We start from the raw sequence: 55,742 nt of genomic DNA, 5'->3' as shown, positions 1-55,742 counted from the left end.
GTGATCGACTTTGCCGATCCTTTACTATGGGTGTTCTTCTGTCCGTCCCTTCCGAAAGGTGTGAGCGTCCTTCCATGGGCGAGCCTCCCAGTAGCCGCTGTCACAGGCACCGAGCGACCCTCCTGCCCCTGCCCGATCATGGGACGGAGGTGAACCGATGACCGAAGTGCTTCTTCTGCTCGTGGCGGTCCTGCTCTCGCTCGCCTGCGGCGCCTTCGTCGCGGCGGAGTTCTCGCTGACGACGGTCGAGCGCGGACAGCTGGAACGGGCCGTCGAACAGGGCGAACGGGGCGCGGCGAGCGCCATGAAGGCCGTTCGCAGCCTCACCTTCCAGCTCTCCGGCGCACAGCTCGGCATCACCGTCACCAATCTGGTGGTCGGCATGCTCTCCGAACCGTCCATCGCGAAGCTGATCCGCGGCCCGGTGGAGGCCATCGGACTGCCCCCGAGCCTGGCGTCCTCCGTGGCCCTCGTCCTGGGAACCGCGCTGTCCACCGTCTTCCTGATGATCGTCGGCGAGCTGGTCCCGAAGAACTGGGCGATCTCCTCCCCGCTGGCCGTGGCGAAGACCGTGGCCACCCCCCAGCGGATCTTCACCGCGGTCTTCCGGCCCTTCATCAGCCACCTCAACAACACCGCGAACCGGATCGTGCGCCGCTTCGGCCTGGAACCGGCCGAGGAGCTCGCATCGGCGCGCAGCCCCCAGGAGCTGGCCGCGCTGGCACGGCACAGTGCGAAGGAGGGTGCGCTGGAGGCGGACACCGCGGAGCTGTTCGTCCGCACCCTCAACCTGGCGGAGCTCACGGCGGAGAACGTGATGACCCCCCGGGTCCAGGTCACCGCCCTCGACGCGCAGGCGACCGCCGAGGACGTGGCGAACGCCACCCGGGCGACCGGCCTGTCCCGCTTCCCCGTCTACCGCGGCAACCTCGACACCGTCATCGGCGTCGCGCACATCAAGGACGTACTGGCGATCCCCGCCGAACAGCGGCCCCGTACGCGCGTCTCGGAGATGCTGCGCGAGCCCCTGCTCGTACCGGAGACCCTCACCGTGGACCGGCTCCTGGACCGGTTGTCCGGCAAGCTCACGATGGCCGTCGTCATCGACGAGTACGGCGGCACGGCCGGGGTCGCGACGCTGGAGGACATCGTCGAGGAGGTGGTCGGCGAGGTGCGCGACGAACACGATCCGCACGAGACGCCGGACCTCGCACCGGCCGGCGAGGACGCCGACGGGCGGACCCTGTGGTCGGCCGACGGCGCCGCGCGCGTCGACCAGCTGAGGACGATCGGGCTGCGAGTGCCCGACGGACCGTACGAGACCCTCGCCGGAGTGGTGGCCGCCGAGGTGGGCCGCATTCCCGCCGTGGGTGATTCGGTCGAGATGGCGGGCTGGCGGATCGACGTGGTCGACGCGTCCGGACGCCGTGCCGCGCGGGCCCTGCTGCACGCGCCGCTGCCCGAAGACGAGCGGACGGAGGACGAACGATGATCGCCGTCCAGCTCCTCATCGGACTGTTGACCCTGGTGGTCAACGCCTTCTTCGTCGGCGCGGAGTTCGCCCTGATCTCCGTGCGCCGCAGCCAGATCGAACCCGAGGCCGAGGCCGGGAACCGGCGGGCACGGAGCGTCATCTGGGGCCTCGAACACGTATCGGCACTGCTCGCGGCGGCGCAGCTGGGCATCACGCTGTGCACGCTGGTGCTCGGCATCGTCGCCGAACCGGCCATCGCGCACCTCCTGGAGCCCGTCTTCGACGCGGTGGGGGTGCCGCACGGACTGATCCATCCGATCTCGTTCGTGATCGCGCTGTCCGTGGCCACGTACCTGCACATGCTGCTCGGCGAGATGGTGCCGAAGAACATCGCCCTGGCCGAGCCCGTGCGGGCCGCGCTGCTGCTGGGACCGCCGCTGGTGGCGCTCGCCAGGGCGCTGCGCCCGGTGATCTTCACGATCAACGCCTTCGCCAACGCCCTGCTCAAGATCCTGCGCGTCGAGGCGAAGGACGAAGTGGCGGCGACGTTCTCCGACGACGAGCTGGCCCGACTGGTGAAGGACGCCGGAGACGCCGGACTGGTCGACGACCGCTCGGCCGAACGGCTGCACCACGCCCTCGAACTGGGCCGCCGCCCGGTGCGGGACGTGGTGATGCCGGTGGACCGCGTCGTGTACGCCAAGGTCGGCACCACGCCGGAGCAGCTGGAACGCCTCTCGTACGAGACCGGCTTCTCGCGCTTCCCCGTGATGGACAGCGAGGAACGGACCCTGGGCTACCTCCACGTGAAGGACGCCCTCGACGCCGTGCCACGCGACGTCCCGTTCCCGGTGACGGCGATGCGGCCGATCGCCCGGGTCCGGGCCGACACCCCGCTCGATGACGTACTGACCGCGCTGCGGCGCAGTCGTACGCACCTGGCGGCGGTCCTCGACGAGGACGGCCGACTGGCCGGAATGGTCACCATGGAGGACGTGCTCCGCGAACTGGTGGGCCGCCCCAAGGCCCACTGAACCGCCACTTCGGTCACCACCACCCGGACGGGCCGGTGGCACCCCCGGCGGGGGTGTCACCGGCCCTCTTCCGTTCCGGGCCCTTTCCTGGGCCCGCTCCGGGCCTTCCTGGGTCCCTCCCAGTCCGCTCCGGGTCCGCCTCCGCACCGCGGACCGCGGGTGACCGAGAACTCGGAGAGGGGCCGGAGCCACCGCGATACGATCGCTTCGCCATGGAAATAAATGCCTCCTACAACAGTCTTGTCGCGGTCGGCGACTCGTTCACCGAGGGCATGTCGGACCTGCTGCCCGACGGTTCCTACCGCGGCTGGGCCGATGTCCTCGCCGGCCGGCTCGCCGCCCGCGCTCCGGGATTCCGCTACGCGAACCTCGCCGTGCGCGGCAAGCTGATCGGCCAGATCGTCGACGAGCAGGTCGACGCGGCCGCGGCCATGCGCGCGGATGTCGTCACACTCGTCGGCGGGCTCAACGACACCCTGCGCCCCAAGTGCGACATGGGCATGGTCCGGGGGCGGCTCGAAGAGGCCGTGGAGCGTCTCGCCCCCTCCTGCAAGAAGCTCGTACTCATGCGGAGCCCTGGCCGGAACGGCCCGGTGATGGAGCGTTTCCGGCCACGGATGGAGGAGCTGTTCTCCCTGGTCGACGCACTCGCGGCCCGGCACGGGGCGGTGGTCGTCGATCTGTACGGGGCACCGGCCCTGGGCGATCCCCGGCTGTGGGACGTGGACCGGCTGCATCTGACGGCCGACGGACACCGCCGGGTCGCCGAGGCCGTCTGGCAGACGCTGGGGCTGCCGCCGGAGAACGACTGGCGGACCCCGCTGCCGGCCGCGGTGCCGCCGAAGTGGGCGAGGCGACGCGTCGACGACCTCCGCTTCGCCCGTGAACACCTGATGCCGTGGATCGGCCGCCGGCTGACCGGCCGCTCGTCCGGAGACGGCCGGACGGGCGCCCAGTACAACTCCGAACTGGGCAGAGCCTTCTGGGTCACCCCCCGGGACGCCGGTGTCCCCGGCCCGGTGGCGGGGTGGCGCCGGGTGGACGCGGATTCGCTCTCGTAGCAACCCACAAACCGGACCGCGGCGCTGGCCTGCACAAATCGCCAGTAGAATCCGGTCATGTGACTGCTGTGTCTGCGAAGCCTCGCATCCCCAATGTCCTGGCCGGCCGCTACGCCTCCACGGAGCTGGCCGTCCTCTGGTCCCCCGAGCAGAAGGTGAAGCTGGAGCGCCGGCTGTGGCTGGCGGTGCTGCGCGCTCAGAAGGACCTCGGGATCGAGGTGCCGGACGCCGCGCTCGCCGACTACGAGCGTGTCGTCGACCAGGTCGACCTGGCCTCGATCGCCGAGCGCGAGAAGGTGACCCGCCACGACGTCAAGGCCCGGATCGAGGAGTTCAACGCCCTCGCCGGTCACGAGCAGGTCCACAAGGGCATGACCTCCCGGGACCTCACCGAGAACGTCGAGCAGCTTCAGATCCGGCTCTCCCTGCAGCTGATGCGCGACCGCACGGTGGCGGTTCTGGCCAGGCTCGGCAAGCTGGCGGGCGAGTACCGCGAGCTGGTCATGGCCGGGCGTTCCCACAACGTCGCGGCGCAGGCGACCACGCTCGGCAAGCGCTTCGCCACGGCCGCGGACGAGCTCCTGGTGGCGTACGGGCGGCTGGAGGACCTGCTGGGCCGCTACCCGCTGCGCGGCATCAAGGGCCCCGTGGGCACCGCGCAGGACATGCTCGACCTGCTGGGCGGCGACGCCGACAAGCTCGCCGACCTCGAACAGCGCATCGCCGCGCACCTCGGCTTCAGCCAGGCCTTCACCTCGGTCGGCCAGGTCTACCCCCGTTCCCTCGACTACGACGTGGTGACTGCCCTGGTCCAGCTGGCCGCCGCGCCCTCGTCGGTCGCGAAGACGATCCGTCTCATGGCCGGGCACGAGCTGGTGACCGAGGGCTTCAAGCCGGGCCAGGTCGGCTCGTCCGCGATGCCGCACAAGATGAACACCCGCTCCTGCGAGCGTGTCAACGGGCTGATGGTGATCCTGCGCGGCTACGCGTCGATGACCGGCGAGCTGGCGGGCGACCAGTGGAACGAGGGCGACGTCTCGTGTTCCGTGGTCCGCCGGGTGGCGCTCCCGGACGCCTTCTTCGCGTTCGACGGTCTCCTGGAGACCTTCCTGACGGTGCTCGACGAGTTCGGGGCGTTCCCGGCCGTCGTGGCCCGTGAGCTGGACCGCTACCTGCCGTTCCTCGCCACGACCAAGGTCCTGATGGGCGCGGTGCGTGCGGGGGTCGGCCGTGAGGTCGCCCACGAGGCGATCAAGGAGCACGCGGTCGCCTCGGCACTGGCCATGCGCGAGCAGGGCGCCGAGCGCAACGAACTGCTCGACAAGCTGGCCGCCGACGAGCGCATCCCGCTGGACCGCACGGAGCTGGACGCCCTGATGGCCGACAAGCTCTCCTTCACCGGGGCCGCAGGCGACCAGGTCGCCTCGCTGGTCTCCCGTATCGAGGAGCTCGTCAAGCAGCACCCCGAGGCCGCCGCGTACACGCCGGGCTCCATCCTGTGACGGCCGCGCTCACCGCCGGATGACCCCCGAAGAGCTCCGTGCCGCCCGTGATCACACCGTTCCCGATGTGATCACGGGCGGACTGCGCGTGCTGTTCTGCGGGATCAACCCGAGTCTGACGACCGGTGCCACGGGCCACCACTTCGCCCATCCCGGCAACCGTTTCTGGCCCGTCCTCCACCGGTCCGGCTTCACCCCCCGTCAGCTGAAACCGGCCGAGCAGGCCGAACTGCTGCGCCACGGGCTCGGCATCACCAATGTGGTTGCCCGGGCCACCGCCCGGGCGGACGAGCTGTCCGCCGAGGAGTTCCGCGAAGGCGGCCGGATCCTTGCGGCCAAGGTCGAGCAGTTGCGACCGCAATGGCTGGCGATCGTGGGAGTCACGGCGTACCGCACCGCCTTCAACCGGCGGACCGCCCGGATCGGTCCGCAGGACCACACCATCGGTGGCGCCCGCGTCTGGGCCCTGCCCAACCCCAGTGGTCTGAACGCCCACTGGACCACCCTGACCATGGCGGAGGAGTACGCACGCCTCCGCGCGGCCGTCGACCACGACGAGCCCCGGCCCCTTCCCACAGAAGTCCCCTGAGCCCTGCCTCTTCCGTCCGAAGCTCCCCGAATCCTGCCCTCTCCGCCAAGGGCCTTCGGCCGCACGGTGCTCCGCGCGGGAAGGACACGGCGGCGGGTCATGCGTCCCGCCGTCTGATCGCCCACCAGCCGGCCAGCACCGCGACCGCCGCCCAGGCCGCTGCCACCGCGAGGCCGCCCCAGGGTCCGAGACCGCCCTCGGGGTTCTGGTGGAGCACCAACTGTCCCGCGCGGTCCGGCAGATACTGCGCGACGCTGCCCGCGACGTCTCCGACGACGAAGGAGACGATGAGTATGAACGGGATGAGCAGGCTGAGCACGGCGACGGCGCTGCGCAGCACCACCGCCAGTCCGGCGGCGAACAGAGCCATCAGGGCCAGGTACGTCCCGCCTCCGACGACCGCTCTCAGGGCGCCCGGCTCGCCGAGACCTATCGCGTACTCGCCCATGAACATCTGGCCCATCAGGAAGGAACTGAGGCTGGTGACCAGGCCGACGGCGAGCGCCGTCGTTCCGATGAGCGCGATCTTGACGGTGTAGAAGAGGTTGCGGCGCGGCACGGCGGCGAGCGATATGCGCAGAGCGCCGTTGAGGTACTCGGACGAGATCGCGGTCGCGCCGAAGCTGATGGCCGCGATCTGGCCGAAGTTCAGTGCGTAGAAGGCGTTGAAGACCGGATCGGCTCCCGGGTTGTCCGCCTCGGCCTGGCCGATGGTGGCGAAGGCCAGCACGGTGATGGCGAGTGTCACGAGAAGGATCGCGGCCAGGGATCCGGCGACGGACCGCACCGATCTGATCTTGATCCACTCGGAGTGCAGCACTGCGGCGGTCGACATGGTCAGTTCTCCCGAGGGTCGATGGACGAGGTGGACGTCGATGCGAATTCCGTGGCATCGGCGGTGAGATCGAGGTAGGCCTGTTCCAACGTGACCTGCTCGTCGGCGAGTTCGAGAACGGCGATGCCCTCGGCCGCGGCCAGCGCGCCGATCTCCCCTGCCTTCGCGCCCTCCACGGTCCAGCGGCCGTCCCCGTCCCGCATCGGCTCGTACCCCTTGCGGAGCAATATGTCGCGCAGTCGGGTGGGTTCGGTCGTGCGCACTCTCGCCCGGGGGCGACTGCGGGACTCCAGGAATTCCCGCATCGGCAGGTCGGCGAGGAGTCGGCCCCGGCCGAGCACCACCAGGTGATCGGCGAACGAAGAGGTCTCGTTCATCAGATGGCTGGAGACCAGGACCGTCCGGCCCTCCCGGGCGAGACTCTTCATCAACTCCCGGATCCAGATGATGCCTTCCGGATCCAGGCCGTTCGACGGCTCGTCCAGCATCACGACCGCCGGGTCGCCCAGCAGGGCGGCGGCTATGCCCAGCCGCTGGCGCATGCCGAGCGAGAAGGTCTTGATCCGCGCTCCACCGACCTCGCTGAGGCCCGCCTCCTCCAGAACCTCCTCGACCCTGCGCGTGCCCAGGCCGTTGCTGACGGCGAGGGCCAGCAGGTGGTTCCGGGCGGTGCGTGAGCCGTGGGCCGCCTGGGCGTCGAGCAGCGCTCCCACGCGGCGCAGCGGGTTGTCGAGCGTGGTGTAGGGCCGCCCGCCGATCGTGGCCCTGCCGGCGGTGGGCCGGTCGAGGCCGAGAACGAGTCGCATGGTGGTGGACTTGCCCGCGCCGTTGGGGCCGAGGAAACCGGTGACGCGTCCGGGCTCCACGCTGAACGTGAGGTTGTCCACGGCTCGGTTCGCACCGTATTCCTTGGTGAGTTGTTGGACGTCGATGCTGGTCATGTCCTCAGCCTCGCGGTCGTGCCCCGGACGCCACCTCCCCCGCGAGTGGGGATGATCTCCCTCGCTCGGGGGAGCCGCCCGGCCGCACGGACTGACACGATGGCGGCATGTTCCGTCTTCTCCGCCCGCTCGCCACGTCCGTGACCTACACCCGATGGCTCCACATCGTCATCCCGGGTGCGGTCTGCAGCGTGTGGATGTTCATCTCACCGGACACTCCGTGGGCGCCCGTGCTCTTCGCTGTTCCGGTCGGGCTGCTGCCCGGGATGCGGCTCGCCGAGGGAGTTCAGGCACAGCTCCTGCTCACCCCCGGCGAGCGGGGCAGGCCCGATGCCTCGATATCGGCGAACCCCGCGACCACATGGGCGGATCGCTGGAGAACCGTGGTGTGGCTGGAGATACGGCTGGTGTTCGCCGCTGCTGTGGGAATGGCCAGCGTGTGGCTGCCGGCGACCGCGGTCGACCTCGCCGTGGCCGCGTCCGGATCCCGCCCGAGCGGTGACTGGCTGGTCCGCGGGGCGGAGCCGCACTGGTGGTACGCCCTGGTCGTTCCTGTTCCCCTGCTGGTTCTGCTCGCTCTCGTCGTGGTGAGCGGCCGGTTGATCACCGCGGCAGCCCGGCGGTTCTTCGGTCTCTCGCCGGTACAGCGGCTGACCGCGCTGGAGGAGCGCACGGAGCAGTTGTTGGAACGCAACCGCATCGCCCGTGAGCTGCACGACTCGATCGGGCACGCGTTGACGGTCGCGGTCGTGCAGGCGGGCGCGGCCCGGGCGGCGCAGAACCCGGAGTTCACCGAGCGGGCGCTGACCGCGATCGAGGAGACCGGCCGCGACGCGCTCGACGACCTGGAGCGGGTCCTGCGGGTGCTGCGTGAATCAGGAGGACCGGTGGGGCAACAACCGACGTTGGTGGAAGCGGACAGGCTGCTGGACTCCGCGCGCAGTTCGGGCGCGGAAGTCGACGCGGATGTGTCCGGTCCGCTGGGGCAGTTGCCGGGGTCCGTCTCCCGCGAGGGGTACCGGATCCTTCAGGAGTCCCTCACCAACGTGCTGCGTCACTCGGGGGCGGTTCCCATCCGGGTGCGGATCAGCATCACGAACGGGCGGCTGGAGCTGGAGGTCACCAATCCGCTCACTGACACGACACACAAACCGGGCGGGGGAAGCGGGTTGCGGGGAATCCGGGAACGGGCCGCGTTGCTGGGCGGAAAGGCGAAGACCGGTCCGCACGGCAACGAGTGGCGGGTGCGGGCGAGCCTTCCGTTGAACGGGCTGAGGTGATCCGATGGCGATCCGTGTCCTTCTGGTGGACGACGAACCCCTTGTCCGGGCGGGGTTGCGTGCGGTTCTCGACTCCCAGCCCGACATCGAGGTGGTGGGCGAGGCGGGCGACGGTGCTGCCGTGATCCCGCTGCTGCGCCGGCTGAATCCCGACGTGGTGGCCATGGACGTCAGGATGCCGTTGATGGACGGCATCGAAGCCACCCGGGTGGTGCTGCGCACGGTGCAGGACCCGCCGAAGATCCTGGTGATCACCACCTTCGAGAACGACGAGTACGTCTATGAGGCGCTGCGTGCCGGAGCGGACGGTTTCCTCCTCAAGCGTTCCCGTCCCGCCGAGGTCGTGCACGCGGTGCGGCTGGTCGCCGAGGGCGAGTCGTTGCTGTTCCCGGCGGCGGTCCGGCAGCTCGCCGCCGAGTACGGCACCAGCAAGGCGCGAGCGGTCATGGACCGCGCGGCGCTCACCGACCGGGAGTCCGCCGTCCTGCGGCTGATGGCCCGCGGCCTGTCGAACGCGGAGATCGCCGCCAAACTCGTGGTCGGGGTCGAGACGGTGAAGACCCATGTGAGTGCCGTGCTCACCAAGTTGGGGGCGCGGGACCGCACCCAGGCGGTGATCGCGGCCTACGAGTCCGGGTTCGTCGCTCCGGGGTGACGGCTCCGTCCCGGAAATCCATCGCGGCCCGCGGTCGCCCCGCACCCGGCCAGCGAGTACCATCCGCCTGACATGCGCTCGAGCAGGGAGGACACCTCGTGGGCCGGCTGACCGGTGGAGATCCGTCACTGTTGCGGCGCATCAATTCCGCAGTGGTGCTGCATGCTCTCCGGGGCGCCGACTCCCCCACGCTCACGGACCTGACCCGTATCACGGGCCTGTCCCGGCCGACGGTCGAGGGCGTGATGGAAGGGCTCTTCGAGGCCGGGCTGGTCGTCGAATCGGTGCCCGACGGGGCCGGGGCCCGACGGCAGGGCCGACCGGCCCGCCGGTTCAGGTTCCGGGCCGAGGCCGGGCATCTGCTCGGCATCGAGATCGGCCCGCACCGGGTGTCCGCCCTGCTGTCCGGGCTGGATGGCCGGATCATCGGCTCCGGCTCCCGCGAGGTGTCGGAGACCGCGAGTGCCGACGACCGGCTCGACAAGGTCAGGGCCGTGGTGGCCGACCTCCTGCGGCGGACCGGGGTGGCCCGGAGCAGTCTGCGGGCGGTGGGGATCGGCAGTCCCGGCATCGTGGAGGCCGACGGGACGGTACGGCTCGGCACCGCGCTGCCGGGGTGGACTGGACTGGCGCTCGGCGAGCGGCTGAGACGGTCCTTCCGCTGCCCCGTCCTCGTGGAGAACGACGCCAACGCGGCAGCGGTCGCGGAACACTGGAAGGGCGCCGCCGTCGAGTCCGACGACATCGTCTTCGTCCTGGCGGGGCTGAGCCCCGGTGCCGGGTCCTTGATCGGCGGGCGTCTGCACCGCGGCTTCGGCGGCGCGGCGGGCGAGATCGGCGCACTGCATCTGCTGGGCCGCGAGGCCACTCCGGAGCGGCTGCTGTCCACGACGGGCACGCCGCTGGACCCGTTGGACGAGCCCGCCGTGGCCGATGTGTTCGCGAAGGCCCGTCAGGGCGATCTCCGGGCCCGGGCGGCGGTCGAGCGGTTCATCCAGCGCCTGGTGCACGACGTCGCGGCACTGGTGCTGGCGCTGGATCCGGAGCTGGTGGTGGTGGGGGGCTGGGCCACCGGGCTGGACGACGTGCTGGAGCCGCTCCGGCGTGAGCTGGCCCGCTACTGCCTCCGGCCGCCCCGGGTCACGTTGTCGCTGCTCGGGGAGGCGGCGGTGGCCACCGGTGCGCTGCGGCTGGCTCTCGACCATGTGGAGGAGGAGCTCTTCGCGGTGGAGGGAACGGTGACGGCCCGCCGCTGAGTGCGACGGGCCGTGCGTGCCGACGTACCGGGCATGTCGGCGTACCGGTAGGAGACTGGGGCGTCCGGGGCCGGTGCTGGCCTCGGGGGTTCCCGGGGCGGAACCGCGGGACGTCCGGTGTTCCTGGGCGGGGCCGGATCGTCCGAAGCTTCCGGGCCCGGGCGGGGTGTCAGGATGCCTGGCGCCGCTGGGCGTGGTGGCTGATCTCCAGGTCTCCCGAGTCGCCGAAGGTGAGCCGGCAGGTGTCCGCCCGGTACGTGGCGACGGAGAGCGCGGCGGTGCCGCCTGCGGCGAGGTAGCGGGTGGTGACGACGAGTACGGGAGCGCCGGGAAGCCGGTCGAGTTCCTTGGCGTCGTCCGCCCGTGCGGATCCGAGCTCCACCGACCGGTCCTGGCCTTCGAGGCGGAGGCGGTGCAGTTCGCGCAGGACGCCGCGGGCCCGGGCAGCGCCGGAGGGGGTGTCGATCGCGGAGAGTTCGGGCACGGACGACACCGGGACGTAGAGGAGTTCCGCCGCGACCGCCTGGCCGTGGGTCACCCGGATCCGGCGCACGATGTGGACCGGCTCGTCGGCGTCCACGTCGAGCGCGGCCGACACCGATGCCGGTGCGACGGCCGTCGTGCAGTCCACCGGCTGCCACGCCTCGGCCGTGCCACCGCCGGACCAATCCCGCTGCGCGGTGGAGACGGCGACCCCGACGCGCGGCGGGGCGACGGTGGTCCCGACGCCGCGGCGGCGCTGGAGCCTTCCTTCGAGTTCGAGCTGTTCCAGAGCCTGCCGGAGCGTGGCTCGGGCGACTCCGAACCGGGCGGCGAGCTCACGCTCGTTGGGCAGGATCTCGCCCACCGCAAAGTCCGAGTCGAGTGCCTCACTGAGCACGGTCTTGAGGTGCCAGTACTTCGGCTCCTGCACCGATTCCAGCTGCGTGGTCCCCACCCTGTCCTCCGCAATCGCCCAGCGGCTTTTCCGCGACGTTATTTATTAAAGGTTCCTGTCTTAACGGTGAGACGATAGGACGGGATACCCCCTTGGTCAAGACCAATCCTCGGTCGGTCACGCAGCGGAACGGGACTCTGCCGCAGAGCGTTCACAGGATGTTCGTGACCCCGTGCGCCGGGCGCAGCACGAAGCCCCACGCCGGACGGGGCGTGGGGCTTCGCACGAAGACGCCGGTGGGGCGGCCCGTACCGGCCGGAGGGGGCCGGAAAGGGCCGGGTCCGTTACCGCGTCGCGGCGGCGGAGAGGTGGGCGACCTTGTCGGGGTTGCGCATGATGTACACGCACTGGACGAGTCCGTCCCTGATGTCCACCTGGAGGACCGAGTCGGCCTTCCCGTCCAGGAGCACCAGCAGGCCCGGCCCGCCGTTGAGTTCCAGGAGCCTGATGTCGAAGTCCGACGCCGGGCCTTGGGCGACGGCGACGAGGAACCGACCCACCTTGTCGGCGCTCTCGATGACCCGCAGCGGGGCCCTGGACTTCCCGCCGCTGTCGCCGACGAGCCGCACATCGGGTGCGAGCAGGGCCAGCAGCCCCTCGATGTCACCGCCCGCCGCCGCGGCGAGGAACCGTTCCGTGAGGTCGCGGCGGTACGCCGGGTCGACGTCGTAGCGGGGTTTGCGCTCCTCCACGTGGTGCCGTGCGCGCCCCGCGAGCTGGCGCACCGCCGCCTCGCTCCGGTCCAGGGCGGCGGCGATCTCCGCGTACGGGAAGCCGAACGCCTCGCGGAGCACGAAGACGGCCCGCTCCAGCGGGGAGAGGGATTCCAGGACGACGAGCACGGCGATGGACACGGAGTCGGCCAGAACGGCCCGTTCCGCGGTGTCGGGCACGGCCGGTCCGAAGTCGGTGACCACGGGCTCCGGCAGCCAGGGGCCGACGTACGCCTCGCGGCGCGACTGCACCTGCCGCAGCCGGTCGATGGCCAGGCGGGTGACGATCCTGACGAGGAAGGCGCGGGGTTCGCGCACGTCCGCGCGGGACGCGGACGACCAGCGCAGCCATGCCTCCTGCACCACGTCCTCGGCGTCGGCGATCCTTCCCAGCATGCGGTAGGCGACCCCGGTGAGCACGGGGCGATGGTCCTCGAAGACGTCGGTCGCGGTGTCGGCTGTCACCTCTCCATCCCAGCCGACCCCTCACACCCTGTCCAGCGCGAATCGCCCACTCCCCTTGAACCCAGGCCTACCGAACGGTAATTGTTGTTGACAAGACGTCTAAATCACCTTCAGGCATGGCTTCCTCATGCCGGATCACCCGGGGAGCACCGCATGGCCACCACGGTCTCGTTCAGCGTCGAATCACCACAAGGGCCCCGGACCGTGTCCGTGGCGTACGAACGGACCGGCGCCGGCGAGCCGTTGCTCCTGCTGCACGGGATCGGTCATCACCATCAGGCCTGGGACCCGGTGCTGCCCGTCCTGGCCGTGGAACGGGACGTGATAGCCGTGGATCTTCCCGGCTTCGGCGTCTCCCCCGCGCTGCCCGACGGTCTGCCGTACGACTTGCCGACCGTGGTCACGGTGCTCGGCGCGTTCTGCGCGGCGATCGGGGTGGACCGGCCGCACGTGGCGGGCAACTCGCTCGGCGGCCTGCTGGCGCTGGGGCTCGGCCGGGAGAAGCTCGTCCGGTCGGTGACCGCGCTGTCACCCGCGGGTTTCTGGGCCCCGGGAGAGCGGCGCTACGCGTTCACGACGCTGCGGGCCATGCGGCGGGCCGCCCTGTCGATGCCGATGCCGATGATCGAGCGGCTGTCGCGCAGCGCGGCCGGGCGCACGGCGCTGACCAGCACCATCTACGCCCGGCCCGGCCGTCGTTCACCCGAGGCCGTCGTCGCCGAGACCGTCGCCCTGCGCGAGGCGGCCGGCTTTCACCAGACGCTCGCCGCCGGCCGGGACGCGCTGTTCACCGACGACGTGCCGGGGCTGCCCGTGACCGTCGCCTGGGGCAGCCGGGACCGGATCCTGCTGCGCCGACAGGGCGTCAGGGCCAAGCGCGTCGTTCCCGACGCCCGGCTGGTCCGGCTTCCGGGGTGCGGACACGTGCCGATGAACGACGACCCCGCGCTCGTGTCCCGGGTGATCCTCGACACCAGCCGCTGAGCCCGGCCCGGCGACCCCGCCCGCCGCTCCCCGGGTCAGGACACCCGATCCGAGGGCGACCCCGAGCCCGACCAGGAGACTGCCGCCGCCCTGCGCGACGCCGTACGAACCGGCGCCGACCAGCGGGGCGGTGAGTGCGGCGGAGACCGGGATCAGGCCGGAGAAGAGAGTGGCGCGCTCGGCGCCGATGCGTTGCATGCCCATGTACCAGCAGACGAAGCCGACCACGGTGACCACCGCCGCCTGCCACACCAGCGCGACGGCCTCCGGCGCCGTGGGCACCCGCAGCACGCCGCCGCCGTCCAGGACGACGCCCAGCAGCACCGACTCGACGGCGGCGACGGCGCAGACCGTGGCGGACAGCAGCCGCGGCCCGAGCGGTCGCAGCACGGGGACGGCAAGGACCGCGAAGCCGACCTCGCCCGCCAGGGCCCCGGCCGAGCAGAGGACGCCCGCCAGGTCCGTACGGCCCCAGCCCTGCACCGTGAAGGCCCCGGCGGCGACGAGCGCGGACGCGTACAGCGCCGGGCGCGTCGGCCGACGGCCGTCCAGCAGCGGTACGAGAACGGCGACCAGGATCGGGGCGCAGCCGACGAACACCCCCGGAACAGCGGGTTCCGCGGATCGTTCCGCGGCGAGGACGGCCAGGTTGAAGCCGACCATGCCGACGGCTGCCAGCAGGGCGAGCCTTCCCCACTGCCCCGGGGTGAGGGCGCTCAGCACGGCGGTCGTCCGGGCCCTGCCGTCGCGGGCCGACACGGGGACGAGCAGCAGTGCCGCGAGTCCGTAGCGCAGCGCCTGGCCGCCCGCGTACGGGTAGTCCCCCAGGACACTGTTGGCGGTGAAGGAGGCGCCCACCAGGACGCAGGCGAAGGCCGCGAGAAGCGAGCCGCGCAGAGAAGTGGCGTTCATGGGACCGACGCTAGGCAGCCGGGCGGCCCTGTTTAAGGTCCACTTCCATGACGTCTTCGAGGACCAATTCGCCGTCGGACCGTGCGGCCGGTACGGATGCCGGCTCCGCCGCCTGGGAGTTACTGCTCCCCGCCGTCGAGGAGCCCGCCCGGCGGCGCGGTCGCGCGCTGCAGTCGGCGTTGCGCGAGGCGGTGCGCTCGGGCCGGCTCGCGCCGGGGACGCGGCTGCCGTCCAGCCGCGCGCTCGCGGCCGATCTGCGGGTGTCGCGCGGTCTGGTCACCGAGGCGTACGAACAGCTCACCGCCGAGGGATATCTGCGCAGCGGACGCGGGGCGGGCACCTGGGTGGGCGAAGCGGTCCGGGCCGCCGCGCCGGAGGTCCGTGATCTCGCGCCGCGCGCCCCCGGCGTACGCGTGGACTTCCGGCCGGGCACGCCGGACCTGTCGCTGTTCCCGCGTGCCGCCTGGGCCGCCGCGCACCGCTCGGTGCTCGGCCGGCTGCCGCACGACGCGCTCGGCTATCCCGACCCTCGGGGGCTGCCCGTGCTGCGGGAGGCCCTGGCCGCCCTGCTGGCGCGGCGCCGCGGGGTGGTCGCCGATCCCGAGCGCCTGGTGGTGTGCTCCGGCGTGGCGCAGGCGACGACGTTGCTGGGGTTCGTCCTGCACGGGCGCGGGCTGCGGACCGTCGGGGTCGAGGATCCCGGGAGCCATGAGCACTCCGCGCTGTTCGCCTCCGCGGGGCTCGCCACCACCGGTCTGCCGCTCGACGACGAGGGGCTGGCGGTCGAGCCCCTCGTGCGCTCGGGCGTGCGCGCGGTCGTGACCACTCCCGCGCACCAGTTCCCCACCGGAATCGCCTACTCCGCCGCTCGTCGCGGCCGACTGCTGGACTGGGCGCGCGCCGTGGACGGGCTGATCGTGGAGGACGACTACGACGGCGACTTCCGCTACGACCGCGCGCCCGTCGGTGCGCTGCAGGGGCTCGACCCGCGGCACGTCGCGTACACCGGTTCGGTGAGCAAGTCGCTGGCTCCAGGGCTGCGGCTGGGCTGGCTCCTGGCTCCGGCGGACATGACGGACGAGATCGTCGCCCGCAAGCGGACCATGGATCTGGGCAATCCCTCCGTCGACCAGGCGGTCCTGGCCGACTTCATCACCCGGGGCGGGTACGACCGGCAGTTGCGCCGCTGCCAGCGCGCCTACCGCGAGCGCCGTGACACGCTCACGTCGATGCTGGCGGAGTGCTTCCCCGGCACCGCGGTGAGCGGGATCGCCGCGGGGCTCCACATCATCGCCGGGCTGCCCGGACGGTACGGCCCCGAGCCGGAGCTCCTGGCGCGGGCGGCCCGCGCCGGAGTGGCCCTGCGGCCGCTCGCCGCCGCCACGACCGCCGCGTCCGGGGACCGTGCGGTGAACCTGGTCCTCGGTTACGCGCATCTGGCCCCTTCCGAGATCGAACGGGGGGTGCGGCTGCTCGCGGCGGCCCTGCGGGACCCGGGCGGGCCGGGCGCCCGGGAGGGCCGGGGCCGGGTGTTCACCTGAGGTTGGTGTGCGCGCCGCCGACGGGCACGAGGGTGGCACCGGCCGACCAGCCGCCCTCGGGGCCTCCTGCGCGGATCGTGCCGGTCGTGTGTCCGGCGCCCGGTCCGGACCGGGCCCCGAGCCCCACCGACCAGTGCCCCGGAGGCGCCTCGATGTCGTACCGTCCCCGTGTTCCGTCCCCCGACCGCCGCAGTGTGCTGCGCGGTTCGCTCGCCGCGTCCGCCGCGCTCACGCTCCCCGTGGTGGGTGCGTCGGCCCCCGCGTTCGCGCTCTCCGGCCGGCCGAGTGCGCCGTGGGGTGTGCAGGTGGGCGACGTCACCTCGTCCTCCGCGCTGGTCTGGGTCCGCTCGGACCGCCCGGCGCGGATGGTCGTGGAGACCTCCGCGACCGAGTCCTTCCGGCGGGCGCGCACCTGGCACGGACCGCTCCTCGGCCCCGGCAGCGACTTCACGGGGACGACCCCGCTGTACGGGCTGCCGCCGGGCGAGCAGGTGCACTACCGGGTGACGCTCGTCGACCCCCAGGACCCCCGCCGGAGCGGGAAGCCGGTGCACGGAACCTTCCGGACGGCCCCCGCCCGGCGCCGGGACGGGGTGCGCTTCCTGTGGTCGGGGGACATCGCGGGACAGGGCTGGGGCATCAATCCGGACATCGGCGGCTACGTGGTGTACGACGAGATGCGCCGGCTCGACCCGGACTTCTTCCTCTGCAGCGGCGACAACATCTACGCGGACGGCGTCATCGAGCCGAGCGTGACGCTGCCCGACGGGCGGGTCTGGCGCAACGTCACCACCGAGGAGAAGTCGAAGGTCGCCGAGACCCTCGCCGAGTACCGCGGGAACTTCCGCTACAACCTGCTCGACCGCAATCTCCGCGCGTTCAACGCGCAGGTGCCCTCGATCGTCCAGTGGGACGACCACGAGGTGCGCAACAACTGGTACCCCGGGCAGATCCTCGACGACGCCCGGTACACCGAGAAGGACGTGGACGTGCTGGCGGCCCGTTCGACGCGGGCGTTCCGCGAGTACTTCCCCGTGTCCACGCCGCACGGCCCGGCCGGGGACGGCCGGATGCACCGGGTGGTGCGGCACGGTCCGCTGCTCGACGTGTTCGTCCTCGACATGCGGTCCTTCCGCAACGCCAACTCGCCCGGCCGGCAGGCCGACGACACGACGGGCATCCTGGGTGCCGAGCAGCTGAGGTGGCTCAAGCGCGAGCTCTCCCGGTCCCGCGCGGTGTGGAAGGTGATCGCTGCGGACATGCCGCTGGGGCTGGTGGTCACCGACGGCGCGACGGACTTCGAGGCGGTCGCCCAGGGCGATCCGGGGGCTCCGCTCGGGCGTGAGCTGCAGATCGCGGAGCTGCTGCGGTTCGTCAAGCACCGGCGGATCACCGGCACGGTCTGGCTGACCGCCGACGTGCACTACACCTCGGCGCAGCACTACGCGCCCGAGCGGGCGGCGTTCAAGGACTTCGCGCCGTTCTGGGAGTTCGTGTCGGGGCCGCTGGCCGCCGGTCAGTTCCCGGCCAACGCCCTCGACGCGACGTTCGGCCCCGACCGGGTCTTCGTGCGGGCTCCCGACCGCGCGAACGTGTCGCCGATGGAGTCGCCGCAGTACTTCGGGCAGGTCGACATCGACGGCGACAGCGGCGACCTGACCGTGCGGCTGCGGGCGCAGGGCGGGGAGGTGCTGTTCAGCAAGGTGCTGCGACCGGGGCGCGTCGGGCAGTGAACCCGCCGACGATCGGCTCCCGGTGACGGCCGGGGGCCGATTGTCAGTGGTGGGTCCTACGGTTTTTCCATGACCCGATCCGTTCAGGCATTGGCCTACGCGCGCCCGTCCGCCCTGGAGTCCTCGCGGACGGGGCAGCTCCTCGGGCTGGAGACCTCCGGCGGCCTCACCCCGCGGGGCGCCGAGCTCCATCCCCGGTTCTTCTCCGGTTTCCTCACCTCGCCGAGGATCGCGGCCCAGGGCCTGCTGGCCGTGGCGGACGTGGCGTCCACGCGCTACTACCAGCGCACGCTGCCCGCGTCGCTCGACCCGGTGGTGACGGGCAACGGCGACCGGTTGCGCTTCGAGTCGTTCTCCGGCTGCTGCGGCGTGTACGCGCGCCTCGACGTGCTGCAGGAGGGTCTGGACGGTCAGCAAACGGGTCACGGCACCACGAACGTGGACGTCAACAACCCGCTGCGGGAGGCGCTTTCGCGGCTGGGCGGGGACGATCCGCTGCATCTGCGGGTGGGTCCGGACGAGATGGCCGTCACCACTCTGGACGGGCCGGTCGTGGAGAAGAAGGTGCCACTGCCCGACCGGTGGCTGCGCGGCTTCGCCGAGGCGCAGGTGGTGTCCGCCGGTTTCGATCTGCGGGCCGAGCTGCCGGCCGCCGAGGCAGTCCGGTTCCTGCGTTCGCTGCCACGTTCGTCGGGCAACGCCTCGCGGGGCGCCCGTTGGGTGATACCCGCCGGTAAGACGCTCCGGCCGACGACCCGGCCGGTGGCGGGGGCGGTGTGCCTGCCGGGCCCCGAGCGGCTTGCCGCGCTGCAGCGGGTGCTGCGTCATGCCACGTCGCTGCGGGTGTACGGGCCGGTCACCGACGGGGCGGCGACCGCGAGCGCCTGGGAGGCCGTGCTGCCGGGCATGCGTCTCACCCTGACGCTCTCGCCCGCTGCCGCGCGCGGTTTCTCGGGCGAGGGCGGGGTGCTCGACGCACTGGCCACCGACGACGCGGCGGCCGACGCCGAGCTGGTGTCGGTGCTGCTGGCCTGGGAGCCCCGGATCGACACCGCCGATCTGGCGGAGCAGTCCGGCCTCACGGTGGAACGGGTACGGGCCGCGCTCACCCGACTGGGCACGGCGGGCCGGGTCGGCTACGACCTTGCCGACGCGGCCTACTTCCACCGCGAGCTGCCGTACGACGCCGACCGGGCCGAGCGCCACAATCCGCGTCTGGTGGCGGCGCGGGAACTGGCCGGTTCGGGCGCGGTGGTGCTCGACGGGGACGTCGCCGCCGTGGCCTCGGGAGAACGCCGTTACCAAGTGAGGGAGAAGGACGGAATGCTGAGCTGTACCTGCCAGTGGTGGGCCGATTACCGCGGGCGGCGGGGCCCGTGCAAGCACGCCCTGGCCGTCCGGATGGTCCGCCGCGGTGCGCCGGTCGCCGGGGGTGTGCGATGAAGGAGCTCCTCACCGCCGTACGGGAATCGCCCGCGCACCACGTGCCGCCCCTGCTGGCCGGGATGGACCTGGCGGAGCGCAGGGCGGCGCTGGCCGGGCTGAAGGCGCTCCGGAAGGAGGTCCGGGGCTGGTCCTGGGAGAAGCAGGGCAAGGTCCGCAGGGGCCTGCTGGTGGCCGGTGCGGGCTGCCACACGGGCGCCGCGGGATGTGCCACCTGGCTCGGCGGCCGGGACCTGATCGGCTGGGACCGTCCGCCCGTCCCCCTGATCCTCGCGGTCCTGGCGGACCGTGATCCGGAGTGGCTCGGTGATGTCGCGCACCGGCTGGCGGCCCGGACCGCGACGGCGGAGATCTCGTACGAGCTGATCGCCGCCCTGGTGAAGAAGGCCCAGTGCCCCCTGCCCACGACGGAGGGTTTCGTGCGGGGCTGGGTCAGCACGGTGTCGAGGGCGCAATGGCAGCGGCAGCGGAGAACGCCCCTCATCGAGGTGCTCCGGGCCGATCCGTACACGGTCGATCTCCTGCCGCGGATCTTCGACATGACGGAACTGCCTCCGGAGATGCCCTGGAGCGACGACCCGGACAGTCCGTGCCGGTGGGGCGCCACGCTGGCCTCGCTCGCCGAGGAGGGCCTGCTGGAGCGGTCGGTGGTCGTCGACGGCTGTGTGGCCCGGCTGCTGCGCGGCGGCAACTCCAGCGAGATGCGTTTCTTCCTGACCGTTCTGCGCGAGCTCGACCTGACCGAGCAGGAGGAGGCGGAGCGGATCCCGGACTGGGCCGGGATGGCCGCGGACGGCATCTCCACCGTGGCCGGTCACGCCCAGGGGGTGCTCACCCGGCTGGACGGGCGCGGTGAGCTTCCCGTGCGGGCCCTGGCGGAGGTCTCGGAATCGGTGCTGTTCCGCACCGAGAAGAAACTGGTCCGGTCCCAGCTCGTGCTGCTCGGCAAGGTGCTGCGCCGCGATCCGTCGGCGGTCGACGAGCTGCTGCCCGCCGTCGGGGGTGCCTTCGAGCACGAGGACATCGACATCCAGGAGCGGGCGTTGAAGCTCCTGGCCCGGTACCTGCCCGCCGCCGGGGCCCCGGTGCGGGAGGCGCTCGCCGAGTCGGCCGCGTTGCTGGGGCCGGCGCACCGGACGATGGTGGCCGAGGTGTTCGGCGGTCCGGTGGCCGAGCAGCCCGGCACGGCGAAGTACGAGGAGCTGCTGCCGCCGGTGCCGTCCCCGCAGCCCCTCGACCCGGCACCCGCGACGCTGCCCGAACTGGTCGAGGAGGTGGTGGCCCTGGTCAGATCGACGACGCAGGAGGCCGCCGCCTTCGAGCGGGCGCTGGACGGGCTGGTGCGCCACTCCCACTCCGACCGGGCGGCGTTGACCGACGCGTTGCATGACGCGCTGGCGGGTGAGTGGTGGCTCGACGGGGGCCCGCAGCCGCAGTTCGAACGGCAGCTCCGCTCGGAGGTGAGCCTCAGGGCCGTCCTGGCCGCGCTGTTCGGACGGGTGTCGGTACGGGCCGTGCAGGAGGAGCGTGCCTCCTGGACCGCCGCCGGGACCTGCCCCCACGCCGCGCTGAACGGGGTCATGAAGGCACGGCTGTGGGAAGCGGCCCACGCGATGCTGACCGGCGGCCTCCCGTTCCTGCTGGCCGTCCCCACCTGGCACACCGGTTCGCTCGAACCGGCCGTGCTGGTCGAGCGGCTGCGCACGTACCAGCAGCTCGGCATCCGGCCCGGCGAGGCCGACTTCGCCCAGGCCCTGCTGCGGGTGCGCCGCGGCGATCAGCACGAGGCCGCAGGGGCGGCCGCGCTGCTCGGCACCCCCGAGGGCGACCGGCTGGCGGCATGGCTGCGGGCCGACGAGCCGTTCACCCAGGTGTACCGGTTCGATCTGGAGAGCAGGGCCCGGGTGGGACAGTCGGTCGCCCGGTCGCACCGCGCCCTGATGGCCTGCCGGGAACGCCCGCTCGTCCTGGAGGAGTTCCCCCGTTCCTTCCACGGCCTGGGCCGGGAGCGGATCCCGACGCATCAGCTCTGTTACCACTGGGGGGAGCAACCGGAGCACTGGATCGCCACCCTGCCCGAGGACGCCGAGACGATGGCCGCCTGGCTGCTGCCGAACATCGTGCTCGGTGTGACCGACGAGATACGGGACACGATCCGGCCGCTCCTGCTGCTCGCCGAACTCGACGCGCCCGCGGGCGAGGCCGTTCATCTGACGGCGGCGTACGGACTGGGTTCCCGGTTCCCGGAGGACCGGCTGACTGCGGTGGACGCCCTGCTGATGCTCGCCGCCCGGCAGCATCTCGACACGACGCTGCTCGGCGAGCAACTGGCGATGCTTCTCGGGCACGGGCTGATCAAGCCCAACCGCCTCGCGGATTCCGTCCGTACCGCCGCCGCCACCGGCGCGTACCGGACGGTGCTGTCCGTGCTGACCGGTGTTCTGCCCGTGCTGCTGGCGCAGGAGAAGGCGCCTCGCGGACTGAACGACCTGCTCTCCGTGGCCGCCGAGTGTGTCGAGCACTGCGGCGCGACGGGGACCGAACCGATACCCGGGCTCGCCGACACGGCCGCGCGCGGCGGAACGTCGCAGCTGGTGCGTCAGGCGGCACGTCTGAAGGACGCCTGGGAACGGAGTGCGGAACGGGTGTGACGGTCCGGGGCACCGTGGCGGGCGGCGGTCCGAAGCGCCGGGCCCGTCACGGTGGACGGTCCCGAGCGGGGCGGCGGGGCCGACGCGGACGGATTTCCGGCCAGGGCAACAATGGCCGAAAACGACAGGAAAGGGATCAGATTCGCACTTAACCCATCGGTCACAGGCTGTTCGTGATCAGGCAACAACGCTCAGTCAGAGTGAATGCATGACTGATGCGACCTCCACGAAGACCGTCCGCCGCCCCCACCACTGGCGGCGGGACGTGACCGAGCTGGCCGCGCTGTTCACCGCGGTCGCGGTGGCGGACGCCCTCGCCAATCTGATCGGGCACCAACCGGACGGGCCGTTCCTGCTGGTCGCCTCGGCCGTGGTGCTGGCGGTGACGGCCGGCTTCCACACCTGGTGGGCACGGCGTCACAGCCACGCACCGCCTCCGGCCGGTGCCGACCGCGCCGGCTCCGACGGGGGCGGTCCGGAATCCGCCCTCCACGCCGTCAGCGGCATCGGCACAGGCACCGGTGCCGGTACCGAAGGGAGTGCGCCCGTGGGTGCGTCCGTCGCCGAGGGGCCCGCATCGGCTGCGGCCCCGGCCCCGGCCGCCGAGGACACGGTGCTGTGGCGGATGCGCACCACCGTGCGGGACGCTCCCGGCAGTCTGGCCGCGCTGTGCGGTGCGCTCGCCCGGCACCGGGTCGACATCCTCACCCTGCAGACGCACCCGCTGGCGCGGGGCACGGTCGACGAGTTCCTGCTGCGCGCACCCGCCCGGCTCCCGGCCCGGCAGCTGAGCCGGACGGTCTCCGCGGCCGGCGGCAGCTCGACCTGGATCGAGCGGGCCGACGCGCACGATCTGGTGGACGCCCCGACGCGCGTCCTGGGCCTCGCCACCCGCACGGCCCTGGACGCGTCCGAACTCCCGCTGGCCCTGCGCCAGTTGCTCGGACGTTGCACCATCCACTCGTTGCCCGCCGTCTCGGTCACCGGCCGCGCGACCGGTGGGAGCGCACCGGTCGAGGGGGTGCTGGAGGAGACGGTGATGCGACTGCGCGACCCGTCCGGCGGCGTCCTCACCATCGAGCGCCCCCATCTCCCGTTCACCCCGACCGAGTTCGCCCGGGCCCGCGCCCTGGTCGAGCTCGATGCCCGGCTCGGTCCCCGGGTCCCGCGCGGCAAGGACGTCCTCACCCTCCCCGAGGGCAACGAGATCACCGTCCGCCGCGCGGACCGCGAGGACCTGCCTGCGGCCCGCGCGATGCACGGCCGCTGCTCCGAGCAGACGCTGCGGCTGCGCTACCACGGCCCGGTCCGCGACGCCGACCGGTACCTCGACCACCTGCTGAGTCCGCGGTTCGGCCGCACCCTGGCCGCGCAGACGGCGTCCGGCCGGCTGGTCGCCCTCGGCCACCTGCTCTGGGACGGCGACGAGACCGAGGTGGCCCTCCTCGTCGAGGACGACTGGCAGCGCCGGGGCATCGGTTCCGAGTTGCTCGGCCGCCTGGTGGCGCTCGCCGCCGAGGCCGGATGCGAGAGCGTCTACGCCGTCACCCGGGCGTCCAACACCGGCATGGTCGCCGCGATGCGCGCGCTGTCCCTGCCGCTGGACTACCAGATCGAGGAGGGCACCCTGGTCGTCACCGCCCGGCTGGACGCCGCCGCGGTCCGCTCGCTGCCCCCGTACGAGCAGGCCGGGCGCTGACACCGCCCGGCCGACCGGACGCCCTGCCCGTCAATCGGTGCGGGCCGCCCCGCGAGGCGGCCCGCACGGGACATGCCGCCCGGTGGCCCGCACGGGACGTCCTGGTCGGCAATCCGCACCAGGACGTCCTCACCTGCGACCCGCGCGGGGCGTCCTACCCGGCGACCTGTTCGGGCAGGGCGTCCCCGCGCTCATGGACCTCCTGCAAGGCGCCGTCCACCGATGAGTCCAGCGCCTGACACAGGTCGGCCCACAGGTCCTCGACGTCCTCCAGCCCGACCGACATGCGCAGCAGCCGGTTGCCGACGCCGGCCGCCCGCCGGTCCCCCTCGTCCACGATGCGGTGGCTGATGGAAGCCGGGTGCTGGATCAGGGTGTCCACGCTGCCGAGGCTGACCGCGGGCGTGATGAGCCTCACGGCCGAGATCACCCGGTGCGGGTCCCCGTGGACCTCGAACGAGACCATCGCGCCGCCCACCTTCGGGTAGTGGACCCTGGCGATGCGCGGATCGGCGGTCAGCCTGCGGGCCAGTTCGGCGGCGCTCGCGGAGGCCGCCCGCACCCGTACCGGAAGCGTGGCGAGGCCGCGCAGCAGCAGGTATCCGGCCATCGGGTGCAGCACCCCGCCGGTGGCGAAACGGATCTGCCGCAGCCCGGCGGCGAACTCCTCGTCGCAGGCGACGACCCCGCCCATCACGTCGCCGTGTCCGCCCAGGTACTTGGTGGCGCTGTGCAGCACGATCCGCGCGCCGTCCTCGACGGGCCGCTGGAGCACCGGGGTGGCGAAGGTGTTGTCGACGAGCAGCGGCACGGAGCCGCAGGAGTGCGCGATCGCGCGGATGTCGACCTCGGCGAGCGTCGGGTTGGCGGGCGTCTCCACCATCACCAGGCCGGTGTCCGGGCGGATCGCGTCGGCGATTCCCGCCGGGTCGGTCCAGGTCACCTCCGTGCCCAGCAGACCGGCGCCGAGCAGGTGGTCGCTGCATCCGTAGAGCGGGCGGACGGCGACCACATGGCGCAGTCCCGCGCTCGCCCGGACCAGCAGCACGGCGGTGAGCGCCGCCATTCCGCTGGCGAACGCCACGGCGCTCTCGGTCCCTTCGAGGCGGGCGAGGGCGGTCTCGAACCGGGCCGTCGTCGGGTTGTCCAGCCGGGCGTAGACCGGCGGCCCTTCGAGCTTGGCGCCGGTGGCGGCGAAGGTGTCGATCCGCTCGGCCTCGCCCCTGGCGTCGTACGAGGGGTAGGTGGTGGACAGGTCGATCGGCGGGGCGTGCAGTCCGAGGGCCGCGAGATCGTCGCGGCCGGCGTGCACGGCTTCGGTGGCCAGCGCCCTGGACCGGGTTGCCGTCGGGGGCGCCATCGAGGTTTCGGTGTCCATGCCATCACTCTGAACATTCACCGGATCCTGATGGGAATGTCCCGTGCTACGTTCGGCCAATGGCTGATTCGGTCGTTCTCGATCCGGTGGACCTGCATATTCTGCGGCTGTTGCAGAACGATGCCCGGACCACTTACCGCGAGCTGGCCGCCGAGGTCGGTGTGGCGCCGTCGACCTGCCTGGACCGGGTGGCCAGGCTGCGGCGCACCGGCGTCATCCTCGGCCACCAGTTGCGCCTGGACCCCGCGCGGCTCGGCCGCGGTCTGGAGGCACTGCTCTCCGTGCAGGTCCGCCCGCACCGCAGGGAACTCATCGGTCCGTTCGTCGAACGCATCAGGACGCTGCCGGAGTCCCGTGCGCTCTTCCATCTGACCGGTCCGGACGACTACCTGGTCCACGTGGCGGTCACGGGCACGGCCGATCTGCAACGCCTCGTGCTCGACGAGTTCACCTCGCGCCGCGAAGTGGCCCGGGTCGAGACCCGGTTGATCTTCCAGCAGTGGGAATGCGGGCCACTGCTGCCGCCGGCCGCGGGACCGGCGGAGTCCGGCCGCTGAAAGCCGAATGGCGATGGCGCGAAAGCCCCCTGCCGTACGAGGATGTCCACATGCCAGACACTTCCAGCAGCGCGCTGCCCCGCCAGGTCGCCGACGCCTACGTCGACGCCTACGTCGCACTCGACCCGATCGCCGGTACGTACCTGGGGATCGCGGAGAGTTCGCGCCGTCTTCCCGACTTCTCCCCCTCAGGCCAGGAGGCCATCGCCGAGCTGGCCCGCACCACCCTGGCGAAGCTCGACGCCGCTGAGCGGCTCCCCGGCGCGGACGACGACGCCGAGCGCCGCTGCGGCCGTCTGCTGCGCGAGCGCCTCATGGCGGAACTCGCCGTCCACGACGCCGAAGAGGGATTGCGCACGGTCTCCAACCTGTCCTCCCCGGCGCACAGCCTCCGTGAGGTGTTCACGGTGACGCCGACCGGGACCGACGAGGAGTGGGCGGCGGTCGTGGACCGGCTGCGGGCGGTTCCCGCCGCGCTGGAGGGCTACCGCGAGTCGCTCGCGCTCGGCCTGGAGCGCAAGCTGTACGGCGGGCCGCGCGCCACCGCCACCTTCATCGGCCAGCTCGACGAGTGGGCCGGCGAGAACGGCACGGGTTTCTTCCAGGACTTCGTGGCCTCCGGTCCCGCGGGGCTCCGTGCCGATCTGGACGAGGGCGCCCGGCTGGCGGGCGAGTCGGTCGCCGCGCTCCGCGACTGGATGCGCGACGTGTACGCCCCCGCCGTGGAGGGTGCGTCGGACACGGTGGGCCGTGAGCGGTACGCCCGCTGGTCGCGCTATTACAACGGCACCGACCTGGACCTCGACGAGGCGTACGCGTACGGCTGGTCCGAATACCACCGGCTGCTCGCCGAGATGCGGACCGAGGCCGAGAAGGTGCTGCCCGGCGCCGACCCCTGGCAGGCGCTCGCCCACCTCGACGTGCACGGGACGCACATCGAAGGGGTCGAGGAGGTCCGGGAGTGGCTCCAGGGCCTGATGGACGAGGCGATCGAGGCACTCGACGGCACGCACTTCGAACTCGCCGAGCGGGTGCGGAAGGTGGAGTCCCGCATCGCCCCGCCCGGTGGTGCCGCCGCGCCGTACTACACCGGCCCGTCCGAGGACTTCTCGCGCCCCGGCCGCACCTGGCTGCCCACGATGGGCGAGACCCGCTTCCCGGTGTACGACCTGGTGTCCACCTGGTACCACGAGGGCGTGCCCGGCCACCACCTGCAGATCGCCCAGTGGGTGCACGTGGCCGACAGCCTCTCCCGCTACCAGGCGTCGATCGGCGGGGTCAGCGCCAACTGCGAGGGCTGGGCGCTCTACGCGGAGCGGCTCATGGACGAGCTGGGCTTCCTGCCCGACCCGGAGCGCCGTCTCGGCTATCTGGACGCGCAGATGATGCGGGCCTGCCGGGTGATCGTGGACATCGGCATGCACGCGGAGATGGAGATCCCGGCGGACTCCCCGTTCCACCCCGGTGAGCGGTGGACCCCCGATCTGGCGCAGGAGTTCTTCGGCAACCACAGCGGCCGTCCCGCCGACTTCGTGGAGAGCGAGCTGACCCGCTATCTGTCGATGCCGGGGCAGGCCATCGGCTACAAGCTGGGCGAACGGGCCTGGCTGCTCGGCCGGGAGAACGCCCGCAAGGCGCACGGCGACGCGTTCGACGCCAAGTCCTGGCACATGGCCGCCCTGTCCCAGGGGCCGCTGGGGCTCGACGACCTCGTGGACGAGCTGTCCAGGCTCTGACCGGCGTCCGGCGAGAGGACCGAGGAGCGCCGTTCCCGGCCGCCGCGGCATTCTGCGCGGTGGCCGGGCCCGGCGTTCGCGGGGGTGGTGTCAGCAGCCGCAGGCCGATCCGACCGGCGCGGTGAGCGGGTCCGCCGCCTGCCGCTCGCGCCCCTGCCCGGTCTCGGACTCGAAGCCCTCGCGCACCCAGTACTCGAAGCCGCCGAGCATCTCCTTGACCCGGTAGCCGAGGCCGGCGAGGGCGAGCGCGGCCCGGGCCGCACCGTTGCAGCCGGGGCCCCAGCAGTACGTGACCACGGGGACGGCCGGGTCGAGAAGGGCCCGGGCCCGCTCGGGGACGAGGGCGGTCGGCAGATGGACCGCGCCGGGCACGTGCCCCTGGTCCCATGCCTCGATGGAGCGCGAGTCCAGCAGCACGAAGCCCGGGTCCCCGTCCGCCGCGAGCGCTGCGGCCACGTCGGAGACGTCGGTGTGGAAGGCGAGCGAGGCGCCGAAGTGGGCGACGGCCGCCGCCGGGGAGGCCGGCGGGACGCGGAGGACGGGGTTGGCCGTTGCTGCGGCGGTCTGCGTTGTCATGACCGAAAATCTACGGTCGGCGCCCCGCTCCCGGAAGATGAGATCCCCGGCACATCACTTGATCCGCCAGGGATTTCCCTGTTGGCTCCGGGCATGACCGACTATTCCCCGGACGCCACCGACTGGCGCATCCTCGATGTCCTGCAACGGGACGGCCGCGCGGCCTTCGCCGAGCTGGCGCGGGCGGTGGCGATGTCCCCGAGCGCCGTGACCGAGCGGGTGCGCAGGCTGGAGGAGGCCGGGGTGATCAGCGGCTACGCCGCCGTGGTCGACCCGGAACGGCTCGGGCTGCCGATCCTCGCCCTCGTACGGCTGCGCTACCCGAACGGTCATTACAAGCCGTTCCACGATCTGCTCGACACGACTCCGGAGATCGTGGAGGCCCATCACGTCACCGGCGACGACTGCTTCGTGCTGAAGGTCACCGCCCGTTCGATGCGGCACCTGGAGGAGGTCTCGGGCAGGATCGGCGCCCTCGGCTCCGTGACCACCAGCGTCGTCTACTCCTCGCCGCTCCCCCGGCGCCCCGTCAGCCGCTGAGCGCGTCGGCGCCGCGGTGCCGGACCGCCGATCCGTGCCGCTCCTTCACCACTTCGAGCTGTGCGGGGATACGGCGGCGCAGGTCGGCGACATGGCTGACGATGCCGACACTGCGGTCCCGCTCGCGCAACGAGTCCAGTACGTCGAGCACTTCGTCGAGGGTCTGGTCGTCCAGGCTGCCGAAGCCCTCGTCGATGAAGAGGGTGTCCAGCCGGACGCCGCCCGCCTCGTCGGTGACGACGTCGGCGAGGCCGAGCGCGAGGGCGAGCGAGGCGAAGAACGTCTCGCCGCCCGAGAGCGTGGCCGTGTCGCGCTCCCGGCCGGTCCAGGCGTCGACGACGTGCAGGCCGAGACCCGCCCTGCGGCCCCCGGTGCGGGCGTCGGAGTGGACCAGTGTGTACCGGCCGGACGACATGCGCTGCAACCGGGCGGTGGCCGCGGCGGCGACCTGTTCGAGCCGGGCGGCGAGCACGTACGACTCCAGCCGCATCTTGCGTTCGTTGTCGGCGGAGGTCCCGGCGGTGAGCCCGGCCAGCCGGGCCACCCGGTCGTACTCCTCGCGCAGCGGGCCGAGCCCGCGCACCTCCCGTTCGGCCTCCCGGGAGAGCCGGCCGAGTTCGGCGCAGCGCTCGCGCGAGGCGGCCCGCACGGCGGAGGCGTCCCGCAGCAGCCGTTCGGCCGTGTCGTACGCGGCCTGCGCGGCGGCCACCCCGGCCGGCGGGAGTTGTGCGGCGGCCCGGGTCTCCGCCTCGGCGAGCCGGTCGGCCACGGCGGCCGCCTCGGACTGCCAGTCGTCGACGAGGCGCTGGAGTTCTCGTTGCGCGGTCTCGGTGAGCAGGTTCAGCGCCGCGGCCCGCGGGGTGTCGAAACCGGCCCGGAACGCGGCGTCCGCGAGCCGGTCGTCGGCCTCCTTGCGGCGCTGTGCGGCCTCCTCCTCCGCACGCACCGCCGCGGCGGCCCCGGCGAGCAGGCCGACCCGGCGCTCCAGCAGTGCGGCGTGCTCGGCCACGCTGCCGCACTCGCCGCGGGCGGCCACCAACCCGGCCTCCAGCGCCGCCTGTTCACGGTCCAGCCCTTCGCGCAGCGAGGTGCGGGCGGCGGCCCGGCGCTCGGCCCGCTGCCGGTCGTCGAGCCGTTCGGCCTGTTCCCGCTCGGCGGCCGCGAGGGCCTCGCGCGCCGCGTGCGTACCGGCCGCGGTGCGGTGCGCCTCGGCGTGCGCGCTCGTCAACCGGTCGACGAGCGCGCCGAGTTCGAAGACGGTGGGATCTGCGGCGGCGGGATCGGGGGCGACGGACTCCGGCCCGTCCCCCGGCCGAGGCTCCGCCGTGCGGGCGGCCGTGCGCGCGGCCGCGTGCTGTTCGCGTACGACGCCCAGTTCCCGGTCCGCCGCGGTGCGCGCCTCCTCGGCGCGCCGGTACGCGTCGAGTGCCCGTTCCTCGGTGGCCCGGTCGACGTGTCCGTCGGCGGCGCGGGCCGGCCTGGGGTGGTCGGCCGACCCGCAGACCTTGCAGTCCTCGCCGTCCACCAGTTCCGCCGCGAGTTCCGCCGCGATGTCGCGCAGCCGTCTCTCGCGCAGCTCCAGCCAGGATTCGTGGGCGTCGGCGGCGTGTTCGCGGGCTCCGGCCAGCCGCTCGGCCGCGGCCGAGACCCGGAGGGCGAGCGCGTCGCGGCGGCGGGCCGCCTCCAGCCGCGCGCGGGCGGGCTCCAGCCGGCCGGCGAGCTGTTCGGCCAGGGTGGCGGCCTCCTGGGCCTCCTCGATGCGGGCCCGCAGGCCGTTCCGGGTGTCCTCCCAGCCGGCCAGCCAGCCGTCCGCCTCGCGGATCAGCTCGTCGTCGTCCCTGGCCTGGCGTTCCAGTGCGGCGCGCTCGACGTCGATCTCGGCGCTGCGCCGCTCGGCACCGCGCGCGGCGTCGAGGCCGCCGAGCTCCTGCCTCAGCCGCCCCTCCAGTTCCGCCAGTTGTTCGGCACCGGCGTCGGCCAGGGTGTCCGGCAGCGACGAGCGGGCCCGGTCGCGGGCCGCCAGGGCCGCGTGGTACGCGCGCTCGGCCTCGTCGCGCAGGTCCAGGGCGGGCGCGACGAGGTCCGCCTTGCGGGCGCGGGCGAGCCGGTCGCGGTTCTCCTCGTGGCCGGGGCGACGGGCCTCGACCGCGGCGGAGCGGCGCAGCGTCTCCTGGTGGCGCTGCTGGAGCGCCGCGAGTTCGCGCGCCCGGTCGAGGTCTTCCAGGGCGGCCGCCCGCCGGGTTTCGGCCATGGTCAGTGCGGACGTGGCGATGTCGAGCCGTTCGCGGGCGCCGCTGCGTGCCGTCGCGGCCCATTCCAGGACGCCGTCGGCGAGGCCGGGTTCTCCGGGCCGGAGGTCGGGGAGCGTCGTCCCGGCGACCGGTCCGGCGGCCTGGGCGATCCGCTGGGCCGTACCGACGATGCGTTCGTCACCGGCCCTGACCCGGGCCTCGGCGGTACGGCGCAGTTCCGCCAGGCGCTCCTCCACGGCGGCGAAGCGGCGGGTGTCGAAGAGCCTGCCGAGCAGTTTGCCGCGGGCCTCGGCGTCGGCGCGCAGGAAGCGCGCGAAGTCGCCCTGCGGCAGGAGCACCACCTGGCAGAACTGTTCCCGGCTCATCCCGATGAGCTGGGTGATCTCCTCGCCGATCTCCTGGTGGGAGCGGCTGAGCGGCTGCCAGCCCCGGTCCGGGCGGTGTTCCCGCAGCCCGCTCTGCGCCTTCTCCGTCGTGAAGCCGCTGCCCTTCCGCTTGGGGCGGGGCTGGGCCGGGCGGCGGGTGATCTCCAGGCGTCTGCCGCCGACGGTCAGCTCCAGCCGGACCTCGGTGGCGACGTCCACCGGGGCGTGGTCGCTGCGCAGGGAGGTGCCGGGACTCTGTCTCGCCCCGGGCACCGCCCCGTACAGGGCGTAGCAGACGGCGTCGAGGACCGAGGTCTTCCCGGCGCCGGTCGGCCCGTGCAGCAGGAAGAGCCCGGCCGAGGAGAGCGCGTCGAAGTCGATGTCCTGAGTGGTTCCGAACGGCCCGAAGGCGGTGATGGCGAGCCGGTGGAGTCTCAACGGTTCACCTCGCGCACCGTGTCGTCCACCCGTACGTGGTCGAAGGCGCCGCGCAGCACCGTCCGTTCCTGTTCGTCGGCCACCGATCCGCCCCGCACGTGTGCCACGAAGTCCTCCGCGATCTGCTGGTCGTCGCGCCCCCTGAGGCGCTGTGCGTACGAGGCGAGCGGGTCCTCGGGGGCCCGGTCGGGTTCGAACACGAGGCTGAGCGTGTGCGGGAACCGCTCGGCGAGCCGGGCCATCGGTTCGACCGGGCGCGCCGGGTCGGTGAGGGTGGCCTCGATCCAGGACTCCCGGTGCCGCTCCAGCGCGGGGTCCTCGACGAGGTCGTCGAGGCGGCCCCGGAGCCGGGCGAGCGGACGGGGCACGGGGAGGTCGATGCGTTCGGCGGCGAACGTGCCCGGGGCGCCGAGGTCGATCAGCCACATGGTCTTGCGGTGGCCGGCCTCGGAGAAGGAGTACGCGAGCGGCGAACCCGAGTAGCGGACCCGTTCGGTGACGGTCTGGCAGCCGTGCAGATGGCCGAGTGCCACGTAGTCGACGCCGTCGAAGACTCCGGCGGGGACTGCGGCCACTCCGCCGACGGTGATGTCGCGTTCGCTGTCGCTGGGTTCGCCGCCCGCGACGAAGGCGTGGGCGAGCACCACGGAGCGGGTGCCGCGGGGGCGGTTCGCGAGGTCGGCGCGCACCTGTTCCATGGCCGCGCCGAGCACCGCCTCGTGCCCGGCGCGCCCGGCCCCGAGAACATCCTTGACCAGGGCGGGTTCCAGGTAGGGCAGCCCGTAGAACGCCACGTCGCCGTGCCGGTCGGACAGGACGAGGGGGGTGGCGCAGTCGGCGGGATCGGTACGCAGGTGGATTCCGGCCCGCTCGATCAGTCCCGCGCCGACGCCCAGCCTGCGGGCCGAGTCGTGGTTCCCGGAGATCATCACGGTGGGCACTTCGGCGGCGGCGAGGCGGTGCAGGGCGTCGTCGAAGAGTTCCACGGCGGACAGGGGCGGAACGGCTCTGTCGTACACGTCACCCGCGACGAGCACGACGTCCACCTCGTGCTCGCGCACCGTCGCCACCAGGTGGTCCAGAAAGGCGGCCTGGGCCTCGATCAGGGGGACCCGGTGGAACGACCGTCCCAGGTGCCAGTCCGACGTGTGCAGGATTCTCAAGAGCCGGCTCCGACCTTCATCGTTCCCTTACCTCGCCCCCGGGCCCGCGCCGTGTCCGCCGGCGACCCCGTCGACGGGGGCTCCTCGTTTCGCCCACGACAGTCTTCCATCACCATCGGTGCCGTCGGGCGGGGAGATCGATCCCCCCTTCAACAGGGAACCGTTCCGCCCCCTTTCGCACCGTATGACCGGATGATTCCCGTGCCGGTTCAGTCGTCGCCGTACGCTTCGCCGCCCAGTTCGAGTTCCGCCTCGCCCGCCGTCACGTCGGCCAGCCAGCCGCGGAACGCCTCGACGTCCGCGTCCGGCAGCCCGATCTCGATGACGACGGCGTCCGTGTAGCGGACCTCGCGCACGCTGCGGCCGGTGGCGCGCAGGTCGTTCTCCAGCTTGCCCGCGCGCTGGTGGCCGACGGTGACCGTGGCGAGACGGAACCGGCGGCGGGTGAGGGTGCCGAGTGCGTCGAGGGCCTCGCCGACCACTCCCCCGTAGGCCCTGATCAGTCCGCCCGCGCCGAGTTTGACACCGCCGTAGTAGCGGGTGACGACGGCGACGACGTACCGCATCTCGCGGCGCGTCAGCATCTGGAGCATGGGCACGCCGGCGGTGCCGCCGGGTTCCCCGTCGTCGCTCGCCTTCTGCACCGAGGCGTCGGCGCCGATCACGTAGGCGAAGCAGTTGTGGGTGGCGGTGGGGTGTTCCTTGCGGACGCGCGCGACGAAGTCCTGCGCCTCCTGCTCGGTGGCGGCGGGGGCGAGCGCGCAGATGAAGCGCGATCGGTTGATCTCGGTCTCGTGCACGCCCGCTCGGGCGACTGTCCGGTACTGCTCCTGCATCCGGCCAGCCTATGCCCCGGACGGGAATGGTCCGGGGCCGCCGCCCGTTGTCCGGGTCATGTACGCAGACGATGAGACGATCCGCAGGATTCTCCGTGACGGCGGCGACACCTGGGCGGTGGTGGGCCTGTCCGGCAACCGGTCCCGTGCGGCCTACCGCGTGGCCGAGGTGCTGCAGCGCTTCGGCAAGCGGGTGGTTCCGGTGCACCCGAAGGCGGAGCCGGTCCACGGCGAGGAGGGGTACGCCTCGCTGGCCGACATCCCGTTCCCGGTCGACGTGGTGGACGTCTTCGTCAACAGCGACCTGGCCGGCGCGGTGGCCGACGAGGCGGTGGCTGCGGGCGCCAAGGCCGTCTGGTTCCAGCTCGGCGTGATCGACACGGAGGCGTACGACCGGACGCGCGCCGCCGGGCTCGACATGGTGATGGACCGGTGCCCCGCCATCGAGATCCCCGCCCTGGCGTCCTGAAACCGACGGCCGGAATCCGGCCGCGGCACCTCACCCGGCCGGATGTGCCCGGTATCACGTCCGGTCCGGGGCTGGGAGAATGGCCCGCTGTGAGCACTACGACCGCGCCGCCCCTCCCCCATGCCCGAAGCGGACTGGCGGGCCAGTTGTCCGAACTCGGCGTGAAACGCAACGGCATCCTCCTGGTGCACGCCTCGATGCGCGCGATCGGTCCGGTGAGCGGCGGCGTCCGCGCGGTGGTCGACGCCCTGCGGGAGGCGGTCGGGAGTCACGGCACGCTCGTCGTGCCCGCCTTCACACCGGAGAACTCCGACACCTCCCCGCACTACCTCGCCCGGGTACGCGGTCTCACGGACCGGGCCCGGGAGGCGGTGCGGGCGAGCATGCCGCCCTTCGACCCGGCGACGTCACCGGCCCCGTCGGTGGGGGCCCTGCCGGAGGCCGTGCGGCTCTCCGAGGGGGCGGTGCGCAGTCTTCATCCGCAGACGTCCTTCGCCGCGCTCGGCCCTTTGGCCCGGTACCTGATGGCACGTCACTCACCCGACTGCCACCTGGGCGAGGCGTCACCGCTGGCCCGTCTCCACGACCGGCGCGCCCATGTGCTCATGCTGGGCACCGGTTTCGACACCTGCACCGCCTTCCACCTCGGCGAGTACCGGGTGCCGGCCCCGCCCCGACGCACCTACCGCTGCGTGGTGACGGCCGGGGGGCGGCGCCAGTGGTGGGAGTACGAGGACGTCGCCCTGGACGACAGCGACTTCGCGGCCCTGGGCGCCGACTTCGTACGATCGGACCTGGGAACGTCCGTCCGTACCGGCACGGTGGGTTCGGCGACGAGCAGGCTCTTCCGCCTCGATCACGCCGTGGACTTCGCGACCCGCTGGCTCTCCTCGCACCGCACCGGAGCACAGTCCCAGGCCCTCTGTCACTCGCCCGGCTGAGCCTCTGCCCGCCGAAGGAGGCGAACCGTCACCCCCGCCGTCCCGATGCGCAGTTGTTCCGACCGTCCACGGCCGACCGGTTCAGCCCCGGATGCCGGGCCCGTCGACGACGGCGGCGACGGGGAGCGGGTCGAGGCGGTCGGCGGCCGGAGCGGCGGTGTCGAAGGATCCGACGGGGGCGGGCGTGCGCAGCACGCCGACAACGCCTCGGCCGCCCCGGCGGCCCGTCCCGCCATGCGGGCAGGAGCGGGACCGTCGGGGCGGTCCGTGGCCCGTCAGGCGCCGGGCGGGTCCGGTGTCTCGACCGACTCCGCCAGGGCCCGCAGTTGTTCGGGCGTGACCCCCGTCGGGATCGGCACCGGGGCCGGGGTGCGCAGCGGCGGCTGCCAGCCCTTCTCCGGGTCCCAGTTGCGCACGACGCGGGCGGGCGCACCGGCCACCACCGCGTGGTCGGGCACCTCGCCCCGTACCACCGCTCCCGCGGCGACCACCACGTTGCGTCCGAGTCTGGCGCCGGGGAGGATCACCGCTCCGGTGCCGATCCAGCAGCCGGGTCCGATGGAAACGGGTTCCATGCGGGGCCACTGCCGGCCGACCGGCTCGTGCGGGTCGTCGTAGCTGTGGTTCGTGGACGTGATGTAGACGTACGGCCCGCAGTACGTGTCCGGGCCGATGGTCACCGTGGTGTCGGCGACCACGTGGCTGCCCCGGCCGAGCACCACCCCGTCGCCCAGGGTCAGGATGGGGTCGGGGCCGAGGTCCAGGTCGGGCATGAGGCCGGCCGTCAGCGTGACCTGCTCGCCGATGATGCAGTGCGCGCCGAGCTCGATCCACGGTTCACCGAAGACCGTGCCCTGCGGGAAGGCCAGCCGGGTTCCGGCGCCGATCCGGCCGAAGCGCAGCTTGCCGGGGCGGTCCGCGGTGACCGCGCCCGCCTCCTGTACCCAGCGCCAGCCGCGGTGGACGGCCCCGGACAGGGCGCGCCGCCGCCAGGCGGCCAGGGATGAGAACGCGTTCCTGTTCTTCGGCACCCGCACACGGTAGTCGTCGGCGCCGGACCCGATCACCGCGACGACCTGTGATGTTCACCCCACCGGGCGGCGGACGGCCGGCCGTCGCATACCGTTCCTCCGGAGCGGTCGAACGACCGCGGTCGGCCGACCGGACCGGACGGGCCCGGCCGCACGACACCTGAGCACGGAGGGACGGGCGATGGCAGAGCGGGCGTTGGTCACGGGAATGGGCGGCAAGGAGCCGGACATCGACGCGGACGCCTTCACGGCGCCGACGTCGGTCGTCATCGGCGAGGTGACGATGGCCGCGGGCTCCAGCGTCTGGTACCAGACCGTGCTGCGGGCCGACTGCGGCCCCATCGTCATCGGCGCCGACAGCAACATCCAGGACAACTGCAGCGTCCATGGCGACCCGGGGTTCCCGGTCACGGTCGGCGAACGCGTCTCGGTCGGGCACAACGCCGTGCTGCACGGCTGCACCGTCGAGGACGACGTCCTGGTCGGCATGGGTGCCACCGTCCTCAACGGCGCCCACATCGGGGCCGGTTCGCTGATCGCGGCGCAGGCGCTGGTCCCGCAGGGGATGCGGGTGCCCCCGGGCTCGCTCGTCGCGGGCGTCCCCGCCAAGGTCAAGCGGGAGCTGACCGAGGAGGAGCTCGAGGGCATCAAGTTCAACGCGGTGGGCTACGTGGAGCTGGCCAGGGCCCACCGCCGGGCGCACGAGGACTGAGCCGGAAGAGGCGGCACCGGGCGCGGGGCGGCCGCCGGTCCCGCGGGGCGTGCCCCCGTCCGGTCGCGGTCAGTCCGCGGCCGGGACGATCCCCGCGTCGGGCGCGGGGGCGGACGAGGTCCGCGCCGCCATCTTCTTGGCCCGGCTCTTCAGGACCAGCATCGAGGTCACGCCGATCAGCACCGCGGCCACGAGGCCGAGGTAGGAGAACCGCTTGAGCCACGCCTCGGCGACGATCCCCACCGAGTAGATGACGGCCGTGGTGCCGCCGGCCCAGACGATGCCGCCGAAGACGTTGGCGATCAGGAACTTCCAGTACGGCATGTGGAGCACGCCCGCCAGGGGGCCCGCGAAGATCCGCAGCAGGGCGACGAAGCGGCCGAAGAAGACCGCCCACATCCCCCACTTCTGGAACGACCGCTCCGCCAGCGCGATCTGGCTCTCGCCGAAGTGCTTGGGGAACTTCCCGCCGAGCCGGGCCAGCAGCGGCCGTCCGCCCTTGCGGCCGATGGCGTAGCCGATGGAGTCGCCGATGATCGCGCCGGCCGAGGCGCAGGCGCCCAGGATCCAGGGGTTGATCCCGTCGTGCCCGGAGGCCAGCAGCGCCGCGCTGACCAGGACGATCTCACCCGGCAGCGGAATCCCGAGGCTCTCCAGCCCGATGACGACGCCCACCAGGGCGTACACGCTGATCGCGGGGACGGTCTCCAGCCATTCCTGGATGTGCAACGCCGGTTCCTTCCGTACGGATGTCCCGTTGCCCGCCGGGCAACTCCTCGACGCGCGGCGGGAAGCCTACCCGTACCGGCCTGCGTGCGGACAACGCGAAGGGCCGCCACGCGTCCCCTTCCGGGAGGCGTGGCGGCCCCGTGCGGAACCGGCCGGGATCAGGCGTTGGGCCGCAGCGTCCAGACGACCGTCATCTCGCCGGTCACTGCGCCGTCCTCGCGCCGGATCTCGATGACCACGGGGAACTCCGGGCGCTTGCCCCCGTCGAGTTCGGCGACGACCTCGGCCACCGGACGGCCCAGGGTCGCCGTGGCGGTGACGACGCCCTTGGCCAGCTTCTTGTAGCCGATCTCCGCCTTCACCGCGAGCGGCACGGCGCGCGACAGCTGGTCGCCGAAGGCCGCGATGACGATCGCGCCGCTCGCCGACTCCGCCAGCGTGAACATCGCCCCGGCGTGCGGTCCGCCGACGTGGTTGTGGTAATCGGCCTGGTCCGGGAGCCGGACGACCGCGCGCTCCGCGGTCGTCTCCAGGAATTCGAGATTGAGGGTCCGGGCCATCGGAACCGTTGCGACGAGCATCTCGCCGACGGACATCTGTGCAGCACTCATGACCGGATGTTACTTGCGAGTAGAACCTTTGGCCACCCCCGGCCCCGCCCGCCGGAGCACGCCCTTCACCATCCGCACACGGGGGCGGGCGTAGCAGACCTGACACCGCCCCTCTATCGTTACTCGCCATGTGGCCAGGACAGCAGCCGCCCGGGGGCGAGCAAAACCCGCAGGACCAGAATCAGAACCCGTACCAGCAGCCGGGGTACCAGCAGCCGAATCCCTATCAGCAGCCGGGATACCAGCAGCAGGGCCAGCCCGGTCAGCAGCAGGGCCAGCCGGGGTACCAGCAGCCCGGCTACCAGCAGCCGAACCCGTACCAGCAGCCGACCGTGCCGCAGTACTCGGTGCCCGGCCCGCCCGGCGCTCCGCAGCCCGGCGACAACGGCAGGAAAAAGACCACCGTGGTCGCGATCGTCGCGGCCACCGCGGTCGTCGTGGCCGCTGCGGTGACCGGTGTCGTCGTGCTCAACAAGGACGACGACAAGAACGACGACGTCGCCGGCGGCGGCAAGTCCTCGGCACCGGCCAAGCCGTCCGGGTCCGCCTCCCCCGAGGCGAACCCGCGTGGCGAGGACGAGGACGCCAAGCCCCTCATCCCCGGCTGGAAGGTCGTCACCAACCCCAAGTGGGGCACCCGGTTCGACGTGCCCGGCGACTGGGAGGTCGGGAAGCCCGGCTCGGGCTCGTACTTCGAGGACGAGAAGAAGGGGGACGGCTCGCCCCTCATCCTTTTCTCCGCGCCGACCTTCTACCAGAAGAAGTGGTGCGTGGACGACTCCGACAAGGACGGCGTCGAAGAGAGCATGAGCCTCGCGAGCGCCGGTACCAGGGGCGCCCAGGGAGCCACCGACGCCGCCAAGAACGCGCACAGCGAGGCCGGTACCTGGGTGTGGGCCGCCTACGCGCAGCACATGCCGCAGAGCACCATCAAGTTCACCCCCGCCAAGCAGTACACCACCAAGTCGGGTCTCACCGGCCAGGTCGTCACGGCCACCGCTCCGAACGTCACGAAGAAGGAGAAGTGCGACAGCGACGGCAAGGCCATCGCCTTCACCTTCAAGAACAAGAAGGGCGAGTTCGCGTCCTGGGTCCTCTACGGGGCCGACTCCGTCAAGGACGAGCTCCCGGACGAGACGATCCAGAAGATCCTCAGCACCGTGCGGCTGGTGGAGGTCGCGCCGGAGTCCTGACCCTCCGGTCCTCCCCCGGGAAATCCGTTGGCGCTGCGGAGGCGGAGCGGCGATAGTCCCTGGGTGACTGCCGCCTCCTCCGCTCCTTCGGGCCGTTCCGCCCGCAACTACCGTCTTCTGACCGCCGCCGCGGTCATCACGGGCCTGGGTACCCATGGCGCGCTGATCGCGGCGGCGTTCGCCGTGCTGCAGGCGGGCGGCGACGGGGGCGACGTCGGCCTGGTGGCCGCGGCCAGGGCCGTGCCGCTGGTGCTCTTCCTGCTGGTCGGCGGGGCGATCGCGGACCGGCTGCCGCGGCACCGGGTGATGGTCGCGTCGAACGCCCTCAACTGTCTCTCGCAGGCGGTCTTCGCCTGGCTGGTGCTGACCGGCGATCCGCAGCTGTGGCAGATGATGCTGCTCACCGCGCTGTGCGGGACCGGGCAGGCGTTCTTCAACCCGGCGGCCGAGGGCATGCTGATGTCCAGCATCAGCCATGAGCAGGCGAGCCGCGCCTTCGCGCTGTTCCGGATGGCCACGCAGGGCGCGACGATCGGCGGGGCGGCGCTCGGCGGCGCCATGATCGCGGCGATGGACCCGGGCTGGGTACTGGCGGTCGATGCCGCGGCCTTCGCGGCGGCGGGCGCGCTGCGCGCGTTCCTGGACGTCAGCCACATTCCCTCGCGCGCGCCGGGTGGCGGGCTGCTCGCCGACATGCGGGACGGCTGGCAGGAGTTCGTCGGCCGCCCCTGGCTGTGGAGCATCGTCGCGCAGTTCTCGGTGGTGGTCGCCGCGGTGGGCGCCGCCGAGTCGGTGTACGGGCCGCTGGTCGCCCGGGACGAGCTGGGCGGTGCCCGTCCGTGGGGCTTCGCACTCGCCGCGTTCGGGGCCGGGACGCTGGGCGGGGCGCTCCTGATGACCCGCTGGAAGCCTCGGCGGATGCTGCTGGCCGGGACGCTCTGCGTCTTCCCGCTGGCCCTGCCCCCGGCGGGCCTCGCGGTGCCGTTGCCGGCGGTCTGGCTCTGTCTGGTGATGTTCGTCAGCGGCGTCGCCATCGAGGTGTTCGGGGTCGCGTGGATGACGGCCATGCACCAGGAGATCCCGGAGGAGAAGCTGTCGCGCGTCTCGGCGTACGACTGGTTCGGCTCGGTGGCGATGATGCCGCTGGCGACGGCGCTCGCGGGCCCGGTGGAGTCGCTGGTGGGGCGCAGCCAGGCCCTGTGGGGCTGCGCGGGGCTGATCGTGCTGGTCACCGGGGCCGTGCTGTTCGTCCCCGAGGTGCGCGACCTGACCCGGAGACCCGCCCCCGCCGAAGTGGCGGCCAAGGCCCCGGGCCCGGTTCCCGGTCCGGCCTCAGCCGATGCCGAAGGCCCCGTCGGGCGGCTCGGGTGAGGCGACCGCCTCGCCGTCCCCGACCGGCCGCGCGGACCCGATGAAACGGTCCAGCGCGGGACCGTGCTCCACCCTGGCGGGGAAGGCGTCGGCGGCGCAGCCGCGGGTCAGGCCCGCGATGTCGACGGGGTGCCGGGACGCGACGAGGACGGCGTTGCCGAAGCGCCGGCCGCGCAGCACCGCCGGTTCGGCGATCAGTGCGAGTTCCTCGAAGACCGCGGCGAAGGTGGCCAGTTGGGAGCGGAGGAAGTCGAAGGGCGCCCCGTCCGCGAGGTTGGCGGCGTAGATCCCGCCGTCGCGCAGCGCCCTGCGGGCGGCTCGCGCGTACTCGACGGAGGTGAGGTGGGCGGGCACCCGCGAACCGCCGAAGACGTCCCCGATCAGTACGTCGAGGGAGCCTGCCGGTGTCCGTTCCAGCAGGCCGCGGGCGTCCGTGCCGTGCACGGTGATCCCGCTGTCCTCGGGCAGCGGGAGCCGTTCGGCGACCAGTTCGAGCAGCCCGAGGTCGGCCTCGGCGACGTCCTGGCGGGAGCCCGGCCTGGCCTCGGCGACGTAGCGGGGCAGGGTGAGCGCGCCGCCGCCGAGGTGGAGGACGTCCAGCGGCGCGCCCGGTGGTCCGGCGCGGTCGACGACATGGGCGAGCCGTCGCACGTACTCGAACTCCAGGTGGTCCGGAGCGTCGAGGTCCACGTACGACTGGGGCGCGCCGTCGACGGTGAGCAGCCAGGCCCTTTCCCGGTCCACGTCGGGGAGGAGTCTGGCGGTGCCCTGGTCCACGTCCCGGATGACGGGTATCGACTCGTTCACCCCTCCATTGTGGGGTGCCGGATCAGCTGCCGAGGACCGCGGCGACGGCCTCGGCGTGCGCGGCCGCCTGGGCCAGACCCGCTCGGGCCGCCGCGGCCCGGTGGCCCGGGTCGAGGGGGTTGCGGCCGAACGCCCCCTTCGACGCCGCGTCGGGGGTGATGACCTCGACGCGGGCCCCGTTCGCGACGAGTTCGGCCCCCTGTGCGGCCGGTGCGGCGATGGCCTTGTTGCCGCTCGCCGACGGGGCGATGACGACGACGCGCCGGTGGCCGGCGGCGAGGTGGGCGTTGGCCGTGGAGTACACCCCGCCGTCGATCCAGTCCCGTCCCCCGGCCCGGGCGACGGGCCACACCCCGGGGACCGCCGAGCTGGCGGTGACGGCGTCCACGAGGGGGACGCCGTCCTCCTTGCCGAACGTGTGGAGTTCGCCGGTGAGGGCGTCGACGGCGGTGACGCGCAGGGCACGCTCGGGCCACTCCGTCGAGGGCAGGCGGCTCCCGATCGCCGCGCGCCGCTCCTTCGCGTCGATGTCGAGCCGGGCGCCCCGCGCCAGCCGGCCCAGCCTCCGGCCGTACTCCTCGGGGGTGCGGGAGAGCAGCACGGCCCCCGCGTAGCGCAGCAGGGTGAGTGCGCCGAGCCGGCCGCCCCTCATGTCCCGCGGGTCGGCGAATTGGAGTTCGTACAGTTCGGGGAGGGCGAGCAGTCCGGAGGCCAGTTGCGCGCCGACCGAGGCTCCGGCCGAGCTGCCGATGATCAGATCGACGGTGGAGAGGTCCGCGCCGGCTTCCGCGAGTCCGTGCAGGATCCCGATCTCCCAGGCCCCGCCGGTGACACCGCCGGAACCGAGCACCAGTGCTGTTTCTGTCATGCCGTCAGTCTTGCGCACGGTACGGGGCCCGCCTCCCGTGGGGTACGGGAGGCGGGCCCCGGGCCTCAGAGCAGCCCGGTGACGGTGCCGGCGCCGACCGTGCGGCCGCCCTCGCGGATCGCGAAGCCGAGTCCGGTCTCCAGCGGGACGTCACGGCCCAGCTCGACGGTCAGGTCGACCGTTTCGCCGGGGCGCGCCACCGCCACCTCGCCGAGGTCCACGTCCCCGACGACGTCCGCCGTGCGGATGTAGAACTGTGGTCGGTAACCGGTGGTGAGCGGCGTGCTGCGACCGCCCTCCCGCGCCGACAGCACGTACACCTGCGCGGTGAAGCGCCGGCTCGGCGTCACGCTGCCCGGCGCCGCGACCACGTGTCCGCGCCGGACCCGGTCGCGCTCCACACCGCGCAGCAGCAGGGCCACGTTGTCGCCGGCCTCGGCGGACTCCATCGGCTTCCCGAAGGTCTCCAGGCCGGTGACGACCGTCTCGATGTCCGGTCCGAGCACCGCCACCCGGTCGCCGACGCGGACGGTGCCGCGCTCGACGGCCCCGGTGACGACGGTGCCCCGGCCGGTGATGGTCAGGACGTTCTCCACCGACAGCAGGAACGGCGCGTCGGTGTAGCGGACCGGCATCGGTACGTACGTGTCGACGGCGTCCAGCAGCGCCTCGACGGCCGCGGTCCAGCGCGGGTCGCCCTCCAGCGCCCCCAGCCCCGAGACCCGTACGACGGGTACGGAGTCGCCGCCGTAACCGTGCGCGGACAGCAGCTCGCGGACCTCCAGCTCGACCAGGTCGGTCAGCTCGGGGTCCCCCGCGTCCGCCTTGTTGAGGGCGACGACGATGTGGTCGACCCCCACCTGGCGGGCGAGCAGGACGTGCTCGGCGGTCTGCGGCATGATCCCGTCGAGCGCCGAGACGACGAGGATCGCCCCGTCGAGCTGGGCGGCGCCGGTGACCATGTTCTTGATGTAGTCGGCGTGTCCGGGCATGTCGACGTGCGCGTAGTGACGGGTGTCGGTCTCGTACTCGACGTGCGCGATGTTGATGGTGATGCCGCGCTGCGACTCCTCCGGGGCCCGGTCGATCCGGTCGAACGGGACGAACGTGCCGGTCCCCCGGTCGCTGAGGACCTTGGTGATGGCGGCGGTCAGGGTGGTCTTGCCGTGGTCGACGTGGCCCATGGTGCCGATGTTGAGGTGCGGCTTGGTGCGCACGTATGCCGTCTTGGGCATGGTTCATTCCTTGGGTTTCGAAGCTGTGTGAGGACCCCGGGGCCCGGCCGACCCTCCCCTTGCGGGGTCCGCCGGACTGTCGGGGGAGGGTCAGCTTCGGGCGCCGCCGAGGGGCGCTGCGGCGGCGGTGCACGCCGCCGTGACGACTGCTGCGGTCGCGGGGCTCACGGCAGCCTTCGGCGCGTCCGCGACTGCGGACGGCGCTGCGGGGAAGGCGTACCGGAACATGGCTCCGATGATGTCCGACCCGTACCTGCCCGTCGAATGGTTTTCCGGCGGACTCCCCCGGGCCGGTACGGAGTTGGGCGCACGGACACCGGTACGCACCCGCCGGAACGCGCCCGCCGCGCTCCTGCCGCCACGGCCCGCCGGACGGTCCGGCAGGTGACCCGGCGCGGCGGTCGGACGCGACGCGAGGAGCAGGGGGCACGCGGCCGTGCGGTGCGGGCGGCCCGTCGTACGGCAGGTGTGCCACCGCCTCCGTGCCGCGCATGTTGCGGCATTCGTTCACCGCTGTCGGCTACTCTCCCGGCATGTTCGACCCCGTCCCCTCGCGGCCCGCCACCGGCCTCGCCGTGCGCTGCACCAGGGTGCTGCTCTCGCCCTGGTCCCGGTTCTCGCTGCTCGTGGTGGTGCTGCTGGCCGCGGCGGTCGCGATGCTGCTCCTCGAACCCCAGCGGCTGCTCGCCACCGGCTGGCCCGCCCGGCTCGACGGCGGTGTCGTCGCGGTCCTCCTGTTCGGGGTCGCGTACGGCGCGTGCACCGTCGCCTTCGTGCCGCGCCCCCTGCTCAACCTCGCCGCGGGCGCGCTCTTCGGCACGCAGTCGGGACTGGCCGCCGCGCTGGCGGGGACGGTGCTGGGCGCGGGCATCTCGTTCGGACTGGGCAGGGTGCTCGGGCAGGACGCGCTGCGCACGCTGCTGCGCGGGCGGTGGCTCAAGGCGGCGGACGGCCAGCTGAGCCGGCACGGATTCCGTTCGATGCTGGCGCTGCGGCTGTTCCCGGGCGTGCCGTTCGCCGCGGCCAACTACTGCGCGGCGGTGTCGCGCATGGGGTGTCCCCCGTTCCTGGTCGCCACCGGGCTCGGTTCGATCCCGAACACCGCGGCGTACGTGGTGGCGGGCAGCGAGGCGACGTCGCCGACCTCGCCCGCGTTCCTGGCCGCCATGGGCTTCATCGTGCTGACGGGGATCGGCGCGGCCTTCGTCGCCTGGCGCAAGCGCCACCGGCTGGCCTCCGAGTGACCCGCTCCTCCGCACCGGCGCCGGTGCGGAGGCGGTGCGACCGGCGGGCCCGGGGGCATGGGGGGGCGTTGTTCACCCGGGGGAGATACCCTGCCCGCGATCGACCCAAGGGCCGCGGATCCTGCGCGGCCCCGTTCTCCATTGACCGACATACGCACGTCGCCGACGGCTCAGCCGTCGGCCGATGCATGATCACTTCCGGGATGGCCAAAGCCCCATGAGCTGGTTCGAATCGTTCGTCCTGGGCCTCGTTCAGGGACTGACCGAGTTCCTGCCGATCTCCTCCAGCGCGCATCTGCGGCTCACCGCCGCGTTCGCCGGCTGGCACGACCCGGGTGCGGCGTTCACCGCCATCACCCAGATCGGCACGGAGGCGGCAGTCCTCATCTACTTCCGCAAGGACATCGTCCGGATCGTCTCGGCGTGGTGCCGTTCGCTGGTGGACCGGTCGATGCGCGGCGACCACGACGCCCAGATGGGCTGGCTGGTGATCGTGGGCTCCATCCCCATCGGCGTGCTCGGCGTGACGCTCAAGGACCAGATCGAGGGCCCCTTCCGCGATCTGCGGCTGATCGCCACCACCCTGATCGTCATGGGCATCGTCCTCGGCATCGCCGACCGTCTCGCCGCGCGCGACGAGGCGGGCGGCAGGCACCGGGCCGGCAAGGAGCGCAAGACGCTCAAGGAACTCGGCGTGAAGGACGGCCTGATCTTCGGCTGCTGCCAGGCGATGGCCCTGATCCCGGGCGTCTCCCGCTCCGGGGCCACCATCAGCGGCGGTCTGCTCATGGGGTACACCCGTGAGGCGGCGGCCCGGTACTCCTTCCTGCTCGCGATCCCCGCGGTGCTGGCCTCGGGCGTCTTCGAGCTGAAGGACGCGGGCGAGGGGCACGTGTCGTGGGGGCCGACGATCTTCGCGACCTTCATCGCGTTCGGCGTCGGATACGCCGTCATCGCCTGGTTCATGAAGTTCATCACGACCAAGAGCTTCATGCCGTTCGTGGTCTACCGGATCATCCTGGGCATCGTGCTGTTCATCCTGGTCGGCGCGGGGGTTCTCAGCCCGCACGCGGGCGAGTCCGCGGGCTGATCGTCCGGTGCGGGGCGGGCGGCGATCCGCCCGCCCCGCGCCGGGGCCGGGTCAGCGCTTCGCGCGGCGACGGGCCAGGAGGGCGCCCATGAGCAGCCCGACCACCAGGGTCACGGTCAGCACCGCCCAGAGCGGCAGGGTGACCGTACCGACCCACAGCCGTATGCCGACGGACGCGGTGTTCACGGCGATGAACCAGATCGCGAGCACCGCCAGCACCACGAGCCCGATCGTGCGCAGCCGGATGTCCCGGCCCTTGACGGTCAGGGTCGGCGGAGCATCCGATCGAGACGCCTTCTGCACCATTCATCCAGTATCGGACGGTTCGGGCGATCGGTCCTGACGGGCCGCGTGCGGCCCGTCGGAGGCCGGGTCCGGCGGTGCTCCCGTACGCCGCACGGGGCGCCGGGCGGCTCAGAGTATGTCGCCCCGCCAGTCCCACCGGGCGGGGTCGCCGTCCCGGGGGCCGTACTCCGCCCGGCCGCCCGGTCCGAACCGTCCGATCTCCGTGTTCAGCGCCGCTCCCTCGCGCAGCGCCGCGTCCGTCCAGCCGGTCACGTCGAGGAGCAGCCCGTCGAGGGGGCCGCCCACCAGCTCCCGGTAGGAACGGCCCGGCCGGGGTCCCGGATCGGGATCGTCGTGGTCGGCTCCGTACACGCGCCGCTGCCGCATCAGCTCGTCCATGGGGGCAGGATCGCACCCGGCACTGACAGCGGCGCCCCGGTCGTCCGCCGGGCCACGCGGGCACGGCGGCCCCGCCCGGCGCGGCGGTCCCGCTCCGGCGCCGGTCCCGGATTCCGGACAGGCACCGGGTCGCGACGGGCCGTAGCGTACGAAACGGCCCCGGCGGACGTCCGCGACGCCCCACCGCTCCGCGCGGATGGTGGTCCCTCATGGATGTCCCGGAACAGAGGGGCCGAAGGTCCCTGCCCTACGACGGCCGTACGTACCAGCCTGGGACGGGATATCGCCGGATTCTGGAGGGAATCATGACCGCCACCGACCGTCCCGTGATCGCCGCGGTGGACGGCTCCCCGCACAGCCGGGAAGCCCTCGACTGGGCCGCCCACGAAGCCGTGCGACGAGGGCTCGCGCTGGTCGTCGTGCACGCCCGGACGCCCGATCGGCGCAGCCCGCAGGACGCGCTGCGGCGCGAGTCCGAGGAACTCCTCGAACGGTCCGTGCAGCGGGTGTCCGAGATCGAGCCGGCCCTGCACCCGACGACGCTCTCGCCGCTGGACTTCCCCTCGGCGGCCCTCACCTCGCTCAGCCGTGACGCGTCGCTGGTGGTCGTCGGCTCGCGCGGGCTCGGCGGGTTCCGGTCCCTGATGCTCGGGTCCAACAGCCTCGCGACCGCCTCGATGGCCAAGTGTCCCGTCGTCGTCATCCACGGCGGGGCGGCGGACGAGGACGAGGGGGCCACGGCGGAGGAGTTCACCGACATCGTCGCGGGCGTGGCCGCGGACGAGAGCAGCGAAGCGGTGCTGGAGTTCGCCTTCGAAACCGCCGCCTCCCGGCCGGGCGCACGGCTGCGGATCGTGCACGGCTGGACGATGTTCTCCTCGATCCTGTCCGGCGGCCCCGTCTTCGACCGGGAAGCGGTGGCGAAGTCGGCCGACCGGACCCTCGCCGAGCTCACCGCCGGATGGCAGGAGAAGTACCCCCAGGTCGAGGTCGTCCGGGAACCGGTCAGCGGCTCCGCCTCCCGCACCCTGGTCACGGCCTCGGCGACCGCGGCACTGACCGTGGTCGGCCGGCGCAAGGGCGGGGAGTCGCTCGGGCTCGGCCTCTCCCCCGTCGCCCAGACCACGCTCTCGCACGCGCTCGGCCCGGTCGCGGTGGTGCCCTGCTGACGGTGGCGGTGCCGTCCCGCCGTCCGCGCGCTCCTCCCGGCCCCGTGCCCCGGGGCTTCCGCCGCCGCGCCGGTACGGAAGGAACGAGGCTTCCGGTTCCCCGCGCCGGGGAAGAACTGCGGAGCGGGGGCCAGGGTGGAGACTGCTGATCAGGCGGGACGAGGAGGCGGAACATGCTGGCTCCGGCCGGTCGGGACGAGCGGTGGGCGCGGATGCTGCGGTCCGGCCGATGGCGCGGCGCCCTCGCGGTCCTCGCGGGCGCGCTGCCCGCGCTCGCCTTTCCCGCCCCTTCCCTGTGGTGGCTCGCCGGCGTCGGCCTGGTGCCGTGGCTGCTCCTCATCCGTACCGCCGGTACGGGGCGCAGGGCCGCGCTGGACGGCTGGCTCGGCGGCATCGGCTACATGATCGCGGTGCATCACTGGCTGATGCCGAGCCTGCACGTGTTCATCGTGCTCCTGGCCGCCCTGCTCGGTCTGCTGTGGGCCCCGTGGGGGCTGCTGGTCCTGCGGACGCTGGGCGGGCCGGTCTCGGCGGCGGGTGCCGTGCGGGCGGTCGTCGTGGTGCCCTGCGGCTGGCTGATGATCGAACTGGTCCGGTCCTGGGAGGCGCTCGGCGGCCCCTGGGGACTGCTCGGCGCGAGCCAGTGGCAGGTGGCTCCCGCGCTCCGTGTCGCCTCCGTGGGCGGGGTGTGGCTGGTGAGTCTCCTGGTGGTGGCGGTGAACACCGCCGTCGCCCTGTTGTTCGTGACCGCGGCCGCCCGCACCGCGGCCGTCGTGAGCCTGGTGGTGTGCGCGCTGGCCGTGGGGGCGATGGCGGGCTGGGCACCGCGGCCCGAGCGGTCGGGAACGGTCAGGATCGCCGTCGTGCAGCCGGGGGTGATCGCGGGGCCCCACAGCGTCGAGCGCCGTCTCGCGGTGGGCGAGCGGCTGACCGGTTCGCTGGCCGGGCGCCGTCTCGACCTGGTGGTGTGGGGCGAGAGCAGTGTGGGAGCGGACCTCACCCGGAGCCCGGACATCGCCGCCCGGATCGCGGCCCTCTCGCGCCGGGTCGGTGCGGACGTGCTGGTCAACACGGACGCCCGGCAGACCGACGGATCGGGCCGGAGGGGCATCTTCAAGTCGGCGGTGCTGGTGGGTCCGGACGGGCCGACCGGGGAGCGCTACGACAAGATGCGGCTGGTGCCGTTCGGCGAGTACGTTCCGGCCCGTCCGGTGCTCGGCTGGGTCACCTCCATGGGCCGGGCCGCGGGCGAGGACCGGTTGCGGGGCACCGCCCCGGTCACGATGTCGCTGCCGGAGGCGGACGGCGGGAGGGGGCTGCGATTCGGACCGCTGGTCTGCTTCGAGTCCGCGTTCCCCGACATGAGCCGCCGGCTGACCCTGGACGGCGCGCAGGTGCTGGTCACACAGTCGTCCACCTCCACCTTCCAGCACAGCTGGGCGCCCGAGCAGCACGCCTCGCTCGGGGCGCTGCGGGCCGCCGAGAACGGCCGCTCGATGGTGCATGCCACGCTGACCGGGGTGAGCACGGCGTACGGGCCGCAGGGCGCGCGGATCGGTGCGCCCCTGGGTACGGACACCAGCGGCGCCGCCGTGTTCGACGTACCGCTCGCCACGGGCACCACTCTCTACGTGCGGCTGGGCGACTGGCCCCTGTGGGGTGCGGCGGCGGTGCTGGCCCTGTACTGCGCTCTTGTGGGGGCCCGTGCGTTCCTGAGGCGTAACCGGGGCACGGGGCAAGCCGGTCCGGGCGGGAAGTGGGACTCGGGCAGGTGAGACTTCAGCCGCCAACCGGTTGAACCTCGTGCTGCCACGAAGCAGGCTGCCCGGCGGATGATCGGCGATCTCCGCCCGCGACCGGTCGAACAGCCTGCCCCGCCAACGGAACCCGGGCCATCAGAATCTGTCCGTCACCACAAAGTCAGCAATCATGCCGATCACACCCCAAAGCGACCGTGACGCAATCTCTTCGCTGAATCCCGAATTCCACTTAAGCGCAGCAAATAATCGAACGAAGCCGCCCCCTTCAAGGTACGATCACCACGCAAATCCAGAAGACCTCGACGCAGCCGCGAGCAAGCAGGACTCGAACACACATTGCCGCAGCGCGAACGATTTGCGATCGAAGCACACGCAAGGAAAGAGAAAAGAGAGCCGATGAACTTAAAAGCGCGCACAATAGCAGCAGCAATTGGGGTCACTCTGATCACTTGGGGAATCGGCGCACCCGCCCAGGCATCCCCGACCCCGAAGAGCGGGCAAATCCACACACAGGGAACGATTCGGTGCGCCCCCGAAGGAAAAACATACACCGTAAAGAAGAAGCCCGGAACGGCAGTCCGAACCAAGCCCGCCAAGTCCGCCCCCCAGGTGGACACCGTCTACTTCGGAAACACGGTAAAAAGTAAGTTTTACTGCGTCAACGATAGCGTGATCTTCGTCTGCATCAGCCTGTGCAAAGTTGACGAAACAGGCATTGCCGGACGCTGGGTTTTCCGAGGCGATATCGCCTGAGGGCTGTCCCGTAAACGAGCTCGGCCTCAGGGGCCTCGGGGGTAGTCAGGGTGATCGCCGTAAGGCGACGCGAGGTCGAGCAGGTCATCGCACGGCCAGGTCTCGCCGTCGTACTGGCAGTCGTCACGGTTGTCCCACGGCAGTTCGGGGTCGCCCGTGGCAGGACCGAGTGCATGGCGGGCGAGCACGCGTCGCTTGGCCTCAACCTCCCGCAGGACGCGAGCCGGGTCGTGCAGCGCCGCGTGCAGGGCGATCGCGGGATGGAATCCGGGGAGTTCCACTTGGCAGAAGTCGACGGTGTGCCCGCGAGCGGTCCACTCCCCACAGCCGTCACCGTCGCAGCGCCGGGCCAGGTCGGCCTCCTCGTCCAGCCGTGCGTGGAGGAACGTCACAAGGTCTTGGCTCATGGGGTCATCCTGGACGATGCGCCAGGCCCGGTCGCCCGATTTCCGTACCGTGGGCAAGACCGGCCGGCAGGCGCACAACTGGGATGATCCCGTTGCGGCCGGTGTGATCACGGCGTCGCAGCCGTCCTGGATGTCCCCACCCCGTTCACCGGGCCGAGCCCGCCGCAGTTCGGGAAGCCGGGGACGGTGCTGCGGCGCGAGGGAGCGGACGCGGTCCGCAGGGGCCGGCCGTGGAGCCTTCGGCTGGAGGACCGGCCCCTGCTGGTCGCGACCTACTCGCGCACGAACCTGACCATGCGGCGACAGCCGGACTCGTCATCCCACACCGCGGAGAACGCGGAAAGAGCGGACTCCCGGCCCGGAAAGAGGAACACGACAAGTCCCACAAACACGTCCGAGCCCGCGCCGAGCACGACTTCGCCCGAATGAAGAGACCTGGAAGATCCTCCGCGGCTGCCGCCTCAAAGGCGACGGGGTCCACCACGCCATGCTCGGCATCGCACAAATGCACGGCCTCGCCCTCGCCGGATAGACCACCGGGCACGAGGGCCCACCCTGCCCGAAGCGACCAGAAGATCGTTTACGGGACAACCCTCGGCGCGGGAAACGAATCCACCTGCCCCCGCTGGTCCACAGCGAGCCGCGCGTGATCCCGACCACGAGGGTTCCCCCTCGGAGGTTCCTCCGCCCCTTCTCGGATCCGGTTTCCTGGAGTGGAGCACGCCTTGCCCATCGGGCTCATGCCCCGACCGGCGAAGTCGACTTGTGCCGGCACGAGTGTCCGGCCGGTCGGCCCGTCACGAGACCTGTCGAGTGCTGCGCCGTCGAACGGACACTCCGAGGACCGGATGGACCGCCCTCAGGCGCAGCCCAGGTCGCGCAGGACGCGTTCGCACAGCTCGTGCGTCCGCAGGGCGTCCCGGGCGCTCAGCGCCGTACCGGCGCGCACCGCGTCCAGGAAGGACAGCACGCACTGCTCGATGCCGCGCTGGCGGGCCACCGGCACCCAGTCGCCGCGCCGTCGCAGGCTCGGCTGTCCCTTGTGGTCGATCACCTCGGCGAGGTTGACGACCTCGCGCTTGGTGTCCTGGCCGGAGACCTCCAGCCGTTCCTCGGCCGATCCGCTGAGCCGGTTCATCGTGCCGATGGCGGTGAACCCGTCGCCGGACAGCTGCAGCACGACGTGGTGCATCAGACCCTCGCGGATCCGGGCCCGCACGACGGTCTGGTCGACCGGTCCCGGCACCAGGAAGCGCAGGGTGTCGACGACGTGGATGAAGTCGTCGAGCACCATGGTGCGCGGTTCCTCGGGCAGGCCCACCCGGTTCTTCTGCATGAGGATCAGCTCGCGCGGATGCTCGGCGCACTGCGCGTAACCGGGCGCGAGCCTGCGGTTGAAGCCGACGGCCAGGCTCGTGCCGTGCTCCTCGGCCAGTTCCACCAGCCGCCGGGAGTCGGCGAGTTCGTAGGCCAGCGGCTTGTCCACGTACGTGGCGACGCCCGCCTCCAGCAGCCGGGCCACGATCTCGGGGTGCGCGGCGGTCGAAGCGTGGACGAAGGCGGCGTCCAGGTTCTGGGCGAGCAGCGATCCGAGGTCGGCGTGGCACTGCCGCGACGGGATGCGGTGGGCCCCGGCGACCGCCTCCAGAGTGGCGGGGGTGCGGGTCTGCAGGTGCAGTTCGATCCCGGGCACGGTGGTCAGGACGGGCAGGTACGCCTTCCGCGCGATGTCGCCGAGTCCGATGCAGCCGACCTTCACGGGGTCTCCCTCTCACTGTCCGGCGCCCGCCCGGTGCGGTGGCCACCGGCCGGGCGCGCCCCGCGGGGCCCCCGGAGCCGATGTCCTACCGCAGCGTCCCGTGCGCGTCGTTCGTCCGGGCAGCATACGTGGACCGCGGCGGCCGCCAGTCCATGATCCCGTCGAAGGTGCGCAGGACGAGGGCGGGCCCGAAGCGCGAGACGGTGGACATCAGCGCGTCGCGCACCGCGACGGCGGGGGTGCTGCTCAGCCGCATCAGGCGGGCGGTCCGGGCGGCCTTGCGGACGACGGCCGACGTACGGGGCAGGCGGTCGGCGGTGTACGCGGCCAGTCCCGTGCCGAGGTCCGGGCTCGTGGTCAGCCGGTGGGCGAGCACGATCGCGTCCTCGACGCTCTGGTTGCCGCCCTGGCCGAGGCTGGGGGCCATCGCGTGGGCGGAGTCGCCGACCAGGACGGTGCGGCCCCGGTGGAAGGCGGGCAGGGGGTCGATCAGCTGGTACACGTCGTTGCGGAGCACCTGGTCCGGCTCGGCGGCGGCGATGACCGCGGGGATCGGGTCGTGCCAGTCGCCGAAGCGGCGGGTCATCTCCGCCTTCTCGTCGTCGGCCGCGCGGGCCCCGGCGGGGGCGACGGCGGCCCCGTAGGCGTAGATCCGGCCGTCCTTGAGCGGCTGGGTGCCCCAGAGCGCGCCGCGCCCCCAGGTCTCGTGCGGGGAGAAGGGCCGTTCGGGGGCGGGGACGACGATGCGCCAGGTGGTGAATCCGGCGTACGAGGGGCCGGGGTGGGCCGGGAAGAGCACGCCGCGCACGGCCGATTTGATGCCGTCGGCGCCGACGACGAGGTCTGCCTCCATGCTCCCGGCCGCCGTCTCGACCACTGCGGGCGCGCCGCCCGCGGTGCCCGGGTCCAGCAGTCGCGCGGCCTGGCCGGTGCGGACGGTGCCCTCGGGCAGGCGGGCCGCGAGGCGGTCGACGAAGGTGGCACGGTGCAGCAGGACCAGCGGGCCGCCGAACCGCTCGACCGCGGCGGCACTGTCCGTGCGCGAGAGCCAGCGGCCGTTCGGGGCGCGCATGCCGCCCTCGCCCTGCCAGGCGGCGAGGGACCTCACCTCTTCGCCGAGGCCGATGACGTCCAGGGCGCGCTGGGCGTTGGGGGTCAGGGAGATCCCGGCCCCGACGGGTTCCAGGGAGGCCGCGCGCTCCAGGACGGTGACGTGCCAGCCGCGGCCGTGCAGGGCCACCGCCGTGGTGAGACCGCCGATTCCGCCACCGATGACGACGGCACGGGGCTTGTCCATGACTCCTCCTCGGAACTACGTCCGCACTACATCCGTAGTGACACGCTCACCGTACTACGGCTGTAGTTGAAGGGGTAGGTTGGTCCCATGGCCACACGCACCGCCGGTACCTCCCGGGCCGATCTCATCGCCGACGCCGCCCTCGCCCTGCTCGCCGAGCGCGGGATGCGCGGCCTGACCCACCGCGCGGTGGACGAGCGCGCCGGGCTCCCCCAGGGCTCGACGTCCAACTGCGCGCGGACCCGGCAGGCGCTGCTGGAGGCGGCGGTGCGGCGGCTCGCGGAGCGCGAGGCCCGGGTGCTGGCCCCCGACGGACTCCTCCCGGCCGCCGGAGCGGGAAGCGGCCCGGGCCCCGAGGGGCGCGGCCCGGGCGCGGACGGCGCCCCGGCCGCCGGGGCGGCGGAGCTGGTCGCCGGTCTGGCCCGGGTGCTGCACCGCTACCTCACCGACCACCCCGAGCTGCTCGTCTGCCGTTACGAACTCGCCCTGGAGGCGACCCGGCGCCCGGAGCTGCGGGAGTTCTTCGACGCCACGGGCCGGCAGTTCCGCGAGCCGCTGCTGGCGCTGATGACCGCGGCCGGATCGGCGGAGCCCGAACGGCACGCCCTGTCCCTGGTGGCCTGGTGCGAGGGGCTGATGTTCTCGTGCGCGGCGGGGTCGTACAGCCGCTCCGTGCCGAGCGAGGAGGAGCTGCACGCGGGCTTCGCCGAGCTGCTGGGCGGAATGCTCGGACCGCGGTGGGCGCCGCGCTGACCGGTGTCACCCGTGCGGATCAATCCCCGCCGTGTGCCCCGCCCGGAGCCGGGTCCGCACCGCAGAGTTGATCGGGTGCAACGAACCGGAATCACCGTCAGGATCACCATGGGCCTCGTGGCGGGCCTGGCCGCCACCGCACTGACCGGCTGCGTCTCCGTGCAGCCCCGGCCGGACGCCCCGGCCCGGCCCGGGACCGGCGGACCCGCCCAGGACCTGACCCCGCAGACCGCGCAGCCGCCCGTCCACGACTCCCTGGAGGCCGTACCCGCCTCCGATCCGCCCGCCTCCCCGTCGCCCCGGGCCGCCCCGCCGGACACCCGCCGCGCCGCGCCCCGCGCCCCGCGGCGGCACCGGCTCCCCCAGGTCACGCGCCCCCGGCCGCGCCAGGCGCCGCCCGCCGTGACCCGGCCCGCACCGCCCCTGCCGGCCCCCGGCGCCGGAACGGACGTCTGCGCACTGGGGAGGGGCTACGGGCACTGGCCCGCCGGCAGCCCGCAGTCCCGGATCTGCGAGCACACCTACGGCCGCTGAGCCGGGAGAACGACGCGAGGGCGGCCCGTCCACCACAGACGGGCCGCCCTCACAGTTCGCGCAGTCTCAGCTCCAGCCGCGCGATCGCCGCGCGCACCCCGCCCCCGTACCCGTCGTCCGTACTGTCGTCGGCGAGCACGACGGAGGCCGCGCGGGCCCGGTCCAGGTGGATCCGGGCCGCCCCGGGGCGCTGGAGCCGCACGTAGTCCGCCGCGAGGTTGAGGTGGAGCGAGGGGTAGAGCGCCCGCACCGCCGGCGCGTCGGGGTGTTGTGCCGCGCGCTCGTCGGACAGCCCGTCGGCCGCGGTCAGCGCCCGCAGGTCCCAGGCCAGCTCGTCGCCGGGATCGTCCTGGGCATCGGCCATGTAGTGGGCGAGGGTGCACCGGTGCAGGGCGCCGCCGTCCTCGGCGATCTCCGACCAGAGCGCGCCGAAGCGGTTGCGGGCCTCTTCCCGGTCACCGCCGTGCAGCAGCATGACCGCCTGGCCGATCCTGGTCATGACGGCGTCCTTCGACGCCTCCTGCTGCTCCGTCACCACGGCCTCCCTGCACGACCCGTCCGCCCGTTCCCCTCGACGCTAACCGCAGTCGCCGTCGATCCCGTTGAGGCTCGGGCGGACGCCCCGGGGCCGTCCACCGGGTGCCGCCGTGGGGCGGGGCGGGGCCCGGCCCCCGCCCCGGGGGGGGGGCCCCCGGGGGGGGGGGGGCCCGGCCCCCGGCGTTTGCCAGCGCCCCCCCCCCCGCCTGGTTATGCGTGTAAGGGAGCGAAGCCAAAAAATA

At 72.8% G+C, this 55,742-nt stretch carries 50 protein-coding genes and 2 pseudogenes; 30 read left to right on the top strand and 22 right to left on the bottom strand.

Annotation, left to right across the window (positions count from 1 at the left end; genetic code table 11):
- Window positions 1-157: 157 nt before the first annotated feature.
- The 5 genes from ACFYW1_RS36365 (at window position 158) to mug (ending at window position 5,660) form a co-directional block, all read left to right on the top strand.
- A complete protein-coding gene (locus tag ACFYW1_RS36365) occupies window positions 158-1,492 on the top strand; it encodes a hemolysin family protein (RefSeq protein WP_389003470.1) in 1,335 nt (444 codons plus the stop codon).
- Complete coding sequence (locus ACFYW1_RS36360; RefSeq protein ID WP_389003467.1) at window positions 1,489-2,508, top strand: hemolysin family protein; 1,020 nt, start codon at window positions 1,489-1,491, stop codon at window positions 2,506-2,508. The genes ACFYW1_RS36365 and ACFYW1_RS36360 overlap by 4 nt, the downstream gene beginning before the upstream one ends.
- Window positions 2,509-2,720: 212 nt before the next feature.
- The gene (locus ACFYW1_RS36355; protein ID WP_389003464.1) at window positions 2,721-3,569 is read left to right on the top strand and encodes an SGNH/GDSL hydrolase family protein; all 849 of its coding nucleotides are present in this window, start codon (window positions 2,721-2,723) and stop codon (window positions 3,567-3,569) included.
- 59 nt (window positions 3,570-3,628) lie between these two features.
- On the top strand, window positions 3,629-5,071 hold the full coding sequence (gene purB / locus ACFYW1_RS36350) for an adenylosuccinate lyase (RefSeq protein WP_389003461.1): 1,443 nt from the start codon (window positions 3,629-3,631) through the stop codon (window positions 5,069-5,071).
- 19 nt (window positions 5,072-5,090) lie between these two features.
- Window positions 5,091-5,660 (top strand): G/U mismatch-specific DNA glycosylase, encoded by a 570-nt coding sequence (gene mug / locus ACFYW1_RS36345; protein ID WP_389003458.1) that lies wholly within the window; start codon window positions 5,091-5,093, stop codon window positions 5,658-5,660.
- A 97-nt stretch (window positions 5,661-5,757) separates the two neighbouring features.
- Here mug and ACFYW1_RS36340 read toward each other — a convergent pair whose 3' ends face one another.
- Both ACFYW1_RS36340 and ACFYW1_RS36335 read right to left on the bottom strand, forming a co-directional pair.
- The gene (locus ACFYW1_RS36340; RefSeq protein ID WP_389003482.1) at window positions 5,758-6,501 is read right to left on the bottom strand and encodes an ABC transporter permease; all 744 of its coding nucleotides are present in this window, start codon (window positions 6,499-6,501) and stop codon (window positions 5,758-5,760) included.
- Window positions 6,498-7,436: an ABC transporter ATP-binding protein gene (locus ACFYW1_RS36335; protein ID WP_389003455.1), complete on the bottom strand. Its 939-nt coding sequence runs from the start codon at window positions 7,434-7,436 to the stop codon at window positions 6,498-6,500. Before ACFYW1_RS36335 ends, ACFYW1_RS36340 begins: the two co-directional genes overlap by 4 nt.
- A gap of 107 nt (window positions 7,437-7,543) precedes the next feature.
- On the opposite strand from ACFYW1_RS36335, the gene ACFYW1_RS36330 reads away from it, so the two are divergent.
- The 3 genes from ACFYW1_RS36330 to ACFYW1_RS36320 all read left to right on the top strand — a co-directional run bounded on the left by ACFYW1_RS36330 (window position 7,544) and on the right by ACFYW1_RS36320 (window position 10,627).
- Window positions 7,544-8,716 carry a sensor histidine kinase gene (locus ACFYW1_RS36330; protein ID WP_389003452.1) on the top strand — a complete coding sequence of 391 codons (1,173 nt, stop codon included), beginning with the start codon at window positions 7,544-7,546 and terminating at the stop codon, window positions 8,714-8,716.
- Between the two features lie 4 nt (window positions 8,717-8,720).
- Window positions 8,721-9,371: a response regulator gene (locus tag ACFYW1_RS36325; RefSeq protein ID WP_389003449.1), complete on the top strand. Its 651-nt coding sequence runs from the start codon at window positions 8,721-8,723 to the stop codon at window positions 9,369-9,371.
- A gap of 98 nt (window positions 9,372-9,469) precedes the next feature.
- Window positions 9,470-10,627: an ROK family transcriptional regulator gene (locus ACFYW1_RS36320; protein WP_389003446.1), complete on the top strand. Its 1,158-nt coding sequence runs from the start codon at window positions 9,470-9,472 to the stop codon at window positions 10,625-10,627.
- A 169-nt stretch (window positions 10,628-10,796) separates the two neighbouring features.
- On the opposite strand, the gene ACFYW1_RS36315 is transcribed toward ACFYW1_RS36320, so the two are convergent.
- Both ACFYW1_RS36315 and sigJ read right to left on the bottom strand, forming a co-directional pair.
- Complete coding sequence (locus ACFYW1_RS36315; RefSeq protein WP_389003443.1) at window positions 10,797-11,564, bottom strand: GntR family transcriptional regulator; 768 nt, start codon at window positions 11,562-11,564, stop codon at window positions 10,797-10,799.
- Between the two features lie 284 nt (window positions 11,565-11,848).
- Window positions 11,849-12,742, bottom strand: a complete 894-nt coding sequence (sigJ, locus tag ACFYW1_RS36310) for an RNA polymerase sigma factor SigJ (RefSeq protein WP_389003440.1) — start codon at window positions 12,740-12,742, stop codon at window positions 11,849-11,851.
- A 153-nt stretch (window positions 12,743-12,895) separates the two neighbouring features.
- On the opposite strand from sigJ, the gene ACFYW1_RS36305 reads away from it, so the two are divergent.
- Window positions 12,896-13,726 (top strand): alpha/beta fold hydrolase, encoded by an 831-nt coding sequence (locus tag ACFYW1_RS36305; RefSeq protein WP_389003437.1) that lies wholly within the window; start codon window positions 12,896-12,898, stop codon window positions 13,724-13,726.
- A 63-nt stretch (window positions 13,727-13,789) separates the two neighbouring features.
- Here ACFYW1_RS36305 and ACFYW1_RS36300 read toward each other — a convergent pair.
- Window positions 13,790-14,638: pseudogene (locus tag ACFYW1_RS36300) on the bottom strand (DMT family transporter); the annotation flags it as partial.
- 47 nt (window positions 14,639-14,685) lie between these two features.
- Between ACFYW1_RS36300 and ACFYW1_RS36295 the strand changes: the two are divergent.
- The 5 genes from ACFYW1_RS36295 to ACFYW1_RS36275 all read left to right on the top strand — a co-directional run bounded on the left by ACFYW1_RS36295 (window position 14,686) and on the right by ACFYW1_RS36275 (window position 23,705).
- Complete coding sequence (locus ACFYW1_RS36295) at window positions 14,686-16,179, top strand: PLP-dependent aminotransferase family protein (RefSeq protein WP_389003434.1); 1,494 nt, start codon at window positions 14,686-14,688, stop codon at window positions 16,177-16,179.
- A gap of 152 nt (window positions 16,180-16,331) precedes the next feature.
- Entirely contained in the window at window positions 16,332-17,912 is a 1,581-nt protein-coding gene (locus ACFYW1_RS36290) for an alkaline phosphatase D family protein (protein WP_389003431.1), read from the top strand.
- A gap of 69 nt (window positions 17,913-17,981) precedes the next feature.
- A complete protein-coding gene (locus ACFYW1_RS36285; RefSeq protein ID WP_389003428.1) occupies window positions 17,982-19,355 on the top strand; it encodes an SWIM zinc finger family protein in 1,374 nt (457 codons plus the stop codon).
- Complete coding sequence (locus ACFYW1_RS36280; RefSeq protein ID WP_389003425.1) at window positions 19,352-22,006, top strand: DUF6493 family protein; 2,655 nt, start codon at window positions 19,352-19,354, stop codon at window positions 22,004-22,006. The genes ACFYW1_RS36285 and ACFYW1_RS36280 overlap by 4 nt, the downstream gene beginning before the upstream one ends.
- 208 nt (window positions 22,007-22,214) lie before the next feature.
- Window positions 22,215-23,705: a GNAT family N-acetyltransferase gene (locus ACFYW1_RS36275; protein WP_389003422.1), complete on the top strand. Its 1,491-nt coding sequence runs from the start codon at window positions 22,215-22,217 to the stop codon at window positions 23,703-23,705.
- Between the two features lie 154 nt (window positions 23,706-23,859).
- Here the strand turns inward: ACFYW1_RS36275 and ACFYW1_RS36270 are convergent, their stop codons facing one another.
- The gene (locus ACFYW1_RS36270) at window positions 23,860-25,083 is read right to left on the bottom strand and encodes a trans-sulfuration enzyme family protein (protein ID WP_389003419.1); all 1,224 of its coding nucleotides are present in this window, start codon (window positions 25,081-25,083) and stop codon (window positions 23,860-23,862) included.
- 59 nt (window positions 25,084-25,142) lie between these two features.
- On the opposite strand from ACFYW1_RS36270, the gene ACFYW1_RS36265 reads away from it, so the two are divergent.
- Both ACFYW1_RS36265 and ACFYW1_RS36260 read left to right on the top strand, forming a co-directional pair.
- Window positions 25,143-25,640, top strand: coding sequence for an Lrp/AsnC family transcriptional regulator (locus tag ACFYW1_RS36265; protein WP_389003416.1), 498 nt, complete (start codon window positions 25,143-25,145; stop codon window positions 25,638-25,640).
- 50 nt (window positions 25,641-25,690) lie between these two features.
- Complete coding sequence (locus tag ACFYW1_RS36260; protein ID WP_389003413.1) at window positions 25,691-27,376, top strand: DUF885 domain-containing protein; 1,686 nt, start codon at window positions 25,691-25,693, stop codon at window positions 27,374-27,376.
- 90 nt (window positions 27,377-27,466) lie between these two features.
- Here ACFYW1_RS36260 and ACFYW1_RS36255 read toward each other — a convergent pair whose 3' ends face one another.
- Entirely contained in the window at window positions 27,467-27,952 is a 486-nt protein-coding gene (locus tag ACFYW1_RS36255; RefSeq protein WP_389003410.1) for a rhodanese-like domain-containing protein, read from the bottom strand.
- Window positions 27,953-28,045: 93 nt separating this feature from the next.
- Between ACFYW1_RS36255 and ACFYW1_RS36250 the strand changes: the two genes are divergently transcribed.
- Window positions 28,046-28,492 carry an Lrp/AsnC family transcriptional regulator gene (locus ACFYW1_RS36250; protein ID WP_389003407.1) on the top strand — a complete coding sequence of 149 codons (447 nt, stop codon included), beginning with the start codon at window positions 28,046-28,048 and terminating at the stop codon, window positions 28,490-28,492.
- On the opposite strand, the gene ACFYW1_RS36245 is transcribed toward ACFYW1_RS36250, so the two are convergent.
- The 3 genes from ACFYW1_RS36245 to ACFYW1_RS36235 form a co-directional block, all read right to left on the bottom strand.
- Window positions 28,482-31,547: an AAA family ATPase gene (locus ACFYW1_RS36245; RefSeq protein WP_389003405.1), complete on the bottom strand. Its 3,066-nt coding sequence runs from the start codon at window positions 31,545-31,547 to the stop codon at window positions 28,482-28,484. The genes ACFYW1_RS36250 and ACFYW1_RS36245 overlap by 11 nt on opposite strands.
- Window positions 31,544-32,710 (bottom strand): exonuclease SbcCD subunit D, encoded by a 1,167-nt coding sequence (locus ACFYW1_RS36240; protein WP_389003402.1) that lies wholly within the window; start codon window positions 32,708-32,710, stop codon window positions 31,544-31,546. The genes ACFYW1_RS36245 and ACFYW1_RS36240 overlap by 4 nt, the downstream gene beginning before the upstream one ends.
- Before the next feature lie 209 nt (window positions 32,711-32,919).
- Complete coding sequence (locus ACFYW1_RS36235) at window positions 32,920-33,546, bottom strand: YigZ family protein (protein ID WP_389003399.1); 627 nt, start codon at window positions 33,544-33,546, stop codon at window positions 32,920-32,922.
- A 58-nt stretch (window positions 33,547-33,604) separates the two neighbouring features.
- Here ACFYW1_RS36235 and ACFYW1_RS36230 point away from each other — a divergent pair, with 58 nt between their 5' ends.
- Window positions 33,605-34,015 (top strand): CoA-binding protein, encoded by a 411-nt coding sequence (locus ACFYW1_RS36230; RefSeq protein ID WP_389003396.1) that lies wholly within the window; start codon window positions 33,605-33,607, stop codon window positions 34,013-34,015.
- Between the two features lie 89 nt (window positions 34,016-34,104).
- Complete coding sequence (locus tag ACFYW1_RS36225) at window positions 34,105-34,956, top strand: aminoglycoside N(3)-acetyltransferase (protein ID WP_389003393.1); 852 nt, start codon at window positions 34,105-34,107, stop codon at window positions 34,954-34,956.
- A gap of 275 nt (window positions 34,957-35,231) precedes the next feature.
- Here the strand turns inward: ACFYW1_RS36225 and ACFYW1_RS36220 are convergent, their stop codons facing one another.
- Window positions 35,232-35,987 (bottom strand): acyltransferase, encoded by a 756-nt coding sequence (locus ACFYW1_RS36220; RefSeq protein WP_389003390.1) that lies wholly within the window; start codon window positions 35,985-35,987, stop codon window positions 35,232-35,234.
- Window positions 35,988-36,168: 181 nt separating this feature from the next.
- On the opposite strand from ACFYW1_RS36220, the gene ACFYW1_RS36215 reads away from it, so the two are divergent.
- Window positions 36,169-36,699 carry a gamma carbonic anhydrase family protein gene (locus ACFYW1_RS36215; RefSeq protein ID WP_389003387.1) on the top strand — a complete coding sequence of 177 codons (531 nt, stop codon included), beginning with the start codon at window positions 36,169-36,171 and terminating at the stop codon, window positions 36,697-36,699.
- 69 nt (window positions 36,700-36,768) lie between these two features.
- Here the strand turns inward: ACFYW1_RS36215 and ACFYW1_RS36210 are convergent, their stop codons facing one another.
- Together ACFYW1_RS36210 and ACFYW1_RS36205 are read right to left on the bottom strand one after the other, a co-directional pair.
- A complete protein-coding gene (locus ACFYW1_RS36210; RefSeq protein WP_389003384.1) occupies window positions 36,769-37,428 on the bottom strand; it encodes a DedA family protein in 660 nt (219 codons plus the stop codon).
- A 158-nt stretch (window positions 37,429-37,586) separates the two neighbouring features.
- Entirely contained in the window at window positions 37,587-38,024 is a 438-nt protein-coding gene (locus ACFYW1_RS36205; protein WP_389003479.1) for a DUF4442 domain-containing protein, read from the bottom strand.
- A 143-nt stretch (window positions 38,025-38,167) separates the two neighbouring features.
- Here ACFYW1_RS36205 and ACFYW1_RS36200 point away from each other — a divergent pair, with 143 nt between their 5' ends.
- Both ACFYW1_RS36200 and ACFYW1_RS36195 read left to right on the top strand, forming a co-directional pair.
- Complete coding sequence (locus ACFYW1_RS36200; protein ID WP_389003381.1) at window positions 38,168-39,232, top strand: hypothetical protein; 1,065 nt, start codon at window positions 38,168-38,170, stop codon at window positions 39,230-39,232.
- A gap of 63 nt (window positions 39,233-39,295) precedes the next feature.
- Window positions 39,296-40,603: an MFS transporter gene (locus tag ACFYW1_RS36195; RefSeq protein ID WP_389003378.1), complete on the top strand. Its 1,308-nt coding sequence runs from the start codon at window positions 39,296-39,298 to the stop codon at window positions 40,601-40,603.
- On the opposite strand, the gene ACFYW1_RS36190 is transcribed toward ACFYW1_RS36195, so the two are convergent.
- The 3 genes from ACFYW1_RS36190 to tuf all read right to left on the bottom strand — a co-directional run bounded on the left by ACFYW1_RS36190 (window position 40,565) and on the right by tuf (window position 43,513).
- On the bottom strand, window positions 40,565-41,410 hold the full coding sequence (locus ACFYW1_RS36190) for a spermidine synthase (RefSeq protein WP_389003375.1): 846 nt from the start codon (window positions 41,408-41,410) through the stop codon (window positions 40,565-40,567). The genes ACFYW1_RS36195 and ACFYW1_RS36190 overlap by 39 nt on opposite strands.
- A 22-nt stretch (window positions 41,411-41,432) precedes the next feature.
- Window positions 41,433-42,278, bottom strand: coding sequence for a patatin-like phospholipase family protein (locus ACFYW1_RS36185; protein WP_389003372.1), 846 nt, complete (start codon window positions 42,276-42,278; stop codon window positions 41,433-41,435).
- Between the two features lie 65 nt (window positions 42,279-42,343).
- Complete coding sequence (gene tuf / locus ACFYW1_RS36180) at window positions 42,344-43,513, bottom strand: elongation factor Tu (protein ID WP_389003369.1); 1,170 nt, start codon at window positions 43,511-43,513, stop codon at window positions 42,344-42,346.
- A gap of 533 nt (window positions 43,514-44,046) precedes the next feature.
- On the opposite strand from tuf, the gene ACFYW1_RS36175 reads away from it, so the two are divergent.
- Both ACFYW1_RS36175 and ACFYW1_RS36170 read left to right on the top strand, forming a co-directional pair.
- Window positions 44,047-44,757: a TVP38/TMEM64 family protein gene (locus tag ACFYW1_RS36175; RefSeq protein WP_389003366.1), complete on the top strand. Its 711-nt coding sequence runs from the start codon at window positions 44,047-44,049 to the stop codon at window positions 44,755-44,757.
- Between the two features lie 217 nt (window positions 44,758-44,974).
- Complete coding sequence (locus tag ACFYW1_RS36170) at window positions 44,975-45,847, top strand: undecaprenyl-diphosphate phosphatase (RefSeq protein ID WP_389003363.1); 873 nt, start codon at window positions 44,975-44,977, stop codon at window positions 45,845-45,847.
- Between the two features lie 51 nt (window positions 45,848-45,898).
- Here ACFYW1_RS36170 and ACFYW1_RS36165 read toward each other — a convergent pair whose 3' ends face one another.
- Together ACFYW1_RS36165 and ACFYW1_RS36160 are read right to left on the bottom strand one after the other, a co-directional pair.
- Window positions 45,899-46,153, bottom strand: coding sequence for a DUF1049 domain-containing protein (locus tag ACFYW1_RS36165; protein ID WP_389003360.1), 255 nt, complete (start codon window positions 46,151-46,153; stop codon window positions 45,899-45,901).
- Window positions 46,154-46,261: 108 nt separating this feature from the next.
- Window positions 46,262-46,531, bottom strand: coding sequence for a hypothetical protein (locus ACFYW1_RS36160; protein ID WP_389003357.1), 270 nt, complete (start codon window positions 46,529-46,531; stop codon window positions 46,262-46,264).
- A 305-nt stretch (window positions 46,532-46,836) separates the two neighbouring features.
- Here ACFYW1_RS36160 and ACFYW1_RS36155 point away from each other — a divergent pair, with 305 nt between their 5' ends.
- The 3 genes from ACFYW1_RS36155 (at window position 46,837) to ACFYW1_RS36145 (ending at window position 50,213) form a co-directional block, all read left to right on the top strand.
- Complete coding sequence (locus ACFYW1_RS36155) at window positions 46,837-47,700, top strand: universal stress protein (RefSeq protein WP_389003354.1); 864 nt, start codon at window positions 46,837-46,839, stop codon at window positions 47,698-47,700.
- Between the two features lie 173 nt (window positions 47,701-47,873).
- Window positions 47,874-49,475, top strand: a complete 1,602-nt coding sequence (gene lnt, locus ACFYW1_RS36150; RefSeq protein ID WP_389003351.1) for an apolipoprotein N-acyltransferase — start codon at window positions 47,874-47,876, stop codon at window positions 49,473-49,475.
- Window positions 49,476-49,796: 321 nt separating this feature from the next.
- A complete protein-coding gene (locus ACFYW1_RS36145) occupies window positions 49,797-50,213 on the top strand; it encodes a hypothetical protein (protein WP_389003348.1) in 417 nt (138 codons plus the stop codon).
- A gap of 26 nt (window positions 50,214-50,239) precedes the next feature.
- On the opposite strand, the gene ACFYW1_RS36140 is transcribed toward ACFYW1_RS36145, so the two are convergent.
- Window positions 50,240-50,620: a DUF6221 family protein gene (locus ACFYW1_RS36140; protein ID WP_389003345.1), complete on the bottom strand. Its 381-nt coding sequence runs from the start codon at window positions 50,618-50,620 to the stop codon at window positions 50,240-50,242.
- 49 nt (window positions 50,621-50,669) lie between these two features.
- On the opposite strand from ACFYW1_RS36140, the pseudogene ACFYW1_RS36135 reads away from it, so the two are divergent.
- Window positions 50,670-51,152: pseudogene (locus ACFYW1_RS36135) on the top strand (hypothetical protein).
- 327 nt (window positions 51,153-51,479) lie between these two features.
- Here ACFYW1_RS36135 and ACFYW1_RS36130 read toward each other — a convergent pair.
- Both ACFYW1_RS36130 and ACFYW1_RS36125 read right to left on the bottom strand, forming a co-directional pair.
- The gene (locus tag ACFYW1_RS36130; RefSeq protein WP_389003342.1) at window positions 51,480-52,379 is read right to left on the bottom strand and encodes a Gfo/Idh/MocA family protein; all 900 of its coding nucleotides are present in this window, start codon (window positions 52,377-52,379) and stop codon (window positions 51,480-51,482) included.
- A gap of 85 nt (window positions 52,380-52,464) precedes the next feature.
- The gene (locus ACFYW1_RS36125) at window positions 52,465-53,676 is read right to left on the bottom strand and encodes an FAD-dependent monooxygenase (RefSeq protein WP_389003339.1); all 1,212 of its coding nucleotides are present in this window, start codon (window positions 53,674-53,676) and stop codon (window positions 52,465-52,467) included.
- An 87-nt stretch (window positions 53,677-53,763) separates the two neighbouring features.
- Between ACFYW1_RS36125 and ACFYW1_RS36120 the strand changes: the two genes are divergently transcribed.
- Window positions 53,764-54,429: a TetR/AcrR family transcriptional regulator gene (locus ACFYW1_RS36120; protein ID WP_389003336.1), complete on the top strand. Its 666-nt coding sequence runs from the start codon at window positions 53,764-53,766 to the stop codon at window positions 54,427-54,429.
- A 108-nt stretch (window positions 54,430-54,537) separates the two neighbouring features.
- Complete coding sequence (locus tag ACFYW1_RS36115) at window positions 54,538-54,963, top strand: hypothetical protein (RefSeq protein ID WP_389003476.1); 426 nt, start codon at window positions 54,538-54,540, stop codon at window positions 54,961-54,963.
- A 49-nt stretch (window positions 54,964-55,012) separates the two neighbouring features.
- Here the strand turns inward: ACFYW1_RS36115 and ACFYW1_RS36110 are convergent, their stop codons facing one another.
- A complete protein-coding gene (locus ACFYW1_RS36110) occupies window positions 55,013-55,498 on the bottom strand; it encodes a hypothetical protein (protein ID WP_389003333.1) in 486 nt (161 codons plus the stop codon).
- Window positions 55,499-55,742 lie beyond the last annotated feature (244 nt).

Source organism: Streptomyces sp. NPDC002669 (genome assembly GCF_042889165.1).
In the GTDB taxonomy this organism is placed as follows: domain Bacteria; phylum Actinomycetota; class Actinomycetes; order Streptomycetales; family Streptomycetaceae; genus Streptomyces.
This window is presented reverse-complemented; position numbering and strand designations above follow the sequence as displayed.

Bases quoted from the DNA above. Each gene is read 5' to 3' on its own strand.
- ACFYW1_RS36250 (WP_389003407.1), top strand. From the start codon at position 28,046: ATGACCGACTATTCCCCGGACGCCACCGACTGGCGCATCCTCGATGTC.
- ACFYW1_RS36185 (WP_389003372.1), bottom strand. From the start codon at position 42,278: ATGACAGAAACAGCACTGGTGCTCGGTTCCGGCGGTGTCACCGGCGGG.
- ACFYW1_RS36120 (WP_389003336.1), top strand. From the start codon at position 53,764: ATGGCCACACGCACCGCCGGTACCTCCCGGGCCGATCTCATCGCCGAC.
- ACFYW1_RS36255 (WP_389003410.1), bottom strand. From the start codon at position 27,952: ATGACAACGCAGACCGCCGCAGCAACGGCCAACCCCGTCCTCCGCGTC.
- ACFYW1_RS36290 (WP_389003431.1), top strand. From the start codon at position 16,332: ATGTCGTACCGTCCCCGTGTTCCGTCCCCCGACCGCCGCAGTGTGCTG.
- ACFYW1_RS36335 (WP_389003455.1), bottom strand. From the start codon at position 7,436: ATGACCAGCATCGACGTCCAACAACTCACCAAGGAATACGGTGCGAAC.
- ACFYW1_RS36280 (WP_389003425.1), top strand. From the start codon at position 19,352: ATGAAGGAGCTCCTCACCGCCGTACGGGAATCGCCCGCGCACCACGTG.
- ACFYW1_RS36140 (WP_389003345.1), bottom strand. From the start codon at position 50,620: ATGAGCCAAGACCTTGTGACGTTCCTCCACGCACGGCTGGACGAGGAG.
- ACFYW1_RS36270 (WP_389003419.1), bottom strand. From the start codon at position 25,083: ATGGACACCGAAACCTCGATGGCGCCCCCGACGGCAACCCGGTCCAGG.
- ACFYW1_RS36365 (WP_389003470.1), top strand. From the start codon at position 158: ATGACCGAAGTGCTTCTTCTGCTCGTGGCGGTCCTGCTCTCGCTCGCC.
- ACFYW1_RS36305 (WP_389003437.1), top strand. From the start codon at position 12,896: ATGGCCACCACGGTCTCGTTCAGCGTCGAATCACCACAAGGGCCCCGG.
- ACFYW1_RS36205 (WP_389003479.1), bottom strand. From the start codon at position 38,024: ATGTCCGTCGGCGAGATGCTCGTCGCAACGGTTCCGATGGCCCGGACC.
- ACFYW1_RS36355 (WP_389003464.1), top strand. From the start codon at position 2,721: ATGGAAATAAATGCCTCCTACAACAGTCTTGTCGCGGTCGGCGACTCG.
- ACFYW1_RS36235 (WP_389003399.1), bottom strand. From the start codon at position 33,546: ATGCAGGAGCAGTACCGGACAGTCGCCCGAGCGGGCGTGCACGAGACC.
- ACFYW1_RS36215 (WP_389003387.1), top strand. From the start codon at position 36,169: ATGGCAGAGCGGGCGTTGGTCACGGGAATGGGCGGCAAGGAGCCGGAC.
- ACFYW1_RS36325 (WP_389003449.1), top strand. From the start codon at position 8,721: ATGGCGATCCGTGTCCTTCTGGTGGACGACGAACCCCTTGTCCGGGCG.
- ACFYW1_RS36360 (WP_389003467.1), top strand. From the start codon at position 1,489: ATGATCGCCGTCCAGCTCCTCATCGGACTGTTGACCCTGGTGGTCAAC.
- ACFYW1_RS36285 (WP_389003428.1), top strand. From the start codon at position 17,982: ATGACCCGATCCGTTCAGGCATTGGCCTACGCGCGCCCGTCCGCCCTG.
- ACFYW1_RS36295 (WP_389003434.1), top strand. From the start codon at position 14,686: ATGACGTCTTCGAGGACCAATTCGCCGTCGGACCGTGCGGCCGGTACG.
- ACFYW1_RS36275 (WP_389003422.1), top strand. From the start codon at position 22,215: ATGACTGATGCGACCTCCACGAAGACCGTCCGCCGCCCCCACCACTGG.
- ACFYW1_RS36260 (WP_389003413.1), top strand. From the start codon at position 25,691: ATGCCAGACACTTCCAGCAGCGCGCTGCCCCGCCAGGTCGCCGACGCC.
- ACFYW1_RS36155 (WP_389003354.1), top strand. From the start codon at position 46,837: ATGACCGCCACCGACCGTCCCGTGATCGCCGCGGTGGACGGCTCCCCG.
- ACFYW1_RS36200 (WP_389003381.1), top strand. From the start codon at position 38,168: ATGTGGCCAGGACAGCAGCCGCCCGGGGGCGAGCAAAACCCGCAGGAC.
- ACFYW1_RS36125 (WP_389003339.1), bottom strand. From the start codon at position 53,676: ATGGACAAGCCCCGTGCCGTCGTCATCGGTGGCGGAATCGGCGGTCTC.
- lnt (WP_389003351.1), top strand. From the start codon at position 47,874: ATGCTGGCTCCGGCCGGTCGGGACGAGCGGTGGGCGCGGATGCTGCGG.
- ACFYW1_RS36165 (WP_389003360.1), bottom strand. From the start codon at position 46,153: ATGGTGCAGAAGGCGTCTCGATCGGATGCTCCGCCGACCCTGACCGTC.
- ACFYW1_RS36175 (WP_389003366.1), top strand. From the start codon at position 44,047: ATGTTCGACCCCGTCCCCTCGCGGCCCGCCACCGGCCTCGCCGTGCGC.
- mug (WP_389003458.1), top strand. From the start codon at position 5,091: ATGACCCCCGAAGAGCTCCGTGCCGCCCGTGATCACACCGTTCCCGAT.
- tuf (WP_389003369.1), bottom strand. From the start codon at position 43,513: ATGCCCAAGACGGCATACGTGCGCACCAAGCCGCACCTCAACATCGGC.
- ACFYW1_RS36265 (WP_389003416.1), top strand. From the start codon at position 25,143: ATGGCTGATTCGGTCGTTCTCGATCCGGTGGACCTGCATATTCTGCGG.
- ACFYW1_RS36160 (WP_389003357.1), bottom strand. From the start codon at position 46,531: ATGGACGAGCTGATGCGGCAGCGGCGCGTGTACGGAGCCGACCACGAC.
- ACFYW1_RS36230 (WP_389003396.1), top strand. From the start codon at position 33,605: ATGTACGCAGACGATGAGACGATCCGCAGGATTCTCCGTGACGGCGGC.
- ACFYW1_RS36170 (WP_389003363.1), top strand. From the start codon at position 44,975: ATGAGCTGGTTCGAATCGTTCGTCCTGGGCCTCGTTCAGGGACTGACC.
- ACFYW1_RS36330 (WP_389003452.1), top strand. From the start codon at position 7,544: ATGTTCCGTCTTCTCCGCCCGCTCGCCACGTCCGTGACCTACACCCGA.
- ACFYW1_RS36115 (WP_389003476.1), top strand. From the start codon at position 54,538: ATGGGCCTCGTGGCGGGCCTGGCCGCCACCGCACTGACCGGCTGCGTC.